The sequence below is a fragment of the Sedimentibacter sp. genome (assembly GCF_032080165.1).
Lineage (GTDB): Bacteria > Bacillota > Clostridia > Tissierellales > Sedimentibacteraceae > Sedimentibacter.
This window is the reverse complement of record NZ_DAMASY010000002.1, coordinates 1-57,671: the sequence shown is the minus strand read 5'-3', so window position 1 is coordinate 57,671 and position 57,671 is coordinate 1. Positions and strand designations below refer to the sequence as shown.

Annotated in this window: 57 protein-coding genes and 1 other annotated feature (1 of these 58 running past the window's edge); of the genes, 12 read left to right on the top strand and 45 right to left on the bottom strand. The window is 33.1% G+C overall.

Annotation, left to right across the window (positions count from 1 at the left end; translation table 11 throughout):
- From glmU to leuS, 8 genes are all read right to left on the bottom strand, one after another.
- On the bottom strand, nucleotides 1–1,010 hold the 5' portion of the coding sequence (gene glmU, locus RT412_RS02850; RefSeq protein ID WP_313346387.1) for a bifunctional UDP-N-acetylglucosamine diphosphorylase/glucosamine-1-phosphate N-acetyltransferase GlmU. The gene continues 361 nt to the left of window position 1, outside the view; the window shows 1,010 of its 1,371 coding nt (coding positions 1–1,010); it begins with the start codon at nucleotides 1,008–1,010; the stop codon falls past the left edge of the window.
- Between the two features lie 259 nt (nucleotides 1,011–1,269).
- Nucleotides 1,270–1,560 carry a septation regulator SpoVG gene (gene spoVG / locus RT412_RS02845; protein ID WP_313346391.1) on the bottom strand — a complete coding sequence of 97 codons (291 nt, stop codon included), beginning with the start codon at nucleotides 1,558–1,560 and terminating at the stop codon, nucleotides 1,270–1,272.
- Nucleotides 1,561–1,665: 105 nt separating this feature from the next.
- Entirely contained in the window at nucleotides 1,666–2,487 is an 822-nt protein-coding gene (gene purR, locus RT412_RS02840; RefSeq protein WP_313346394.1) for a pur operon repressor, read from the bottom strand.
- A gap of 64 nt (nucleotides 2,488–2,551) precedes the next feature.
- Entirely contained in the window at nucleotides 2,552–3,430 is an 879-nt protein-coding gene (locus RT412_RS02835) for a DMT family transporter (RefSeq protein ID WP_313346397.1), read from the bottom strand.
- Between the two features lie 12 nt (nucleotides 3,431–3,442).
- Nucleotides 3,443–4,138: an amino acid racemase gene (locus tag RT412_RS02830; RefSeq protein WP_313370521.1), complete on the bottom strand. Its 696-nt coding sequence runs from the start codon at nucleotides 4,136–4,138 to the stop codon at nucleotides 3,443–3,445.
- 96 nt (nucleotides 4,139–4,234) lie between these two features.
- The gene (locus tag RT412_RS02825; protein ID WP_313346403.1) at nucleotides 4,235–4,921 is read right to left on the bottom strand and encodes a DUF4397 domain-containing protein; all 687 of its coding nucleotides are present in this window, start codon (nucleotides 4,919–4,921) and stop codon (nucleotides 4,235–4,237) included.
- Nucleotides 4,922–4,979: 58 nt separating this feature from the next.
- Nucleotides 4,980–5,486 (bottom strand): GAF domain-containing protein, encoded by a 507-nt coding sequence (locus RT412_RS02820; protein WP_313346406.1) that lies wholly within the window; start codon nucleotides 5,484–5,486, stop codon nucleotides 4,980–4,982.
- A gap of 226 nt (nucleotides 5,487–5,712) precedes the next feature.
- Nucleotides 5,713–8,124, bottom strand: coding sequence for a leucine--tRNA ligase (gene leuS, locus RT412_RS02815; RefSeq protein WP_313346409.1), 2,412 nt, complete (start codon nucleotides 8,122–8,124; stop codon nucleotides 5,713–5,715).
- A 64-nt stretch (nucleotides 8,125–8,188) separates the two neighbouring features.
- Nucleotides 8,189–8,395: a binding site (T-box leader), on the bottom strand.
- A gap of 130 nt (nucleotides 8,396–8,525) precedes the next feature.
- On the opposite strand from leuS, the gene RT412_RS02810 reads away from it, so the two are divergent.
- Nucleotides 8,526–9,683 carry a YibE/F family protein gene (locus RT412_RS02810; RefSeq protein ID WP_313346412.1) on the top strand — a complete coding sequence of 386 codons (1,158 nt, stop codon included), beginning with the start codon at nucleotides 8,526–8,528 and terminating at the stop codon, nucleotides 9,681–9,683.
- Here RT412_RS02810 and RT412_RS02805 read toward each other — a convergent pair whose 3' ends face one another.
- The 13 genes from RT412_RS02805 to RT412_RS02745 form a co-directional block, all read right to left on the bottom strand.
- Nucleotides 9,684–10,043, bottom strand: coding sequence for a NifB/NifX family molybdenum-iron cluster-binding protein (locus tag RT412_RS02805; protein WP_313346415.1), 360 nt, complete (start codon nucleotides 10,041–10,043; stop codon nucleotides 9,684–9,686).
- 16 nt (nucleotides 10,044–10,059) lie between these two features.
- On the bottom strand, nucleotides 10,060–10,266 hold the full coding sequence (locus RT412_RS02800) for a DUF5320 domain-containing protein (RefSeq protein WP_313346418.1): 207 nt from the start codon (nucleotides 10,264–10,266) through the stop codon (nucleotides 10,060–10,062).
- Between the two features lie 188 nt (nucleotides 10,267–10,454).
- A complete protein-coding gene (locus RT412_RS02795; protein WP_313346421.1) occupies nucleotides 10,455–10,826 on the bottom strand; it encodes a DUF134 domain-containing protein in 372 nt (123 codons plus the stop codon).
- 14 nt (nucleotides 10,827–10,840) lie between these two features.
- Nucleotides 10,841–11,197 carry a NifB/NifX family molybdenum-iron cluster-binding protein gene (locus tag RT412_RS02790; protein ID WP_313346424.1) on the bottom strand — a complete coding sequence of 119 codons (357 nt, stop codon included), beginning with the start codon at nucleotides 11,195–11,197 and terminating at the stop codon, nucleotides 10,841–10,843.
- Nucleotides 11,194–12,039 carry an Mrp/NBP35 family ATP-binding protein gene (locus tag RT412_RS02785; protein ID WP_313346428.1) on the bottom strand — a complete coding sequence of 282 codons (846 nt, stop codon included), beginning with the start codon at nucleotides 12,037–12,039 and terminating at the stop codon, nucleotides 11,194–11,196. Before RT412_RS02785 ends, RT412_RS02790 begins: the two co-directional genes overlap by 4 nt.
- Before the next feature lie 4 nt (nucleotides 12,040–12,043).
- A complete protein-coding gene (locus RT412_RS02780; protein ID WP_313346430.1) occupies nucleotides 12,044–12,901 on the bottom strand; it encodes an ATP-binding protein in 858 nt (285 codons plus the stop codon).
- On the bottom strand, nucleotides 12,873–13,736 hold the full coding sequence (locus tag RT412_RS02775; RefSeq protein WP_313346432.1) for an ATP-binding protein: 864 nt from the start codon (nucleotides 13,734–13,736) through the stop codon (nucleotides 12,873–12,875). The genes RT412_RS02780 and RT412_RS02775 overlap by 29 nt, the downstream gene beginning before the upstream one ends.
- Nucleotides 13,737–13,985: 249 nt before the next feature.
- On the bottom strand, nucleotides 13,986–15,536 hold the full coding sequence (locus tag RT412_RS02770) for a glutamate synthase-related protein (protein ID WP_313346433.1): 1,551 nt from the start codon (nucleotides 15,534–15,536) through the stop codon (nucleotides 13,986–13,988).
- Nucleotides 15,537–15,672: 136 nt separating this feature from the next.
- A complete protein-coding gene (locus tag RT412_RS02765; protein WP_313346435.1) occupies nucleotides 15,673–15,864 on the bottom strand; it encodes a twin-arginine translocase TatA/TatE family subunit in 192 nt (63 codons plus the stop codon).
- A 14-nt stretch (nucleotides 15,865–15,878) separates the two neighbouring features.
- A complete protein-coding gene (gene fdhD, locus RT412_RS02760; protein WP_313346438.1) occupies nucleotides 15,879–16,616 on the bottom strand; it encodes a formate dehydrogenase accessory sulfurtransferase FdhD in 738 nt (245 codons plus the stop codon).
- A gap of 12 nt (nucleotides 16,617–16,628) precedes the next feature.
- A complete protein-coding gene (locus RT412_RS02755; RefSeq protein ID WP_313346441.1) occupies nucleotides 16,629–17,195 on the bottom strand; it encodes a hypothetical protein in 567 nt (188 codons plus the stop codon).
- A gap of 24 nt (nucleotides 17,196–17,219) precedes the next feature.
- Entirely contained in the window at nucleotides 17,220–19,325 is a 2,106-nt protein-coding gene (locus RT412_RS02750) for an aldehyde ferredoxin oxidoreductase (protein WP_313346444.1), read from the bottom strand.
- A 49-nt stretch (nucleotides 19,326–19,374) separates the two neighbouring features.
- Nucleotides 19,375–20,040, bottom strand: coding sequence for a ferredoxin-like protein (locus RT412_RS02745; RefSeq protein ID WP_313346447.1), 666 nt, complete (start codon nucleotides 20,038–20,040; stop codon nucleotides 19,375–19,377).
- 196 nt (nucleotides 20,041–20,236) lie between these two features.
- Here RT412_RS02745 and RT412_RS02740 point away from each other — a divergent pair, with 196 nt between their 5' ends.
- A complete protein-coding gene (locus RT412_RS02740) occupies nucleotides 20,237–20,806 on the top strand; it encodes a manganese efflux pump MntP family protein (protein WP_313346450.1) in 570 nt (189 codons plus the stop codon).
- A 65-nt stretch (nucleotides 20,807–20,871) separates the two neighbouring features.
- On the opposite strand, the gene RT412_RS02735 is transcribed toward RT412_RS02740, so the two are convergent.
- Nucleotides 20,872–22,260: a hypothetical protein gene (locus RT412_RS02735; protein ID WP_313346453.1), complete on the bottom strand. Its 1,389-nt coding sequence runs from the start codon at nucleotides 22,258–22,260 to the stop codon at nucleotides 20,872–20,874.
- Between the two features lie 172 nt (nucleotides 22,261–22,432).
- Between RT412_RS02735 and RT412_RS02730 the strand changes: the two genes are divergently transcribed.
- The 4 genes from RT412_RS02730 to RT412_RS02715 all read left to right on the top strand — a co-directional run bounded on the left by RT412_RS02730 (nucleotide 22,433) and on the right by RT412_RS02715 (nucleotide 25,554).
- The gene (locus tag RT412_RS02730) at nucleotides 22,433–23,290 is read left to right on the top strand and encodes a hypothetical protein (RefSeq protein WP_313346456.1); all 858 of its coding nucleotides are present in this window, start codon (nucleotides 22,433–22,435) and stop codon (nucleotides 23,288–23,290) included.
- Nucleotides 23,291–23,422: 132 nt separating this feature from the next.
- Complete coding sequence (locus RT412_RS02725; RefSeq protein ID WP_313413095.1) at nucleotides 23,423–23,947, top strand: DUF4489 domain-containing protein; 525 nt, start codon at nucleotides 23,423–23,425, stop codon at nucleotides 23,945–23,947.
- Between the two features lie 165 nt (nucleotides 23,948–24,112).
- On the top strand, nucleotides 24,113–24,904 hold the full coding sequence (locus RT412_RS02720; protein ID WP_313346465.1) for a hypothetical protein: 792 nt from the start codon (nucleotides 24,113–24,115) through the stop codon (nucleotides 24,902–24,904).
- A gap of 104 nt (nucleotides 24,905–25,008) precedes the next feature.
- Nucleotides 25,009–25,554, top strand: coding sequence for a DUF4489 domain-containing protein (locus RT412_RS02715; RefSeq protein WP_313346469.1), 546 nt, complete (start codon nucleotides 25,009–25,011; stop codon nucleotides 25,552–25,554).
- A gap of 69 nt (nucleotides 25,555–25,623) precedes the next feature.
- On the opposite strand, the gene RT412_RS02710 is transcribed toward RT412_RS02715, so the two are convergent.
- From RT412_RS02710 to hflX, 3 genes are all read right to left on the bottom strand, one after another.
- Nucleotides 25,624–26,370, bottom strand: coding sequence for a YebC/PmpR family DNA-binding transcriptional regulator (locus RT412_RS02710; RefSeq protein ID WP_313346472.1), 747 nt, complete (start codon nucleotides 26,368–26,370; stop codon nucleotides 25,624–25,626).
- A 71-nt stretch (nucleotides 26,371–26,441) separates the two neighbouring features.
- On the bottom strand, nucleotides 26,442–27,086 hold the full coding sequence (locus RT412_RS02705) for a YigZ family protein (protein ID WP_313346475.1): 645 nt from the start codon (nucleotides 27,084–27,086) through the stop codon (nucleotides 26,442–26,444).
- Nucleotides 27,079–28,353 carry a GTPase HflX gene (gene hflX / locus RT412_RS02700; RefSeq protein WP_313346478.1) on the bottom strand — a complete coding sequence of 425 codons (1,275 nt, stop codon included), beginning with the start codon at nucleotides 28,351–28,353 and terminating at the stop codon, nucleotides 27,079–27,081. Before hflX ends, RT412_RS02705 begins: the two co-directional genes overlap by 8 nt.
- Before the next feature lie 264 nt (nucleotides 28,354–28,617).
- Here hflX and RT412_RS02695 point away from each other — a divergent pair, with 264 nt between their 5' ends.
- Nucleotides 28,618–31,929, top strand: coding sequence for a transglycosylase domain-containing protein (locus RT412_RS02695; RefSeq protein ID WP_313346480.1), 3,312 nt, complete (start codon nucleotides 28,618–28,620; stop codon nucleotides 31,927–31,929).
- A gap of 61 nt (nucleotides 31,930–31,990) precedes the next feature.
- Here RT412_RS02695 and RT412_RS02690 read toward each other — a convergent pair whose 3' ends face one another.
- The 8 genes from RT412_RS02690 to RT412_RS02655 all read right to left on the bottom strand — a co-directional run bounded on the left by RT412_RS02690 (nucleotide 31,991) and on the right by RT412_RS02655 (nucleotide 37,686).
- Entirely contained in the window at nucleotides 31,991–32,347 is a 357-nt protein-coding gene (locus RT412_RS02690; protein ID WP_313346482.1) for a SpoVA/SpoVAEb family sporulation membrane protein, read from the bottom strand.
- A gap of 8 nt (nucleotides 32,348–32,355) precedes the next feature.
- Complete coding sequence (gene spoVAD / locus RT412_RS02685; RefSeq protein ID WP_313346484.1) at nucleotides 32,356–33,351, bottom strand: stage V sporulation protein AD; 996 nt, start codon at nucleotides 33,349–33,351, stop codon at nucleotides 32,356–32,358.
- Nucleotides 33,352–33,373: 22 nt separating this feature from the next.
- The gene (spoVAC, locus tag RT412_RS02680) at nucleotides 33,374–33,814 is read right to left on the bottom strand and encodes a stage V sporulation protein AC (protein WP_313346486.1); all 441 of its coding nucleotides are present in this window, start codon (nucleotides 33,812–33,814) and stop codon (nucleotides 33,374–33,376) included.
- A gap of 292 nt (nucleotides 33,815–34,106) precedes the next feature.
- Nucleotides 34,107–34,538 carry an anti-sigma F factor gene (gene spoIIAB / locus RT412_RS02675; RefSeq protein WP_313346488.1) on the bottom strand — a complete coding sequence of 144 codons (432 nt, stop codon included), beginning with the start codon at nucleotides 34,536–34,538 and terminating at the stop codon, nucleotides 34,107–34,109.
- 9 nt (nucleotides 34,539–34,547) lie between these two features.
- Nucleotides 34,548–34,907 (bottom strand): anti-sigma factor antagonist, encoded by a 360-nt coding sequence (locus RT412_RS02670; RefSeq protein ID WP_313370841.1) that lies wholly within the window; start codon nucleotides 34,905–34,907, stop codon nucleotides 34,548–34,550.
- A 45-nt stretch (nucleotides 34,908–34,952) separates the two neighbouring features.
- A complete protein-coding gene (locus tag RT412_RS02665; RefSeq protein ID WP_313346492.1) occupies nucleotides 34,953–36,362 on the bottom strand; it encodes a HAMP domain-containing sensor histidine kinase in 1,410 nt (469 codons plus the stop codon).
- Between the two features lie 8 nt (nucleotides 36,363–36,370).
- A complete protein-coding gene (locus RT412_RS02660) occupies nucleotides 36,371–37,054 on the bottom strand; it encodes a response regulator transcription factor (protein WP_313346494.1) in 684 nt (227 codons plus the stop codon).
- Between the two features lie 137 nt (nucleotides 37,055–37,191).
- The gene (locus tag RT412_RS02655) at nucleotides 37,192–37,686 is read right to left on the bottom strand and encodes a hypothetical protein (RefSeq protein WP_313346496.1); all 495 of its coding nucleotides are present in this window, start codon (nucleotides 37,684–37,686) and stop codon (nucleotides 37,192–37,194) included.
- Nucleotides 37,687–37,874: 188 nt separating this feature from the next.
- Between RT412_RS02655 and RT412_RS02650 the strand changes: the two genes are divergently transcribed.
- Nucleotides 37,875–38,798, top strand: coding sequence for an AEC family transporter (locus RT412_RS02650; RefSeq protein WP_313346498.1), 924 nt, complete (start codon nucleotides 37,875–37,877; stop codon nucleotides 38,796–38,798).
- 20 nt (nucleotides 38,799–38,818) lie between these two features.
- Here the strand turns inward: RT412_RS02650 and udp are convergent, their stop codons facing one another.
- The 5 genes from udp to RT412_RS02625 form a co-directional block, all read right to left on the bottom strand.
- Entirely contained in the window at nucleotides 38,819–39,592 is a 774-nt protein-coding gene (gene udp / locus RT412_RS02645; protein ID WP_313346500.1) for a uridine phosphorylase, read from the bottom strand.
- A 24-nt stretch (nucleotides 39,593–39,616) separates the two neighbouring features.
- Entirely contained in the window at nucleotides 39,617–40,453 is an 837-nt protein-coding gene (locus tag RT412_RS02640) for a deoxyribonuclease IV (protein WP_313346502.1), read from the bottom strand.
- Between the two features lie 270 nt (nucleotides 40,454–40,723).
- Nucleotides 40,724–41,269: a GNAT family N-acetyltransferase gene (locus tag RT412_RS02635; protein WP_313346504.1), complete on the bottom strand. Its 546-nt coding sequence runs from the start codon at nucleotides 41,267–41,269 to the stop codon at nucleotides 40,724–40,726.
- A gap of 87 nt (nucleotides 41,270–41,356) precedes the next feature.
- On the bottom strand, nucleotides 41,357–43,282 hold the full coding sequence (gene thrS, locus RT412_RS02630) for a threonine--tRNA ligase (RefSeq protein WP_313346506.1): 1,926 nt from the start codon (nucleotides 43,280–43,282) through the stop codon (nucleotides 41,357–41,359).
- 293 nt (nucleotides 43,283–43,575) lie between these two features.
- The gene (locus RT412_RS02625; protein ID WP_313346508.1) at nucleotides 43,576–45,264 is read right to left on the bottom strand and encodes a DEAD/DEAH box helicase; all 1,689 of its coding nucleotides are present in this window, start codon (nucleotides 45,262–45,264) and stop codon (nucleotides 43,576–43,578) included.
- Between the two features lie 197 nt (nucleotides 45,265–45,461).
- Between RT412_RS02625 and RT412_RS02620 the strand changes: the two genes are divergently transcribed.
- Both RT412_RS02620 and RT412_RS02615 read left to right on the top strand, forming a co-directional pair.
- Nucleotides 45,462–46,184: an MBL fold metallo-hydrolase gene (locus tag RT412_RS02620; RefSeq protein ID WP_313346510.1), complete on the top strand. Its 723-nt coding sequence runs from the start codon at nucleotides 45,462–45,464 to the stop codon at nucleotides 46,182–46,184.
- 207 nt (nucleotides 46,185–46,391) lie between these two features.
- Nucleotides 46,392–46,889: a hypothetical protein gene (locus RT412_RS02615; protein ID WP_313346512.1), complete on the top strand. Its 498-nt coding sequence runs from the start codon at nucleotides 46,392–46,394 to the stop codon at nucleotides 46,887–46,889.
- Nucleotides 46,890–47,048: 159 nt separating this feature from the next.
- On the opposite strand, the gene RT412_RS02610 is transcribed toward RT412_RS02615, so the two are convergent.
- The 5 genes from RT412_RS02610 to gpr all read right to left on the bottom strand — a co-directional run bounded on the left by RT412_RS02610 (nucleotide 47,049) and on the right by gpr (nucleotide 52,697).
- The gene (locus RT412_RS02610) at nucleotides 47,049–47,846 is read right to left on the bottom strand and encodes a TPM domain-containing protein (protein ID WP_313346514.1); all 798 of its coding nucleotides are present in this window, start codon (nucleotides 47,844–47,846) and stop codon (nucleotides 47,049–47,051) included.
- A gap of 14 nt (nucleotides 47,847–47,860) precedes the next feature.
- The gene (locus RT412_RS02605) at nucleotides 47,861–48,427 is read right to left on the bottom strand and encodes a LemA family protein (protein ID WP_313346516.1); all 567 of its coding nucleotides are present in this window, start codon (nucleotides 48,425–48,427) and stop codon (nucleotides 47,861–47,863) included.
- Nucleotides 48,428–48,439: 12 nt separating this feature from the next.
- Nucleotides 48,440–50,245, bottom strand: coding sequence for a translation elongation factor 4 (gene lepA, locus RT412_RS02600; protein ID WP_313346518.1), 1,806 nt, complete (start codon nucleotides 50,243–50,245; stop codon nucleotides 48,440–48,442).
- 283 nt (nucleotides 50,246–50,528) lie between these two features.
- Nucleotides 50,529–51,656 (bottom strand): stage II sporulation protein P, encoded by a 1,128-nt coding sequence (spoIIP, locus tag RT412_RS02595; protein ID WP_313346520.1) that lies wholly within the window; start codon nucleotides 51,654–51,656, stop codon nucleotides 50,529–50,531.
- 108 nt (nucleotides 51,657–51,764) lie between these two features.
- On the bottom strand, nucleotides 51,765–52,697 hold the full coding sequence (gene gpr / locus RT412_RS02590; protein WP_313346522.1) for a GPR endopeptidase: 933 nt from the start codon (nucleotides 52,695–52,697) through the stop codon (nucleotides 51,765–51,767).
- A 179-nt stretch (nucleotides 52,698–52,876) separates the two neighbouring features.
- Here gpr and rpsT point away from each other — a divergent pair, with 179 nt between their 5' ends.
- Entirely contained in the window at nucleotides 52,877–53,140 is a 264-nt protein-coding gene (gene rpsT / locus RT412_RS02585; protein ID WP_313346524.1) for a 30S ribosomal protein S20, read from the top strand.
- 38 nt (nucleotides 53,141–53,178) lie between these two features.
- Here rpsT and holA read toward each other — a convergent pair whose 3' ends face one another.
- Together holA and RT412_RS02575 are read right to left on the bottom strand one after the other, a co-directional pair.
- A complete protein-coding gene (gene holA / locus RT412_RS02580; protein ID WP_313346526.1) occupies nucleotides 53,179–54,213 on the bottom strand; it encodes a DNA polymerase III subunit delta in 1,035 nt (344 codons plus the stop codon).
- A complete protein-coding gene (locus RT412_RS02575; protein ID WP_313346528.1) occupies nucleotides 54,210–56,537 on the bottom strand; it encodes a DNA internalization-related competence protein ComEC/Rec2 in 2,328 nt (775 codons plus the stop codon). Before RT412_RS02575 ends, holA begins: the two co-directional genes overlap by 4 nt.
- A 74-nt stretch (nucleotides 56,538–56,611) precedes the next feature.
- Between RT412_RS02575 and RT412_RS02570 the strand changes: the two genes are divergently transcribed.
- Nucleotides 56,612–57,583, top strand: coding sequence for a ribonuclease H-like domain-containing protein (locus RT412_RS02570; RefSeq protein ID WP_313346530.1), 972 nt, complete (start codon nucleotides 56,612–56,614; stop codon nucleotides 57,581–57,583).
- The last annotated feature ends 88 nt before the right edge of the window (nucleotides 57,584–57,671 follow it).

The window sequence follows — 57,671 nt, the reverse complement described above, 5'->3', positions numbered from 1 at the left end:
CCGGGTCTTAAGTATGCAAAAGGTCCGACGGTTGTATTGTCTCCTATTGTTGATTCTATAACTTTGGAGTTTTCTATGCTTACATTGTTACAAACTGTGGAGCAGATTATGCGGGCATTCGGTCCAATCGTACAATTGCAGCCTATTACGGTGCCTTCCTGCAAATATGTTCCCGGATAAACAATTGTATCTCTTCCTATTATTACAGAATCCTCTATATATGTATTTTCAGGGTCAATTATTGTAACCCCCGAAAGCATATGCCTATTGTTTATTCTTTGCTGCATTAATTTTGTTACTTCCGCAAGCTGAACTCTGTCATTAACTGCCTTGATGTCAGTTTCATCCTCCAATATCCAACCGCCTATTTTGTAATTCTCATTATTTAATACTTTAATAGTATCTGTCAAATAGTATTCGCCTTGTGAATTGTTTGAATCAATTTTTTCAAGAGCATATTTAAGCATTTTTCCTTTAAAGCAATAAATACCCGCATTTATTTCGGTAATCTTTTTTATTTCTTCTGATGCATCCTTTTCTTCAACTATATCTCTTATTGTCGGATCGTCATTTCTGATAATTCTTCCGTATCCTTTCGGATTTTCAAAATATGAGGTCATAACCGATGCATCATAATTATTGTCTAAATGATTGTTTATAAATGACGACAAGGTTTCTTTCCTTATAAGCGGACCATCCGCACAAAGAATTAACACGGTATCTTCATCATCGATATGCTCTTTGGCTACCATTACCGCAAATCCCGTTCCGTAAGGTGCTCCTTGTCCGATGGGCTGTTCAACGGTTACTGCACCCATATCCTTTATATTATGTCCAACTTTTTCTTTTCCATGTCCCAATACAACAACATTTTTTTCTATACCTGATTCTTCAGCCGCTTCTATTATATACTTTATCATTTCTTTTCCGCAAACTTTATGTAATGTTTTAGGAATATCCGATTTCATTCTTGTACCTTCACCGGCCGCCAAAATAATTGACATATTCATAATATTTCTCCTCTTACAAAAAAATAATGCCCAACCTACAATCTTGATAATTTCGTCATTAATCTGTAATACTTAAAAAGTATATAACATATTATGTATTAAGTCAAAAAAGTTTTTACATTTTTTGAGGAACCACATAAGCAGTGGAATACAGCTAATTTATTTGCTCACTTCACTTGCATAAATGGCGGTAGGGCATAAAAAAGGGTCTTATGAAAAGACCCAGAAACTGTTGATTTACCAATCATCAGTCATGGCGCTACAGAAGAGCAGCTTCTTCAGTTTCTCCTTCTTCTTGGCGCTTTTCTTCGTAAGCCCTAAATACAGCTTCTGCAACAATTTGTCTTGTTTCAGAATTAATCGGGTGAGCAATATCCTTAAACTCACCATCCGGCATTTTTCTGCTCGGCATAGCTATAAACAATCCATCCTGACCTTCAATAATTTTAATGTCATGTACCACAAAACAATCATCAAAGGTAACGGAAACGATTGCCTTCATCTTACCTTCAGAATTAATTTTTCGTACTCGAACGTCCGAAATCTTCATGTTGTCACCACCTTCCCCCAAAGTTTATGTCCATTTAGTACATTATACTATACTTAATCATAAATTGCAAAATACATTTTCATTTTTTGGCAAAAAAGTATGAAATTATTTTAACAATTTATCATTTGGCTTAATTTCAATTATTCCTTCTTTCTCGTTTACTCTATCCATGACCAATAACGACAAATAATTATCCACCAATTTTTTCTCCGGTTCCTTGGTTTCTATTACTACAGCAGTCCCCACTACCTCTGCGTTAAATTCTCTCATCATATCACCCATGCCCTTACAGGTGCCTCCACCCTTCATAAAATCATCTATTATCAAAACTTTTGAGTTTTCTTTCAATGATCTCCTCGACAAGGACATTGTCTGAATATTATTTGACGAACCGGAAACATAATTAATACTTACAGTTGCCCCTTCCGTTACCTTATTGTTTCTTCTTATTACAGCAACAGGAACATTCAGCTTCTGTCCTGTCAAAATCGCCACGGGAATACCCTTTGTTTCAACAGTTATAATACAATCAATTTTCGTATTTGAAAATTCAGATGATATAACTTTAGCAATATTTGTTACAATGCCGGGATTGTTAAATATATCGGTCAAATAGATAAATCCACCGGGTAAAATTCTGTTTTTATTTGAAAACAACTGACAAAGATCAGTGAGAATTTTATTTTTTTCGTCCATGCTCATAACCGGTATAAATACGGCACCGCCTGCAGCACCTGAAATAGTTTCTATTCTTCCGTAATTTAATTCGGATACTACTTCCCTTACAATCGATACATCTTCACTTATAGTAGATTTAGCAGCATTAAATATTTCCGAAAAATAGTTATAAGAAAATACATAGTTTGGTTTTTCGGCAAATATTTTCATGAGTGCACCGATTCTTTGATTCCTTTTATATTTTTTCATAATTACTCCACACGAATATTTTTTTTAATTATATAGCAATTATTCGTTTATTACAATAGGGTTTTTAATTTTTTTTAAGCATCCAATCATATCCTATTTCAGCTATTAAGACAGCTATAAATATTACAATAAAACCTATAATTGTCATAACTGAATATTTTTCGTGCAGAAATAACACTCCAAAGATACTGCCTATAATCGATTCCAAGCTTAATATTATTGCCGCATGAGTCGTTGATGTGTATTTTTGTCCGAATGTCTGCATCAAAAAGCAAAGCATTGTAGCAACTAAGCTCAAATACATAATACCTAACGCTCCTTTTGTATTATAGACAATAGGTTGATTTTCAAATAACATCATTACTAAAAATATCACAGTGCACGTTACCATTTGAATCGTTGTAATAACAGCCGGGTCCTTATCTGGTGCAAAAATACCTGTGGCAACCACCTGCCAGGCAAAACAAATTGCACTGATAAAGGTTAAGAAATCCCATATATTGAATTTACCGAAGTTCTCAAAATCCACAGTTAATAATATTATACCTAAAAACATTAACACTGCCGCAATAAGATTATTTTTCCCCGGCTTTATCTTTGTAACTATATAATAGAAAAACGGAACCATAACAACATTTGTACCCGTCAGGAATGCGGAGTTTCCCGCCGAGGTTCCTGTTAATCCGATAGTCTGAAAAATATAACCAACCGCTAAAAAGAAGCCCATTATAAAACCGGCTTTAATATCTAATTTGGTTACATTTTTCACCTTTTTATAAAATAATATAAACGAAACTAAAATTGCAAATATAAATCTTAAAAATAAAACCTGATATGTAGTATACACTTCCAATGCCATTTTTGTTACGGTAAAGCCTGTACCCCAAAAAAACGCCACAAAAAACAGCATCAAGTCAGCTTGTTTAGATGTCAATTCCTTCATGTTTCCTCCAAATTAATTTAATTCTCCGCCTGCATATATTATTGAGCTTTCAGTTATAACTTCCATAGGATTAATATAAGGTCCCTCTATTTTATACAAATATTGTGCTGATGATAATTCTGTGCATCCTAACAAAAATGCTTCTGCTCCCATATCCTTTAATTCATTTACACATTCAGAAAACAAACCTGTGCCTTCTTCATATTTTCCGCTTTTTATTACGTCATATATAAATTTCATAATTTTTTCCTGAGTTTTTTCGGGAATCACTGTCTTTATTCCCATATCATTATAATAATTTTCGTATATTTTTGATTTAATTGTTCCGTCAGTTGCCATCAATCCGACAACCGTACCTCTGCCGTATTTATTAAAAGTATATTTTACTGTTTCTTCTACCATATTAATGAAAGGAATATTTACTCTTTCTTTTATTTTATCTATAAAAAAATGTGCTGTATTGCACGGCATTATTAGAAAGTCAGCACCTGCTTGTTCCAATCTCTGAGCCGATTTAATCAGTTCTATCGTAGGATCAATGCATCCACCTAATATTGCTTTTGTTCTGTCAGGTATATTAGTATTGCTGTCTATTATAACATGTATATGCTCTTGATCCTTTTGAGCTTTCGTTCTCATGACTACTCTTGAATATAAATCAACCGTAGCAAGAGGACCCATACCGCCTATTATTCCTATTGTTTTCATCATACACCTCGATAAATTCACAAAATTATTAACAATTGTTTCATTATACCATAAAAAAGCGTAAAAAAACAAGCATACAAGATGCTTGCTGAAAGATTAACACAACCCTAAATAATTAACTCCATCCTCAGGTATAATTATTTTTATATCAGGTTTTTTTACGTTGCCTACTAAATATATTGTATAATGCATCTTAGGTGCAAACCCGACATTCATAATCTTTGCAACACTTTTTTTATTTTTTTTATCTCTTAATTCTAAGTTGTATTTTCCGGAGGGTATGGCAACATTATTTGACACACCTCCATAATTTATTCCTGAAAACCATACAGCTCCATCCGAGACAACAAGCTCCGTCTGCGGAGAATCCATAAGCAAATTTGCTAACTTCACAGAGGACATAGCGCCCTTAATGTAATTTTCCTTTGCTTCAGGAATTATCAATAAGCTTATATCTGTTTTATCATTATCATCAGCAGCAATTACTCCTGTGTACGCCAAATTTTTGTCGATATTGATATCGGATTCAAATATAAGTTTTTTTGGTTCGTTTGTTTTGTAAATTTTTATACGATAAGTTCCCGGCTTAAACTGTGCATATCTGGTAAAACCTCCTGATTTTATGTTCTCTCCCATTACTATTTCATTAACATGTACATCCACCGGACAATCAATATAGGTATTTAGCAATCTAAAGAATGATTTATTACAAAAACATCTGCTCATTTGACCGTAAATAATATTTTTATAATAATCATTATAAGTACTGTTTCCAAAATTCATATACTCACCCCTTCTCATCATATTATATGAATCTCAGGAGTAAATGTTCAGTAAACGTTTATGAGAAATTCTCTGGAAATACAACATATTTGACAATAATAGACACAAATTTTTCTAAATATTTCTTGTCAGTTTCATCGAATCTTTGTAGGATCGGGCTGTCTATATCAAGTACCCCTACTAATTTATTATTGTCAGATAAAATCGGTATTACTATTTCTGAATTAGATGCAGAATCACAGGCAATATGACCCGGAAACTCATGAACATTCTTAACCAACTGAGTTCTTAGTTCAGCTGCAGCAGTTCCGCAAACACCTTTTCCTAATGAAATGTGGGTGCAGGCCGGCTTTCCCTGAAATGGTCCTAAAACCAATTCCCCGTTTTTATATAAATAAAATCCTGCCCAGTTTATATCATCTATCAATAACCACAGTAATGCTGATGCATTGCTTAAATCAGCAAGCCAGTCCGGTTCCTCACATATCAAACCTGTCAACTTTAAGTTTAAATAATTATAGAACTTATCCTTTGAATCAAAGTTAATTTTCTCGATATTGTTCATTTTGCCTCCTTTGGTCTTGTCATTGCTCTTCTCACCGTCATAAACGGAATGAAGTATATTTCCCAAAGTATATCAATAACTAACAAAGAATGCAAATTATTCATTCCTTAGACTTAAAAAAACGAGCAATAAAAATACTCGTTTTTATTATTTCACTTACAGTATAAGCGACTGACCCCAAATCAAAGATTTGGGTCAGTCGCTTATTTTCAATTGGTTTTTTATATTACTTAACTACTATGTTGTAAATTTTGCCTGCAACATAGATTTCTTTAATTATGCTTTTACCCTCCAGGTATTTGCTGATGCTTTCATCATTGGCTGCCAATTTTCTTGCCATATCTACATCGGCATCCTTTGGCAGAACAATTTTACCTCTGACCTTACCGCTTATCTGAACAGGCAACTCAATAACATCATCTACTGTTTTTTCTTCATCCCACATTGGCCAGCCTGCTTGATTTAACATACCGCCAAAATTCATTTCCTCCCAAATTTCTTCGGTTATGTGAGGAGCGACAGGATTTAACAATGTTACAAATGCTTTAAATTCATCACGAGTTATAAAGCCGTCTGAAGTAATATCGTTTACGAAGCTCATCATTGCGGCAATAGCCGTATTGTATTTCATTGCTTCATAATCTTCTGTTACTTTTTTGATTGTTTTATGCATCAAAGTAGTATGCTTTTCTGAATATCCTGCTTCATCAGTTACCATATCCTGAAGCTTCCATACTCTGTCAAGGAATCTTCTGCATCCCTTTACGCTTGCATCGTTCCATATTGCATATTTTTCATAATCACCTATAAACATAATATACGTTCTGAGAGTATCTGCACCGAATTCTTCGATAATATCATTAGGGTTAACAACGTTACCTCTTGATTTGGACATTTTTTCACCGTCCGAGCCGAGAATCAGTCCCTGAGCGGTACGCTTAGCATATGGCTCTTTGAATGTAACAGCACCGATATCATACAAGAATCTGTGCCAGAATCTTGAATAAATCAAGTGTCGAGTAACATGCTCCATGCCGCCGTTATACCAGTCAATCGGACCCCAGTAGTTAAGTTTTTCTTCTGAAGCTATTGCCTCTTTATTGCGAGGGTCCATATATCTTAAGAAATACCATGAAGAACCTGCCCACTGAGGCATAGTATCAGTTTCTCTTTTTGCATTACCTCCGCATACCGGGCATTTTACATTAACCCATTCAGGTATGTTTGCCAATGGTGATTCTCCTGTTTCTGTAGGTTGATAGTTTTCTACTTCAGGCAATGTAACCGGCAAATCTTCTTCAGGTACGGGAACCATACCGCATTTTGAGCAATGGATTATTGGAATCGGTTCTCCCCAATATCTTTGTCTGTTAAATGCCCAATCCTTCATTTTATAGTTGGTTTTTGATTCACCTAAATTATTTTCTTTTAAATAGTCAATTATTTTAGCTATTGCATCTTTAACTCTCAAACCGTTTAATATACCCGAATTTACCAATATGCCATCTTCAACGTCTGTAAATGCTTCTTCTTGAACGTTTCCGCCGCCTATTACTTCTACTATAGGAATATTAAATTTCTTGGCAAATTCCCAGTCTCGTGTATCGTGTCCCGGAACAGCCATTATAGCTCCTGTTCCATAACCCATCATTACATAGTCGGCAACCCAGACAGGAACCTCATCACCTGAAACAGGATTAACTGCTGCAAGACCTTTGATTTCTACACCTGTTTTATCCTTTGCTAATTGAACTCTTTCAAATTCTGTTTTCTTTCTTGACTGTTCCTGATATTCCTTTATTTCATCTAAATTAGAAATTCTATCGGCATATTTTTCAAGAAACGGATGCTCGGGAGCAATAACCATAAATGTTACCCCAAACAATGTATCCGGTCTTGTCGTAAAAACTCTCAGCTTATCATCGGTATCTTTTAATTTGAAATCAACCTCGGCACCGTATGAACGTCCTATCCAGTTTTCCTGCTCTAATCTGATTCTCGGCAGAAAATTAACTTCATTTAAGCCGTCTAACAGCTTATCCGCATATTCTCTTATTTTTAAAAACCAAACATCCTTTTCAAGCTGGACTACTTCCTGACCGCAACGGTCGCAAACTCCGTTTTGTGATTCTTCGTTTGCAAGAACAACCTTACAGCTGTTACAGAAATTAACGTATGTTTTATCTTTAAATGCTAACCCATGCTTAAACAGCTGAACAAATATCCATTGTGTCCATTTGAAATATTCGGGATCTGTTGTATCAACCGTTCTGTCCCAGTCAAAAGAATATCCTGCTTCTTTTAATTGCTGTGTAAAAACCTTAATGTTTCTATCTGTTACTATTCTCGGGTGTATGCCTGTTTGAATTGCATAATTTTCTGTAGGAAGTCCGAATGCATCCCACCCGATTGGGAAAAGAACATTGTATCCTTCTAATCTTCTCTTTCTGCTGATTACTTCAAGAGACGTATAGGCACGTATATGTCCTACGTGCAGTCCTACTCCTGATGGATACGGAAATTCCACCAGACCGTAAAATTTCTTTTTGTCAGAATTATCATCTGCTTTAAAAGTTTCATTTTTCTCCCATACTTCCTGCCACTTTTTCTCTATGGCGCTTGGATTATATGTCTTCATTATGTCCTCCAGATTATTGTATATTTTGTTCAATGGGGTTGGGGCATAAAAAAAGCTCCATCCCTGCTGGGACGAAGCTATATCCGCGGTACCACCCAAATTAGGCATTAACTGCCTCACTTAAATTTTAATAACGGTTATATCCGTTTGAAACTACTTTATTCGCTCCAAATACTCATGGACGAGTTCAGCTCTCATATTACTGCCTCTCACCAAACGGCAGCTCTCTTAAAATATTTTCAAACCTACTACTTCCAATCACAGTAATTTATTCACTTTCTACGTATTATATCAGAACAATTTTTTTAATGCAATACCATTTTTTAGGTTTCCAAATAAAAATTGATTATATTATAGGTTTATGATAAAATTTCATATATAAAATAAAAAGTGGAGTTAATATGTCAAATTTAAAATTAACAAAATTAACCGGGAACACAGTTGTTTATATTATAGCATTGATAATTTCTGCTATATTCATAACTACAGGATATAGAATGAATAAGCTTGATTTGTTTCAACATCAGGAAGTAAAGACATACAAAGCAGAGGTATTAGCCATTAATGAAATAACAGAAGAAGAGATTGATTACGGATATGAGTTAATGACATCCAAAACAATCAGATTTATGGCTCGGTTGAATGATAAGAATTTAGACAACAGCAATGTTGAGGTTTTTCAGTATATAGATGAATCAATAGAAATCAATCCTAAGGAAATAGAAATCGGAGATGTAATACTTATTGCCGAGCTTAGTTCAAGAACAAACATAGAAGAAACTGAGTGGATCTTCATTGAATATTACAGAATAAATTCGATTATTAAGCTTACAATTATATTTTTTGCTATGCTTATATTGATTTGTCGAAAAAAAGGAATCAATACGATAATTTCTTTAACAATTACATTCCTCTCAATATTTTTGGTTTTTATACCTTCAATTTTAAGCGGAAGAAACATATATATTTCTTCAATTATTATATGTATTTTTATTATATTATCCAGCTTATTAATAATTCATGGTGTTCACAAAAAAACATTGTGTGCCATTGTTGGTAATTTAGGCGGTCTTGCCACGGCAGGAATTTTGTCCTATGTTATAAGCAATATGCTTAATTTAACTGGTATGATTGATCAGGACTCAATGTTTTTATTGATGATAAATCCTGAAAATCCGTTAAATCTAAAAGCAATTCTATGGAGCAGTATCGTAATCGGTTCATTAGGAGCAGTAATGGATATTTCTATGTCAATTTCTTCTGCAGTTAATGAGCTCGCTGAAAATATTGAAAATAAACATTTTAATATATTTTTAAAATCCGGTATAAACATTGGACAGGATTCAATCGGTACAATGACAAATACTTTAGTTTTGGCATATATCGGAAGTTCTCTGTCAATTGTACTTTTAATGGTTGTTTATAACAATGATTTGTTACAGCTTTTAAATCTCGAAATGATAATATATGAATTTTTGCAGGCAATAATAGGAAGCATGGGATTGTTGTTTGCAATTCCCATAACTTCCCTGTTTTCTGCTTATATATTCAGCAAATAATCAATGCCCGTGAAATCCGGGATGAAAATCATTTAATAAATTAAGATTATCCGAGAAATACTCATCAATATTGTGCTTCAGCGTGCCGGGTACTGATTTATAAATCAGTACTTCGGCATTATTTAATACTTTCTGAGCATTTTCACCGCATCTTGGTGCTATTAAAACCTTAACACCGTTGTCAGCTATAACTTGTGAAACTCTTATTCCGGCTGCTCCTTGATTTAAAACAGCACTGTTATCTAAAAATTCACTTTCCTTCGTTATCGAATTATACATAAGAATATAAGGCGCCCTTCCATATGATTCATAAATACCGGAATTCATATTCTTTTCTCCAGCAGGCAATGCTATTTTCATTTAACCCTCCCAATTTTTAATTTATATTTTCTAATTCAGCATCAATTTCCTCAAGTCGTTCTTTAAGAAAATCCTTGTAATCTTGAAGAAATTCTTTTCTTAATTTATAACGGTAACCCATTCCGTAGCCAAAGCAGCCGCTTCTTCTCAAATCACCGCTGCAGAATCTCTTTCCATAACCAAATCCTCTGTTCATCGGTCCTGTACCATCTCTTCCCGGCATATTATCCCTCCTTTTTATTTTTGACATATGTCATTTATAATATTATTATACACCATTAATGGCATATGTCAATAACTTTTTTTGCACTTACAGTATAAGCGACTGACACCAAATCAGAGATTTGGTGTCAGTCGCTTAAAAATATTAAAAGGGCGCATAAGCGCCCAAGATTAATAACAAAATCATCATCAATTATTCTGATTTTCCATATCGATCCCACATCTGTTTCTGCGGCATCTGCCTCTGCTGCAAAATTCTCCTTCTCCATCACAAAGCTTATAATCTCCGCCCTCTATTCTCAAAACTTTACCGTTTACTAACGATTCTGCGATTTTCTTCCTTGCTTCGCTATAAATTCCTTGAACGGTTGTGCGTGCTACATTCATTTGTATCGCACACTCTTCTTGTGACAGTCCTTCTAAATCAATTAATCTGATTGTTTCATACTCATCAACTGTCATATTTACAAACATTATTTCTTGATTGGGGGAATTTAAAGGGCCAAACCTGTTACTGTCCGGAAGACAGCACACGTTTCTCCATTTTCTAGGTCTTGGCATAATAATTCTCCATATTATTCTCCACAATCCTCATGATGCATATGTTCATTACAAACTGAAGCTGATGATTTAAGATTCCCCCTCAAATATTGCTCAACTGCTTCTCTTGCTTCACCTTTAGCACCTGTTATCACTTCAATTCCCTTATCGTTGAATATTTCGATAGCTCCGGCTCCCATTCCTCCTGAAATAATAACATTTACTCCCAAATCATTTAAAAAGTTAGGTAAAAATCCCGGTTTATGTCCCGGATTGTCAATTGATTGACTGCTTATAATGCTTTTGTTTTCAGCATCGTAAATATTAAAATTAATGCAATGTCCAAAGTGTTCTGTCACCGTATTGTTTTCACTGGCAACTGCTATTTTCATTTATTTCTCCTCCATTCATCATTTTCTAAAATTTCAGCTATGCCGTTAAATTGATTATCATCGATTAATTCAACCAAACCTTTATCAATGGATGTTGCAATCTTTGGATCTATAGGGAGCTTTGCTAAAACTTCAATATTATGTTTCTTTGTAATTTCATCAATATTGCTTTCACCGAAAATTTTATGCTCTTTCCCACACTCATCACATTTAAAATATGACATATTTTCTACAACACCAATAATCGGTATATTCATGCTTTCTGCCATTTTAACTGCTTTTTCAACGATCATTGAAACTAACTCCTGAGGCGAAGTCACCACTATTATGCCATCTACAGGAAGAGATTGAAAAACAGTCAAAGGAACATCCCCGGTTCCTGGAGGCATATCAACGAACATATAATCAACATTCTCCCAAATCACTTCAGTCCAAAATTGCTTTACTACTCCTGCTATAATAGGACCTCTCCAAATAACAGGGTCCGTATCATTCTCCAACAATAAGTTTACTGACATTATTTCTACGCCTGTCTTTGTTCTTGATGGTATTATACCTGTGTTATTACTTTTTGCCTTTTCTTTTACACCAAATGCTTTTGGAATTGAAGGACCGGTTATGTCAGCATCTAAAATGGCAACATTATGATTTCTTCTGTTCATAATAACAGCAAGCATTGATGTTACTAAAGATTTACCTACACCGCCTTTACCGCTTACAACACCTATTACCTTTTTGATGTTACTTAATTCATGGGGTTTTTCTAAAAATTCACTTGGTTCTGTTCTGCTGCTGCAGTTTTGATTGCATGAACTGCAGCTTGAATTACAATTTTCGCTCATTTATTTACTCCTGATCATTTAAAATTTTGATAGTATTATTATAAACTTCTTGTACTGCCCGTTTAGCCGCACAATCTATATCAACAATGGTTACACCATCGTTAATTGCTTCAACTGCCTTTATATCATATGGGATTTTTCCTATTAATTCAATGTTGTAGTTTTTGCAATATCGCTTAATTTTATCAGTGATTTCTTCATTTATATCATATTTATTAATACAAACTGCTGTTTTGGTTTTAAATGTTCTTGCTGTTTCTATAATCCGTTTCATATCACTAAGTCCGGAAACAGATGGTTCCGCAACAATTAAAATCATATTAACACCGCTTATGGATGCAATGACAGGGCAACCGATACCCGGAGACCCATCAATAACGGCAAAATCTGCTTTAGAATTGTCTCGTAATTGCTTTTTAACTTCAGAAACTAATTTACCCGAATTACCGCTGCCCATGTTAAGCTCAGCAGTTGAGAAAACGACATCGTCTTTATACAACATCAAATCTCCCGCTTTAAAATCCTTCATGGTAATTGCAGAAGATGGGCAGATATATTCACATACTCCGCAGCCTTCGCATTCATAGGAGTTTATTATAAAGTTTTTACTAATAGCATCAAAGCTGCAATTTTCAATACACAAACCACATCCAATACATTTGATGGTATCTATTTCTGCTTTTTTCATACCATAATAATCATTAATTTCAGGGCTACTTTTACATTTCGTTACTAAATGCAGATTAGGGGCATCCACGTCACAATCTGCATAGGCTTTAGCTTCAGACAGTTTCACAAAGGCACTTGCTACGGTTGTTTTACCTGTACCGCCCTTACCGCTGAGAATTAACAGCTGTTTCATGGTTGACCTCCTGCATTACTTTTTTTAGTAAATTACTAAAATAATCTCTATATTTACTATTTTCTCTGACTGCTATTAAACCCTTGGAATTAATTTTACCTAATTCAATATCAAATGGTATTTTTTCAATAATCTTAATATTGTTTTTAGTGCAAAATTCTTCAGACGGATTTTCTCCCTTTAAGCTTTTGTTTAGTAATACTCCAAATGGCTTTTTATATAACTTAACAAGCTTATATATCATATTCAAATTATGTGCACCAAACACCGTTGGCTCTGCAATTAATATACAGTAATCAACATCCTTTATACTTTCCATTACACTGCAGCCGCTACCGGGAGGACAATCTATAAATGTAAGCTTTTCATCGTTTGTTTTTTTATTTAGCATATTTTTTATTATAGTTACTCCCGATTCTTCTCCGGTGTTTAAAATTCCTGTTATTACATGAACCTCTTCAAATAATCCGGAACGAATTTCTCCAATAGCTCTGTCTTTTTCAGTAATAGCCTCATTCGGACATACAATGGAACAGCCTCCACATGAATGGCATATTTTGTCAAATAAAATAATTTTATTCTTTATATATGCTAATGCATTAAACTTGCAGAAATCTACGCATTTTCTGCATCCATCGCATAAGCTTTGATTTATCTCGGGAACCTTAACGGTAACAGTTTCTGCTTCTGTAACCTTTGGTTTAAAAAATAAATGGCCGTTCGGTTCTTCAACATCGCAATCTATATAGTACGAATTCCCGGAAGCTGCAGCTAAATTAACTGAAACCAATGTTTTTCCCGTTCCGCCTTTACCGCTTAATACAGCAATTTTCATAATCTACCTCTGTTTTACCGTTTATGACATATGTCTGTAACTAAATTATATTCCAATAATCGTCATATGTCAATAATCATTTGGTGATGTTGCTTATCCTGAACGAAGTTGCAAGGAAATAGAGCCATCAATTCAATGAATTGATGGCTCAGATTTGATAATTTTTATTTATTCACCAAAGGCATCTTTAACTGTCCATTCCTTCCATACGTTACTTACTAAATTAGGTCCGGGTTTTAATTTATACAATTAAAGATTATTTAATTCGCTTACCAACATATCATCATATGTATCTAAGCCGGTTATTTGGGATGCAAGATCTGTCATAGAAATAATATCACTTCTGTCTATATACCCTAATTTGAATTTTCGGTTTAATGCCATCAGTTGTTTTAATCCGGCTGAAATTCTGTTAATATATGAATAAACTCCTATGGCTCCCCCTGATATATCTGAAGCATTTACGTAATAGAGTTTTAACTCTCTAATATCAGAGAAAATTTCTTCTTTCGATGTTCCAAAGCGTTGAAAATCTTTAGGAACAGCTCCTTCTTTAATTAATTCATCTATTTGTCTGCCGGCCATAGCGGCTGCCATTGATGCCCTGCCCACTGCGACAAAATTAATATATGGAGCACCAAGAGCTAATCCTTTAAAAATTTGATCTTCCGTAGCAAATCCTCCTGCTATTGCTACCTGTGGCAATTTATATTCTTTTATATACATTCTTTTTAATATGTCATGAAGCATGCTTTCTAAATAAACAGTGGGTATACCCCATTCATTCATCATCTTAGCGGGGCTGTTGCCGGTACCGCCTCCCGCTCCGTCAAAGGTTACTAAATCCACTCCTGCTTCTGTTGCTATCTTTAATATTCTCACCAAATCCTTTAAATCAAACGGTCCTGTTTTAAAGCAAATATGCTCAGCACCTAATTCTCTTAACTTGTTTACACGGTCTATAAGTATTTCTTCATCCCACATCGGAAGTTTTCCGATTTTTTCAAATACTTGACCTTTTCCTTTATTGTAATTTCCAGAAACTATCGGATCTTCAGGATCCGGATATAGTAAATATCCCATCCTTTTAAATTTCAAAGCATCATTTATATCTTTTACCCTGCCCATTCCTTGTATTCCCTTAGCTGCCTGACCAAATTTAAGTTCCACTGATTTAATTCCTAATTTTGTAATAGCATAGTCAAGTACGCCTAAGTTTTCATCATCATAATTTGCCTGAAGAATAATATCTCCTAATCCTCTGTAGTACTGTCTGAATGAATTTACCATTTCGTCAATAAGTGGAGATGAAACAACTTTACCATTTTCCAACACTAAATTTTTATCCTTGGCAACTACATCTTCTCCTATGACAGCCAATACTCCTGCCATAGCTGCACCCGCAAAATAATCTTTCCAATTTAACTTAGCCATTGCAGGTAATATAAAAGGAGCCGAAATTTCAATCTTGTTGTTTTTTCCAAAGTATGTCTTAATATCAGCTTTTGGAAAAGTAGCTTCCTCTGCGCTTTTTTCACATCCTAATGCTCCGAATACTCTGCCGTTAATATTAAAATGAGCAAAATCAAGGGGATAATTCTTTTCTGAAGCAAATTGGTTTATATCCGTTTCAAAAGGATAAATTGCTTCAGAACCTCGCAAAGCAGACAAACCAATTTCACAAGTACCGATACAATTTGAAGTACATACTGCACACATTCCCGAGAACGCAGAAACGTTTTCAGGGGTTCTAAGTCTTGTATGACTTATTGTGCTACCAAGCGACGGGCTATAACTCATATTTTACCTCCATATATTTTTGACATATGTCATTATAATTAAATTATATTCCCATAAAAGATATATGTCAATAACGAATATAAGTAAAAAAAAGACCGGCACCCATTAAATCGGCACCGGCAATATGAAAGAATTATTAGCTAACTTTTTTATCAGAATCGTTTAAGTCTACTTCCAACTCTTTTTGTGCTTTGCTTGCATATCCTTTAAAATTATTTATAGCTTCACCCAATGATTTACCTATTTCAGGCAACTTAGACGGTCCAAAAATAACTAAAGCAATTGCAAATATTAATATTAATTCCCATGGTCCTATTTTACCAAACATACATATCTCCTTTCCTAAATTGCTATTCTTTCTTCATACATATATACTATCGGATTACTTGAGTTTATCCTGCCAATTACGGTAATACCTAAGTTATTTGCCAATTCTAATGCAGATGTAGTCGGTATACTTCTTGATACAACGAACGGGCATTTTACATTAGCTGCCTTTAATATCATATCTGTTGAAATTCTACCTGTTGTCATAAGCATTGTGTTACTGAAATTGACTTCCTTAAGCATTCCCTTTCCTATAACTTTATCAACTGCATTGTGTCTGCCTACATCTTCACATAATGCAAATATTTCACTTTCGTCAGATAATGCTGCACAATGCATTCCACCGTATTTTTTATACATATTCGCTTTAGAGAACATTTCAATAGCTATTTTTTTTACTCCTTCTATTGAAATATGAAAGTCTGATTCGACTTTAGGAAGCTTAGCTATTGATTCATTAAATTTAACTCCACTGCCACAACCGCTGCTTAGCACTGTACTTAATTCAATACCACTAAAGTCAACTTCAACGGAGGAAATTGCAAAGATCATTTTCATATCTTTACATGCTCCCAAAGAACTTAGATCTTTTGCACTATTAATTAAACCTCGGCTAAAAAGATGACCTATGGCTAATTCCTTAAGTTCACTTGGAGTGCACATAAAAGTTACTAAATTTTTGCCATTCAGTAATAATTGTACCGGTTCTTCTTCGCAAATATTTATTTTTTGCAAAACCATTGTCTCTTTCATAATTGCCCCCTTTTAAGGATTTTCTTCACGTGTTACTTCTGCCCATTCTGTTAAAGCAGCTGCATAATCCCTTGTCAGATATTCTTCAGAATATAAACACACGACCCCGTTAGAAGCTTTTGTTTCTTTAATATCTTTATATTCCTGAATATTTTTATACTGATTGACAATGTTTGATAATTCTTCCTTTTTCAAACAATATGGTTCCTTTAAGAATACATTTAAACTTGTAGTCTTTGGATATCTCTTAGAATTATATCTGACAGTTTGAGCAATTATTTTTAATAAATCTTTTTCTTCTATTCTGAAAAGTAATTGAACATAACTGTCAGTCATTTCTTTTTTAGAATAGAAGTATCTGTTTTCTTTTCCTTTCAACTCTTTTATATCACTAAATTCTTCACTGTTAAATAACTTGCCGAAGAATATTTCTTTGTTTTCTTCGTTTAGATTTATAGGTTCAAAGAAAAAGTCATTATATTTTATAAATTTACCGTTTGATGAGTTTTCCCTGATATATTTTGCCGTAAACTCTAAATCTTCAAGAAGAACTTCATCATTTAAATTTTCATTAGACACTATTATTCCTCCTCATGACTAATATTAAGCCGGTAATAATCCTAATTTTCCAAGTTCAGACGCAACATCATGCATTCCCAATCTTTCTAATGTTGCTTTTGTTGGTGCTCCTGTTTTTTCATCCCAACCCATTTCTTTATAAAACATTGTAAGTGCAATCTGCATATCATCTCTATCAAGTTTGGTTGTTCCGGGAGTGAAGACTTTCTTATCAGGATCCTTGTCAAAAATCCAGTCAGTCATCAAATCATGTTCTTTTCTCATGTCAACAGTACCCATTTCCTTTACTGTTAATGCCCTGTGTAATGTAAGAATTCTCTCTGCCGCCATATCCAACTCTTCTTCTGTAGTATCTATACCGGTTACTACTGAGAAATATTGAGCCTCTAATGTAGTATCTCCGCGATAATTTCTTTCCTTAACAGGTGAAGTCGCCATAGGCCACATCCAGTTACATAGTGTCAACGAGTCATGTAAACAGTTTCTTACAATACTCCATTTAGCAAATTTTGCTTTATATTCATTCATAGGTGTATAGTTTGCCGGTGCGTCAACTGCGTCAGCAGAACCCCAAATTTCTGCACCTATTTCCTTAAGTATATCTATCGGTAATCCGGCACCAAGGAAATTGCTATGTGTGTGACACATAGGGTCTCTATTGAATAAGCAGTTAATTACAGCTCCTACTTGAGCACCTGCTTCACTTGAATGGTGTAATGGATAACCTAACGGAGACCACATTTTAGAACTTGGAGCATTCCAGAAATCTTCACCAAAGTTCCATCTCTTAGCTATAAAATATGTGCCATCTCCTAAATGACTGAATTCTCCTTCTTTTAATGCAATTCTTCTATAAAAATCAATTAAGAATCCAGGGTCACCTGCTTCTAATAAATCCCAAGGAATGCTGTTATACTCTTCTTCTGATAATACTTCCTTTAATATTCCATTTTCATATGCATATTTTAAATCTCTTCCTATTTCACCGTAATTGCACCATACTCCGTAATCATCAGCTACCTGAGCACCTACAACTTTACCAATCATACTCTTGTCGCCTTCTTCAAATTGGTCCTGTACGCCTTTAATCATAACAGTATTTGGGGAACTCCAACCCATACAAGTGTTCGCAACATATGGTGAAAGACCATATTTTTCTTTTATTTTAGGAACATGCACTTGAGCATGGCATCTAACCGGACACGAATGACATCCACCCATTCTAACAGTATATTTTTCCGCTACTGCTCCAAGGTCTTTTGTAGCTTTCTGTGTACGATATCCAACTTTGTTTATATCGCCGGGAGGGCAAAGTCCTGTTTCAACATTGCTTGATGATGCTCCCCAATGAAGTCCTTCTTTTGCAGTCCAACGGCTTGCTTCATCACTGAATTCGGCCCACGGCTGAGGTGTGCTTGGAACAACATGTTGATTGTTAGCACCAATTATATCTTTTAGCATGAAGGTATCTAATTTCATAAGGTCCGATTTGTCTTTTCCTATTTTAACAGAACCTGTTCCTATAACACCTATAGCTTTTAATTTCTTTGAGCCCATAACTCCGCCATGACCACCTGCAGAGTGTGAAGTTCCGTTCATAATAACAGACATAGGAACCATATTTTCTCCTGCCTGTCCAATAGCTGCTACACAAGTTTCTTTTCCCATAACTGATGCAATTTGAGCTGTTGTATTAAAGATTCCGGTTCCCCATACAAAAGAGGCATCTTCTATTGTTACGTCATCATTTTCTATTCTTAACCAAACCGGCTTTTTAGAAGCTCCTTCAATTATTATCATATCCCATCCGGCATATTTCAAAAATGCAGCAAAATTTCCGCCCATATGGCTGTCTGTAACTAAATTTTTGTCATTTCCCGGATATAATGATGTAATATTTGTTCTTGAACTACATGGAACACCACTTCCACATAATGGTCCGGAACCAAATATTATTTTATTTTCCGGATCATATGGTTTTGTGCCTTGTGGTACTTCATCAAACATAATTTTATAAGCAATACCCATTCCGCCTATATAATCCTGATATTTATTAGTATCTACGGAACTTATTTTTCCATTTGTTAAGTTAACTCTTAAAATTTTACCGGTCCATCCGCCTGTAGACATATTTATTCCTCCAAATCATTATATTTTAATAAGTATTTAAATAAGATAATTAAACAGCTTTATAACCTAATTTTCGCATAGCATATTTAACTTCATCCCATGCAACTATTTTCAATGCACCTGTAGGGCAGTTAGTTGCACACATCCCACAGTTAACACATTTTGTGGATTTATTGGTCTCAGGATCTACTGTAGGCAAATGCCACGGACATGCTTCTGTACAGTTTCCGCACCCTACACATTTTTCAGCATTAACAACTCTCGCCCCGATTTCGTTTGCTTCAATTGCTCCAGCCGGGCAAGCTTTTTTACAATATGGTTCAGCGCATTGCCTGCATGTTTCAGGAGACATCAGCAAGTTACCAAATTGTCCATCTTCTTTCCAATAAGCAATTTTAGGTCCTTCTGTTCCGAAATAATAGTTTCTGCTTACTTTAACTCTTGATATATAAGGCATAAGCTTTCCATCGTTTGCTAAAGAACAGTTTGTTTCACATCTTTGACAGCCGGTACACTTTGAACGGTCAGCAATTAAAACACCTTGAGCTAACGGAAATGCAGCAACTTCTTCTACATTAGGGTTTGTACAACCTAAAAGATTTAAAAGCGATAATGATATAAATGTACCACCGATTCCCTTACCGGACAGTTTCAAAAATTCACGTCTTGTAGTCTCCTTTTCAAGAAAACTCTTTTTTGTTTCATTAATAGACAATAAAATCTCTCCCTTCATTATGTATATATGTTTCGTATTCCATGTTTGTTAATTATCAAACTTGGGCTTGCCTAACATTATACATTAATAATATTAGCCAAGCAACACTTTTATGTTAAAAATTTATTAAATAAATTTTTATTGTTATATTACTTGTGTTTTGCTATAATAATACAATATCAAATGGAGAAATATCATGAACGCAATTACACTTTTTTTAACATCCATTGGATTATCAATGGATGCATGTGCTGTTTCAATTTCCAACGGCATGTGTTATTCAAAATACAATAGAAAAGATATTTTATCAACTGCTTTCGCATTTGGTTTTTTCCAGGCAATTATGCCTTTATTAGGTTTTCTTGCGGGATCACTTTTCAGTGAAGCTATTTTATTCTTAGACCACTGGATCGCCCTTATTTTGCTTTCCTTAATCGGCGGTAAAATGATAGCCGAAGCAATAAAAGAGCTTAAATATCCCGAAGCCTGCCTTACCGGTGATAAAAGCCTTACCTTGAAGACATTACTACTGCAGGCAATAGCAACCAGCATAGATGCCTTAGCCATAGGAATCGGGTTTGCTGTTATGAAAGTTAATATATTAAGTGCAGTTTTATCTATTGGAGTTATAACATTTATTAATTCATTAATCGGGGCTCATTTAGGAAAAAGATTCGGTGAAATGTTTAAACAAAAAGCTGAAATATTAGGTGGGGTAATCCTGATTTTTATTGGTGTTAAAATATTTATTGAACATACTATATAGTATCACTATTGAATTAAGGGCTATAATTATTTATAGCCCTTATTGAATATTTTCGTCACATTTAGTTATAAGAGAAAATTCTTTCCAAATTCTAATGCTCTGTTTAGCTTAACGTTGTCTTCAGTTAACTTATCCACTTTATTATTTAAGAACTCTATTTCTTCTTTAAATCTTTTTAATCTTCCTATAATTTCTTCTATATAAGCTTTTTCATCCTCTAAACGCTTATATATTAAATCAAATTCACTTTGAATATTTTCTTGATTTTGTGATTGTGAATTTAAAGACGCAATTGTTTGCATCAATATAGTATTATCTGATTGAATACGAGATAATTTTGCCATTAAATATTTATTGTTGTGATCATTATTTATCAGATCCTCTTCAAGTATAAATTCATGATTATATTCTTTTTTTTCTTGTTTTACGTCATTTTCATCTGATTTCAATTTTTCTTCTTCACCTATTACCAATTTACCGGGAAAAATTAAATTAAAATTAGATTTCTCTACATAAACTTCTCTATCAATATATTCTTTTTCACTTGCTGTACAAAAATTACACTTAATGATTTCATCTTTACTGTTTTCTTTTAAGCAGAACGGTGTACTCCACACAAATTCATTTAAAACCGATGCATAAATTTTATTTCCATCCAACCAAAAGCTATATATTTTATCTTTTATTTTTACTAATATAGTTTCAGTTAATTCATTATTGCTATCACAAATTGTTGAATTCAAAAATTCGCCATTATTTTTCATTAATACATGCTCTAAATAGTAAGACGATTCATCTCTAAATTTGTTTAGTATATGTATTCCGAATTGATCTTTTACTATATTAAATTCAAATTCGTCTCCTAATATACCATATAACCTTTTTGCAGAGCTCCATTTATTATTTTTGTAACTGCTGAGATTTATAGAAATCTCATTGCCTTCATCTGAAATAAATAACAAATCTATATTGCTGTTTTCATCTAAGTAAACTAAATAATATTCATTTAAACCTAAAAATAAAATAATATCTTGTTGTTTTATAATATTAGTTTCTGTTCCATTCCATATACAGTGCAATATAATACCGTGATCATTACTGCTATTATCAATCAGCAAACAAAAAATATGTATTTCTTGTCCAGATTTAATAACTTTTATATCCTTTATTTCAACATATTTATTATCAAGCTTATAAATAACCTTTCCCATCCATTGCTCGTCTAAAAAGGTGCAGTATTTTAGCTCCGCATTCAAAGTGCTATATATAATATGTATTGATTTATCAAAAGTATATATGTACAATCCTATAACATCTTTATCTATACGTTTTTCCTTAAGCCACTTACCTTCTTTATTCATAACAGTATATTGTAATTCATTATCATCATTTAGTGTAAACTTCCATTTAGTATTAGTGCTATCTACACATATCCATGGTTTTATAGCTTCCATTATCAATCACTCCTTTATATATTTATATTTTTTAATATTTTTATTATTCACAATCTTTAATGAAAAAAATGTTACATAACTTGTCACTTCCTGTAAAGCAAATGCATATGATAATTTAAACATAATAATACAATTTTCTAAATTTATTTTATCTCTAAAAGGAGGAGAACTTATGTCGATTAACTTTAATAAATTTGTACCACGCCCGGGTTTAGTTAATAAACAAGGACGTTTACCGGATCCATATGAATTAGTATGTATTGAAGTACCTAAGATATTTGATCAACGATTAATAAAAAGATGTTTAGTTTACTGCAAAGGTCCTGATACTGCTAAAACAGATCGCGAATTAAGAAGCAATCCATTAACTGAGCCAAGAAATTTTATCGGTTGTAGGGACTTTAATATAAAATTAAATTCAGTGGAAAAATTTCCATTAAGATCAAATGCTAACTTTAAAAAAATAGTTTTCAGATATACCATATCTTTCTATGCTGATTATATTGATTGCAATGGTGTAAACAAATGCGAATTCTATGAAATTAACAGAACCGATGTAATAAATAGATTCTACTGTCCGGATTCGATAGCACAAGCTTCTGCTTATACAGATAATCATCCGACAAAATATATGGATGAAAATATTATTAAGCTTGATATGGTAGCAGAGTGCTTAGATGGTGAATTTATTCAATGTGATGATGACCAATGGTATTTGGATATTACATTAGGATATTTCTTAGTAATAAAAGCTGAGCTTAATGTTCAACTTCTTGTTCCGGCTTATGGATACTGCCCAATACCTGAAGAATCATCTGAAGATGATGATATTGATCCTGAAGAGAATCCATGCATAAGATTTATGAATTCACCAATTCCTAAATTCTATCCTGATCAAAACCTGCAACCACTGTTTGAAGAAAACGATGATTATATATGCTGTCAAGATAACGATGACGATTATATATGTTGTCAAGATAAATTCTATACCAGCTATAATAATGAAAGTGATGAAGAGCACTACCATTAATTAGCTAACAATATACTATAATATCACCTGATTTGTATAAGGTGTATAAAATATAGTAGACAAATTAAGTAATAATATTAATATCTAATTTGTCCTATGATAATTTAAAATTAAACATGGAGGCTATTATTTATGAATTCAAATTCTTATTTTTATGATGATAATGATAATTGCAGAAGAAATAGAAATGATAGAAAACCACAATCAACAACTACTTTAAAATGCAGTACACCAAGCACGGTTACTATTCCTATTCTTGCAGATCCTGGATCTACATTCCCGACAAATTCTTTAAGTGTAAGAACTCCGGATAATAGTACCTGCTGTACAAGACTTGATTTTACAAGCAACATTGTTGTTCCGGTAGGTTTTATCGGAACCCTAAGTTTTCAAATATTTAAGCAATGTAGGAATCAGCTGACACCTGTACCGGTAGGTCCTGCGTTTACATTTGCACGAACAGTAGCACTTGTAGTTGGATCAGCTGATACATTCTCATTCTTTATTTGTGATTGTGATCCCGGTTGCGATGATGATGATTGCTGCACATATTCAGTGGTTATCACTAATTTAAGTGCTATAACCTTAGGCGCAACTGTAAGTAATGCAACTCTGAGTGCAATTACTACTTGTAATGAAAGATGTTGCAAATGCTGAAATATTCAAAAAAATTATACCACTCTTAGATGAGTGGTATTTTTATTGTTTGAAATAAAAAAATTATATATAACTTGTTCACTTCTTCTTAAGAATATGCATATTATAAATTATACAAATTACTACAATTTTTTATTTTTTTTATCTCTTAAAGGAGGAGCAGTTATGTCAATTAACTTTAATAAATTTATACCACACCCGGGTTTAGTTAATAAGCAAGGACGTTTACCGGATCCATATGAGTTAGTATGTATTGAGGTTCCAAAGATATTTGATCAACGATTAATAAAAAGATGCTTAGTTTACCACAAAGGTCCTGACACAATTAAAACTGATCGGGAATTAAGAAGCAATCCGTTAATCGAGCCAAGAAATTTTATTGGCTGCAGGGACTTTAATATAAAATTAAATTCAGTGGAGAAGTTTCCGTTAAGATCAAATGCTAATTTCAAAAAAGTAATTATACGATATACTATATCTTTCTGTGCCGATTATATTGATTGCAACAGTGTAAATAAAAGTGAGTTTTATGAAATTAACAGGACGGATGTAATTAATAAATTCTACTGTCCGGATTCAATAGCACAAGCTTCTGCTTATACAAATAATCAACCGGCGAAATTCATAGATGAAAATATTATTAAACTTGATATGGTAGCAGAGTGCTTAGATGGTGAATTTGTGCAATGTGATGACCAATGGTATTTAGATATTACCTTAGGTTATTTCTTAGTAGTAAAGGCTGAACTTAATGTACAACTTCTTGTTCCGGCTTATGGTTACTGTCCAATTCCGGAAGAAGTATGTGATGATGATGTTGAGCCGGAAGAAAATCTATGCATTAGATTTATGAAATCACCGGCACCTGAATTCTATCCTGATCAAAACTTGCAACCATTGTTTGAAGAAAATGATGATAATAATATATGTTGTCATGACAAAAATAATATACAATGATATCACCTTATGTGTACAAGGTGCATAAAATGTATTATCACAATCAATTATAATACCTAAATTATCTTAAGATAATTTAAAATTTAATATGGAGGTCATTATTTATGAATTCAAAATCTTATTGTTGTAATGATATAAGCGATTTCTGTAGAAGAGACAGAAATGAAGATGATAGCTGTAAAAGAAATAGAAGACCACAATCAACAACTACTTTAAAATGCAGTACACCAAGTACAGTTACTATTCCTATTCTTGCGGACCCGGGATCTACATTCCCAACAACTTCTTTAAGTTTAAAAACTCCGGAAAATAGCAACTGCTGTACAAGACTTGATTTTACAAGCAATATTGTTGTTCCGGTAGGCTTTCTTGGAACCTTAAGTTTTCAAATATTTAAGCAATGTAGAAATCAGCTGACACCTGTACCGGTAGGTCCTGCGTTTACATTTGCACGAACAGTAGCGCTTGTAGTTGGTGAAACAAGTACATTCTCATTCTTTATTTGTGATTGTGATTTTGCTTGCGATGATGAATGCTGCACATATTCAGTTCTTATCACAAATCTAAGCGCTATAACCTTAGGCGCAACTATAAGCAGTGCAACACTTAGCGCTATTAGCACTTGCGATGAAAAAACTTGCAAATGCTAAAACTATTACAGCTGTTAATACCTTAAGTAACAAAACACCACTCATATTTAAGTGGTGTTTACATAATTTCTATTCTTCGTCCTCTTCTTCTGGTTCATCCCAGTTATGGTACACTTCCTGCACGTCGTCGTTATCTTCCAACGCTTCTATCAAACGGTTAAGGAATTTAACATTCTCTTCATCCTCTACCTTTACATAGGTTTGCGGAATATACATGATGTCTCCTTTTAAATTCTTATATCCTGCTTCTTTTAAACCGTTTAATACTTTGATGAAATCTTCAGGTGCAGTTGTAATTTCATAGCTGTCGTCCTGAGTTTCGAAATCTTCCGCTCCAACATCTAAAGCAGCCATCATTAATGTTTCTTCATCTATACCATCATTTTGTTCTATAGATATTACGCCCTTTCTGTCAAACAGATAACCTACACATCCGGTTGTTCCTAAATTTCCGTTGTTTTTTGAAAAATAGTGTCTAATATCTGCTGCCGTACGGTTTTTATTGTCTGTCAAGCACTGAACCATAAAGGCAGTACCGCTTGGTCCGTATCCTTCATAAGTTATAGTTTCATAGTTTTCACCTGCTGCCGCCGCCAAACCTGCCTTAATTGCTCTGTCTATATTATCATTTGGCATATTTTGTGCCTTTGCTTTTTCTATTGCAGTTGCTAATGATGAATTATAGTCTTGGTCAGAGCCTCCTTCTCTTACCGCAACGGTAATAGCTCTTGCCAATTTAGTAAATATTTTACCTTTTAAGGCATCTTGTTTTCCTTTACGATTCTTTATATTAGACCATTTTGAATGTCCTGACATATTAACCTCCTCCTTACTTTATCAATTTTAACGAGATATTTTATCACATAATAATATTTATTTCAAATATTTTATACTATAATTTTTCCATCCGCAACAGAATAATATGCCGTATGTACAATATTTATATCAATTTTGCCGTTAGTAATTTCGTTTACTAAATTTCTGATATTTTCAATTCCGTCATCCTCAATCAATAAGCTGTATTTAACTGTTTCCTGATATACCTTGTCCTTTACTATGATATTATTTTTTTGCAAATCATTGTCCATTTTGCCAAGAAGCGTATAATCTAAATTAAAGGATACATCATAGTATAAGTTTTTCTCTACAATAATTCCGCTTTCAAGACCGATTTTAGCTCCCTTTGTATATGCACGGACTAATCCGCCTGCGCCGAGCATAACACCACCGAAATACCTTGTTACAACTACTGCCACATTAACTAAATTTTCTTGATTTATTACGTTAAGTATCGGCATGCCTGCAGTCCCTGACGGTTCCTTATCATCAGAATATCTTTGAATATTTTTGTTTTCTCCGATAACATATGCGTAGCAGTTATGGGTCGCATCCTTAAATTCTTTTCTGACAGAATCTATAAAATTAATTGCTTCCTCTTCATTTCCCACGGGAGCTGAGGTTCCTATAAATTTAGATTTATTAATAATTATTTCATCTCTGCCCACTTTATGGACAGATTTATAATTACTCATTTATCTCACCTTTTATATATTTTTTATACTGTTGTTTTTCATTTTCATATAATATTGCGTCAAAATTTACTCCTTCTCCGTCAAATTCAACATTTTCTGTGAATCTGTTTTCATAGAGCCAATAATAATTTTTTATTTCACTGTTTGATATTTTTAAAGAATACTTATTCTTTTCTCCGTTGATTTTATAATCAACCGCATTTAATAAAACATCAATATTGATTTTGCTTTTGGCTGATATATAAATTATATCTTTGTTTGATACGGTTGTAATCTTGTCATTAACAATGTTGTCAATTTTATTGTAAACAGTCAATACGGGAATATCCTTGTCTATTATCTTTTCTACCAATTTTGTGGTCGTTTCTTTATGCAAAGCTAAATTTTCATCATCAATATCAATTAAATGGATTATTAAATCCGCATATTTTATTTCTTCAAGAGTTCCCTTAAATGCTTCTACTATTTGTGTAGGAAGCTTTTTAATGAAGCCGACCGTATCAGAAAATATAACTCTTCTTCCTCCGGGCAATCTGACTCTTCTAAGCTCTGTATCAAGCGTTGCAAACAGCATATCATGTGAAAATACTTTTTTGTTTTCTGCATCTTCTTCACTGTATTCACTCTCCACTAATGCATTTAACAACGTTGATTTTCCCGCATTCGTATAACCCACTATCGAAATAATAGGTATTTGATCCTTCATTCTCTTTTTTCTTTTTGTTTCTCTTACTTTACCTAATTCATCAAGATTATTTTGAATATCAGATATCTTTTCCTTTATTCTTCTTCTGTCAAGCTCTAATTTTTGTTCACCTGGTCCCCTTGTTCCAATACCTCCGCCTAACCTTGATAAATTTTTGTTTAAGCCGATTAACCTCGGCAAGCTGTATTTAAGCTGAGCTAATTCAACTTGCAGCTGTCCTTCCTTGGTAAATGCTCTTTTTGCAAAAATATCAAGTATCAGATTAGTCCTGTCAATAACCTTTGTATCAACTATTTCTTCAATATTTCTTATTTGTGAACCGCTCAATTCATCATTAAAAACTACAGTATCTATTTCAAGCTCTTTGACGTAATTTGCAATTTCTTCAATTTTTCCCTGACCTACATAGTATCTGTTATCTATTGACTGTCTATTTTGGACGATACTTGAAATCACAACACCTTCTGCAGCTTCAACAAGCAGTTTCAGCTCTTCCATGTCATTTGACTCTTCTTCGTTTGATAATTCTACTGCTATTAACAGACATCTTTCTTTATCCATATGCCCTCCATAGTATTTTTTACATTTTACCACATATTATAGAAAGTACACAATAATTATTGTTATCATTGTTAATAATATAATTTGTAAATTTTTTTTAATATTTGTTTACAATTACTTAATCTGTACATAACTAAAATGGGGGCGATTATTAAAACTATTGATTTCGCACTATTTCTATTATATAATGTTTAAGAACTTAAAATCTTTGACAATATTAGATTGTATTGATTCAACTAAAGTTCATTTTTAGCGGAGGTTAATATGTCAAAAGAAAATAAGAAAGACAATGCAATTAGGACGGATAATGAATCAGTTGAAAATAAAAACGGTAATAAAAATAAAAGTAAGAAGAAAAGAAAGAAAAGAATTCGTGTTCTGAAAATAACATTACTTATTATTTTTGTTGCGTTAATAATAGTTGGTGGTTCAATTGCCGGTATGGTTTTGGGTATAATAAAAAGTGCACCTGAAATCGACCCGACAAATGTACTGGGTACTTTATCGGAAAGCTCTGTGATAGTTGATGAAGCAGGAAATACAATAGAACAAATTCACGACCCCAATGAAAACAGAGAAATTATAAAGCTTAGCAATATACCCGATAATTTGCAGAAAGCTTTCATAGCTATTGAAGATCAGCGTTTTAAAGATCATTTCGGTATAGATATAATACGTATAGTAGGAACAATTATACACAATGTCAGATCCGGAGACCTTACAAGTCAAGGTGCAAGCACAATAACACAACAGCTCATTAAAAATCTGTACTTAACCAGTGATAAATTATGGGACCGTAAAATACAGGAAATGTATCTTGCAACACAAGTAGAAAGAATACTTTCAAAAGATCAAATACTTGAAGGCTATTTAAACACCATTCCTTTAGGTCAAAGTGCTTATGGGGTGCAAACTGCTGCTTACACATATTTTTCAAAGGATGTAAGCGAATTAACACTTGCAGAAAGTGCAATGCTTGCAGGAGCGGCAAAAGGTCCGATGTATGCTCTGTATAACAGATACAATCTGAACAATATAGATGAAATCCCGCAAGAAGATATTATAGGTTATGTATATATCGGCTCTGTTCAATATGCGTGTGTATACAACGAAAACGCTAAAAACCGCCAGTTGGCGGTATTAAATAAAATGCTGGAGCTTGAATTTATATCACAGGAAGAGTACGATGAAGCAATGTCGGTGGATATGCGTGTTGCCTTAAATCCGGGTCAGACTAAAATAGAAGGTATATCTTCAACACCTATGGATTACGTAAAAGAAAAAGTTATAGAAGATATAATGGAAGCACAAGGCAAATCATATGAAGAAGCGGAAAATCTTCTTTACAAGGGCGGCTTAACCATTACAACAACTCTTGATGTTAATATGCAAAAATCCCTTGAAGATTCATATGATAACTTTTCAACATTATTGTTAGGTAAAGAGCCGACCGGTGATAATCCGGTGGCACAGGACTGGAGATATTTCAGATGGTCACAGGGTCAGGGAACAGGTATGCTTGACACTGATTTAAATATATTAAACGAAAACGGTCAACTCATTTATTATGCTAAAGACAACATAATGGATGAAAACAACAGCATTTATTTGAATCCTGATGAATATCATTACGATAGTGACGGTAATTTAATCATTAATTCCAAGAAATTCGACATTTATGCTTCTACAATTGATATAGTAGATGCCTATACGGTAGATGAAAAATTAAATTTTGTTTCACACAGTATTGGTGCTCTTAACATAGGTAACAATTTTGAAGTCCTTGAAAAGAATGGAACAAAGGGAAGCTTTAAAATAGCTAAAAGCTATTTGGAAAAAAACGCCGAAAGCTCTGAAATGTTTAAGGTTGAAAGCGACAATATTTTAAGAATCAGCGAAGGGTATTTCTTTTTTCAGGAAAAAGGCGTCGTTCAACCACAATCAGCTACCGTTATTTTAGATTACAAAACAGGAAAAATAAAAGCGCTTATTGGTGGACGGGATATTGAAGGAAGCAAGACATTTAATCGTGCAGTAGATGCAGCGAGACAACCGGGTTCAACAATAAAACCATTGTCTGTATACCTTGCGGCACTTGATATGGGATATTCTGCAGCTTATATTTTGGATGACCTTCCAAAATATAATGAAAAAGGCGACAGATGGCCGAAAAACTGGTATGAACACAGAGAAATCAAGTATAATGGTATAACTACACTTCGTAAATCAATTGAACAGTCAATTAATACAAATGCTGTTACGATGCTTGAAACAATCGGCACAGAAGCTGCTATGAATTCATTAGCTAAGCTTGGCTTAATTAATATGAATAATCCCGAAAAAGATACATTCGTTTCACCGGCAGAAAATCCTGCTTATAACGATGTGAACTTAGCTTCTCTTGCCTTAGGCGGTTTAACAAAGGGCTTTACTCCTTTAGGAATGACTGCCGCTTACGGTGCTATTGCTAACGATGGTGTGTATATTGAACCATATGCATATACAAAGGTTGTTAATAGCAAGGGTGAAACTATTTTAGAAAAAATACCAGAAACTCATGTTGTGGTTACTCCTGAAGTTGCTTCACTGATGAAGGATATTTTGAGAAGTACTGTTAATCCGGGATTATCTTACAGAGCTAAGCTTCCTGCAGAAATGGGTATTGAAGTAGCGGGTAAGACAGGTACAACTCAGGCAAACGGAGATTTCTGGTTCGTTGGTTTCTCTCCTTATTATGTAGGCGGAGTTTGGGTTGGTAATGACAATGTTCAAATGAAGCTGTCGGGAGACAGTGGCATCACTGCAAGTTTATGGGCAGGAATCATGACTCCTATCCATCAGGGATTGCCTGCTGCAAAGATCGGTTTAAATCCGAATTTAATACCTGTTCAGGTTTGCAGTCAGTCGGGTAAGTTGCCCGGAGAACTATGCGCTCACGATCAACGCGGCAGTCAAATAATAACCGAATATTTCGTTCCGGGTACACAACCGACCGAAGTATGCGATGTACATGTAAAAGCTGAAATATGCACAAGCTCTAATTTGCTTAAATCACCTTACTGTCCGGGTAACTTAGTTGAGGAAAGAGTATTTATTACAAGAAATCCTCTTTACAACCCGGAAGCTAAATCTGATAATTTCGAAGCTAAAAAGCTTTATCAGCAAGTATTAGAGGACAAAATAATATTTTCTTTAGAGGAATTAAGACAAATTTACGCCGGCCAGGTTGAATTTGATGATAACGGTCAAGTGGTGCATGTTTTGGGAGTAACCGTTGATAAATTAGGATTTTCAGGTTATTTAACAGAAGATTATAAATATCAGATTCCTACAAAAATATGTACCTACCACACTAAATGGCATTATGATCAATGGATGAATGAACAGAATCCGGGAAATAACAACGGTGAAAATGGCGATGACGATAATGATGGCGAAGATTCTTTAGAAGATATTATAAACGATCTGATTGAATCCGGAAATAACGGAAGAAATAACGGAAACAATGGTAATAGTAATAATGGAAACAGCAACGGTTCACCATTAGATGACATTTTAGAATCAATAGAAAATTGACCTGCTAAAGCAGGTCATCCTGAACAAAAAGAGTTTAGCCCTAAAAGCTAAACTCTTTTTACTACTTATTTCCTTTTGGATTAAATATAATCGAAACTATGTAACCGAAAATCAGTGCTGCCGCAACTCCCGGTGCGGTTTTTATGACTCCTCCGCTTAAAGCTCCCATAAAGCCTTTCGATGCTGCTTCTTCTATCGCGCCTTCTGCAAGAGCATGACCAAACCCTAATAGCGGTATCGTAGCACCTGAATAACCTATTTCTATTATTTTATCATATATTCCGAAATATCCTAAAAATGTTCCGGCAACTACCAATAAAACTAACAGATACGCATTATTCTTTTTAAAGGTATCTATTACTATCTGTCCTAAGACACAAATAATCCCCCCAACCACAAAACTCATAACATAATTCATAGTCTACCTCACATTTCTATTCCGACACAGTGAGCAATTCCAGGTATACTTTCTCCCTGCAATGTAGCCGTTGGCGAATGAAGTGCTCCTGTTGATGTAAATAAAAGCTTATTAATTTCCTTGTTCAATAATTTCTTATATAAGAAACCTCCAAAAACAGTTGCCGAACATCCGCAGCCGCTGCCGCCTGCATGAACATCCTGTTTTTCCAAATCAAAAATAATTGTTCCGCAGTCATCATATATATTTTCGATACTGTTATTTTCTTCGTTAAACATTTTATTAACAATGGATTTTCCGACAGTACCTAAATCTCCGGTAACTATTAAATCATAATTTACTTTTGTATCTGTAAGATGCTGATTTAATAAATCGTAGGCGGCCGGTGCCATGGCTGCACCCATATTATTGGCATCCTTAACTCCTAAGTCGGTAATTTTTCCGAATGTAACATTTTTAATTTTGGGACCGAAACCACCATTAGAAAGCCATACTGCTGAAGCTCCCGTAACTGTCCACTGAGCAGACATATGTCTTTGTCCACCCATTTCAAGAGGCAGACGATATTGTCTTTCAGCACTGCAAAAATGACTTGAAGTAACGCATAGTACATTGCTTGCAAAGCCACCGTCAATCATTAACGCACCTAATCCCATAGAAAGGGCCATTGTTGAACATGCTCCGTAAACTCCTATATATGGAAGCTGCAAATCCCTTGCGGCAAATGAAGAAGAAGTTATCTGGTTTAATAAGTCACCTGCTATTAAAATATCAATGTCATTTTCCATAAGATTATTTTTTTGCATTAAGCTTTTAACTGCTTCTTTTTGAAATTTTAATTCGCATTTTTCCCATGAGTCTTCTCCCCATAAATCATCATCGACGATTAAATCAAAACAATTCCCTATTGGACCTTCGCCTTCTTTTTTTCCTGCTATGGTAAATGTATCTCTTACAAATACATTATCTTTTATCTGAAATGTTTGTTTACCAATCTTTTTCAACTTCTCACTCCTTTGAAACAAATTATTTAAACATTAAGCTCAGTATTCCTACTATGAATGCGGCAAAATAACCAAATAGCAATACCGGCCCTGCCAATTTAAATATATTTGATGCAGTACCTAATATAAATCCTTCCCTTTTAAATTCAAGTGCAGGTGAAACAACCGCATTTGCAAATCCGGTTATAGGCACAGCTGTACCTGCCCCCGCAATTTTACTTAGCTTATCAAACCAGCCTAATCCCGTTAATAAGGCTGTCATTGCTACTAATACTACCGAACTGATTGTACCTGCTTCTTGTTCTGGAGTACCAAAATTATTAACAAAAATATTTTTAATAACTTCACCTAATAAGCAGATAGCTCCTCCAAAAATAAAAGCATATATACAATTTTTCAGCATTTTGTTTTTTGGTGTATATTCATCGACTACCTGCTTATAGCTATTTTTATCGTATTTCATCCGATTCCTCCTAAAGCAGTACAGCACTTTCAGGTATTTTTTTCAAAGATCGATCTATACTGTTACCGTAAATGATAGCAGTAAAGCTAATCAGTAAAACTATTACTAATAAAAAAATCTTTTTTTTCATATAAATCACCTCATAAGTATTATTTACAAAAAATTATTTTGAATACTAAAAAAAAGCACTAAGAGTGCCTTTTTTAATATTAATTGTAAAATTTTATCACCATTCAACTTATGATTAGCAAGAAAAGTATATGAAAATGCTGTATTTTATAATTAATTTTTTCTATTTTTTTCTTTCACTAATTGTTTTTCGCATTATAACTTTTGTTCCAACATCCTTTTCTGATAAAACAACAACTTCATCCATATACGTTTCCATAACAGCAAAACCCATTCCAGAGCGTTCTAATTCCGGCTTAGTTGTATATAAAGGTTCTCTTGCCATTTCTACATTTACTATACCTAAACCATAATCTTCAACAATTATTTCAATTAGCTGCCCCTTGATTCTGCATTCAATTTGAATTTCACCAACTGTATTTTCGTAACCATGAATTATTGCATTTGTTACGGCCTCAGAAACCGCGGTTTTTATTTCAATTATCTCATCAATAGTTGGATTCAAACTTGCACAAAAAGCTGCAACTGCTGCTCTTGCAAATGATTCATTTGTTGATAAACTTGGTATTTTAAAAATCACATAATTATTTTGCATTTCGTCCCCCTATTTAATACTAATTATTTTTCCTATGCCGCTCATGTCAAGGATTTTTCTTACTTTGCTGCTTGCATTGGTTATTTCAATAACACCGTTTTGTTTTCTTATTAATTTATAACGACCTATTACAAAACCAATGCCGGAGCTGTCAATAAAATCAAGTTTTTTTAAATCTATAACTATTTTATTGTATTTTCCTTCATTAATTTTTTTATCAATCAACACTCTGCTTTCATCGGCACTGTGGTGATCTAAATCCCCTTTGAGTTTAATCGTCAAGGTTTGTCCAGATTCTAAAAATTCTAAATTCACTTTTCTCAAATCCTTTCTCAATAGTAATGTACAAGCTATTATACTATTAAACAAAACTATTTTCCTTGACTTCTTTTGTTGCAATTTGTCGATTTGTATCTAAATTATATATGGCAGCATAATTGAAAATTCAGAGCCCTTACCTATTGTACTTTTAACCTTGATTTTTCCCTTATGACCTAAAACTATAATTTTGGCTATTGATAAGCCAAGCCCATGACCGCTGATTTCCTTGCTTCGGGACTGTTCCGCCCTGTAGAGACGGTCAAAAATTTTGTTCAAATCCTTTTTCTCAATTCCGATACCCGTATCTTCTACTTTAATTACATAGTAATCATCCTGCAAAAATCCGGAAACCATTATATAGCCGCCTGCAGGTGTATATTTTATAGAATTATCGATTATAATTCTTATTGCCTGTTTTATTCTCTTTATATCTCCGTATATATTAGCATCATCGTAAAATTTAAAATACAATTTATGATTAGCATCAATCATTTTAGTTTCTTTTTCTATTTCGTAAAGTATTGTGCTTATTTTAAAATCTTCCTTCGAATAAGCAAGATTACCTTTATCGCTACGTGCGATGAACAACAGTTTCTCTATCAAATCCTGCATATTATCTGTTTCATTTTTTATTGCTCCGATTGATTCTTCAAGTACCGCTTTATCATTTTTACCCCACCTGTCAAGCATGTTAACGTAGCCCTTTATTACCGCTATAGGTGTTCTGAGCTCATGTGATGCATCAGAAACAAATTGCTGCTGAAATTTATATCCTTGCTCAATTCTGTCCATCATCTCATTAAATGTTTGGGATAGCTCTTTTAACTCATCCTGAGTACCCTTTACATCCAATCTTGTATTAATGTTGTTAACCGTAATGGTCTTGGTTATTTCAGTCATGTTTTTTATGGGACCTATTAATCTGTAGCTTGTGCTTGATATTATAGGAACGAAAATCAAAAGTCCCACAGCTCCTGAAACCAATACCAAAACAATTATTTTTAAAGCATCATTTATCATTAGCTCTGCATCATAGCTTATATTTAAATAGTAATCCCGATTATTAAAGTAAAAACTGGTAGAATATACATATTCCCTATTATACAGCAGGTTTTCCAAAACTACAATTATATTGTCGGAATATCTTTTATGGTTGTTATAAGGATAGACAGAATTTAAGCTGTCATCATATATTTCAAAGGATTTAGCGCTGCTGATTATTGATGTATTCCCTTCAATATCAGGAAATTCTTTTTTTATATTGGAAACATCCTGATTTATAGTATTGCGTTCAAACTTTTGAAATTCAAACACCATGCATCCGGCAGATGTTGCTACTGCAACGATTAAAATAATTATAATATAAATAAGCAAATATGAGGCAGAAATCTTAAATGCAATGGAGAATTTCAGCCTCTTTAAAAGCCCGATTACAAATCTCAGTATTAATTTAAAAGGATAAAGCAGTATACTTAATAATGAGTTTAGTATTCTTTTAATCATGTTCTCTCTCAATCCCTTATGATATAACCTACACCTCTTACCGTTTCAATAAGATTTATGTTGTACTTCTGATCAATTTTGCTTCTTAAATATCTGATATAAACATCTATAATATTTGTATCTCCAAAATAATCATATCCCCAAACCTTGTCAAGTATCTTTTCTCTTGTCAATACGATGTTTTTATTTATCATTAAAAATTCCAACAGCTCAAACTCTTTCTTGGTTAAATCTATATTTTCATTTTCATATTCAACCTTGTAGTTATTTTTAGATAGCTTAAGCTTGCCTATTTCCATTATTGATGAATCTGTCTTGGTTTTATTTACCGTTCTTTTTAACAGCACTCTTATGCGTGCTAACAGCTCTTCAACCGCAAACGGCTTAGTCATATAATCGTCTGCTCCTATGTCAAGACCTGTTACCTTGTCGGAAATATCATCCTTTGCCGTGAGCATGATTATGGGAACATCCGACGTCTGCCTTAACCTTCTGCACACTTCTATCCCGCTTAAACCGGGCAGCATCAAATCCAGTATTATAACATCTACGTCCGGCGACTTTCCTTTTTCCAAACCGTCCCTGCCGTTATTAGCTATTTCTATTTCATATCCTTCATATTTTAATTCAAGCTCTAAAAACCGAGCTATTTTTGCTTCATCTTCTACAATGAGAATTTTCTTCTTTTCCATAACATACCTCAGGTTTTTTCTTACATTATACTATAGAAGATGACCCAAATCAATAGATTTGGTGTCAGTCACTTATACTATAAGTGCAAAATAGAATATCAGGTCAAAGCCCTGATATTCTATTTTTTCTATTCAATCTATTCAATAATTATTTCATTTTCAGATTCGTCATCTTCTTCTACGACTATGTTAAATTCTTCATCTTTTATGATATTTTCTGACTTAACCTTAATTTTTTCGACTGTTTCCTTCACGTTTTTCTTAATTCCGTTAACATTCAGCGAGCTTTTAGCTCTGTAAACTTTAATTTTACATGATGTTAGAATTGCCAGCACAAATAATACTATTACTGCCCAAAATGCCATCAGGAATGTAAACAATACAATCACTAAAGGTACGTCCAGTAAATTGTTTCCATGTTCGTTTTTAACTGACATCCTCAAGGACAACAATTTGTCGGTAAAGCTTGTAAAGCTTCCTTTATATTCTGTCTTTTTTCCCTTTTTCTTTTCAAGCTCTATAATTGATTTTATTAAATCTCCGTCATTTTTCTCCAATGTTGCCTTTGCCTCTTCATAGCTTACATTAACTCTATTTCTAAGCTCATCAATTTGTTCCAATGTTACTTTCATTTATTTCACCCTCCATTTATTATTTCTTTTGATATTAATATACCTTTAAATAATTAATATGTATTTACAGCAATATTAGAAAATGATTAAAAATAAATTAAACATAAATTTTTATTATTATTAATATAAAGAAACAATTAAAACCTCTTACATAATATGAAAGATAGCTACATAGTGGGAGGTTTATTTTGGATACTTCAGCAATTACAGAAAGTGTTTTTTCTCTGTTCATAATAATGTTAGTAGGAGTTTATGCCAGCAAGAAAAATATTATCACGCAAGAAATAAACAAAGGTCTGACTGACATCCTGATAAAAATTGCATTACCTTTTATGATTGTATCATCCTTTATATTTACATATGATGAATCTATTAAAGCCAATGTATTGGCAACATTTTATTTAAGCTTAGGTGCTTATGCTATTATGGCCGCTGTTTCCATTATTCTTTTATTGCCTGTTAAAAATGACAAGAAAACAGTGCTTCATTTCGCTAATGTGTTTGTAAACACAGGTTATATAGGTTTCCCCGTATTAAATTCAATATATGGCTATGAAGGTGTTATTTATGGTTCAATTTTTAATTTATTTTTTGTTATTTTTCTATGGACCTACGGTATTCTGCTTTATAAAGGAAAATTAGATAAAGGTTATTTAAAAAAAGAAATTGTTAATCTTCTCTTTAATCCTTCAATTATTGCCGTAATAATCGGTATTATTATAATGCTGTACAACATAGAAATAAAAGGAGCGATATTATCAAGTATAAAAAGCATCGGTAATATTACGGGACCATTGTCTATGTTTATAATAGGTGTAATTTTATCTAAGATTAAAATTACACAGCATATTAAGGACTGGACCGTTTATTACGGGATAATAATTAAATTAATAATTATTCCCGTAATAATATATTCGATTTCACTTTTACTGAAAGAAATGACCATAGCTGTTTATGCCGTAATTATTATGACAGCCATGCCTGCATCGGCCATGACATCCATATTAGCTGAAAGCTATAACAAGGAAAAGGAATTTGCAGCCATAATTGTTTCAGCTACTACGCTGATATCCTTAATAACCGTTCCTATTCTGATAAAATTTATAACGTAAAGCAGGGTTGTTGTCCCTTGTCACTTATTATCTTTCTTTATTAATATTCTGATTGCTTCTATCGCTGTCTTTATTGCAGCTTCGGTATCATGCTCCTGAGGATCATCAAGGCCCAATTTTCTTCTTTCCTGGTTTGCTACTACATTTAATATAGCTCCCACACGTACCTTTCTGAAGGCTCCCACTATAAACAATGCTGCTGATTCCATTTCTGATGCAAGAGCCCCTAATCTCAGCCATGCTTCCCATTTATTCATCAAATCATAGCTTACAGGCTTAATTTCCGGTGAGTGCTGACCGTAAAATGAATCCTTGCACTGAACTACACCCACATGATATTTTTTACCTAAATTTTCTGATGCTTCAACTAATGCATTCAATACTTTGTAGTCAGATACTGCGGGAAACTCCATGGGTGCGTACTCTCTGCTTGTTCCTTCCATACGGATAGCTCCGGAAGCTATAACCAAATCGCCTCCCATTACATTTACGTCCATACCTCCGCTGGTACCTACACGTATAAATGTATCTGCTCCTATATTTGCTAATTCTTCTAATGCTATTGCTGCAGATGGTCCGCCTATACCTGTTGATGTAACGCTTACTTTAACGCCATCCAGATATCCCGTATATGTAACGTATTCTCTGTGATCTGCCACTAAGACAGGATTGTCAAAATGCTTTGCAATTTTTTCACATCTTTTAGGATCTCCCGGCAATATAACATATCTGCCTACATCGCCCTCCTTCATATTAATGTGATATTGAACATCTTTTGAATATACAGTACTCATGTGTCCTCCTCTTTTAATTAGATATTATAATTTCTCATATGCTTCTCTGAGCATTTTTATTTCTTTTGCATGACCGTCTAATTCGTTAGGTGTTTCCAAAACAAATGGCAGGTTTCTTAATTTAGGATGATTTATAATCCTGATTATTGCTTCTAAGCCGATTTGTCCGTTACCTATTGTTTCATGTCTGTCTTTTTGACTGTTAAAAGGGTTTTTGCTGTCGTTTAAATGTATTGCGTATAACTTATCAAGTCCGATAACCTTATCAAACTCATTTATAACACCGTCCAAATCGTTTACTATATCATATCCTGAATCGTAAACATGGCATGTATCGAGACACACACCTAACTTTTCAGAAATATTGACTCCATCTACTATTTGCTTTAATTCTTCAAAGGTACGACCTATTTCCGTTCCTTTGCCGGACATTGTTTCCAGCAAAACAATAGTGGTTTGATTTTCTTTTATTACTTTATTTAATGCATCGATAATATATTTTATGCCAGCTTCAACACCTTGCTTTACGTGGCTTCCGGGATGAAAATTATAATAATTATTTGGCAAAAATTCCATCCTCAACAAATCATCCTCTAAAACCTCCGATGCAAATTCTCTCGTTCTTTCATCAGCTGAGCATATGTTTAATGTATATGGCGCATGTCCGATTACCTTTGCAAATTTGTGTTTTTCCATTATATCTCTTAGCTTTTCAACATCTTCGGCATCTATATTTTTAGCCTTGCTTCCTCTTGGGTTCCGGGTAAAATATTGAAAAGTATTAGCTCCTATTTTCAGTGCATCTTTTCCCATTTTCTCATATCCGTTGGAAACGGATAAATGACATCCTATTTTTAACATAATACCTCCATATTTATTATTATACCCTTTATGTAAGTCATAAACAATAATTTAATAATATGGTGTTTCTCTTCTATCCTGCTTGTGTTCCGTTTGGAACAAGTTTTTCAGGCACCGCTAAAACAGGAATAATAATAGTACCAACTCTGATATCAATCTTATCTAAATTATTCATTGTAATTTAATTTTTTATCGTTTCCATAATATCTCCTTTTTATAATTTATAAAAGGACGGGGGTAATCCTTGATGTAGGCACCCTCGTCCTTTTATTACACCGTTTCCGCATCGGTGCCTAATTCAATAACATATTGTTTGAAAACTTTACCATTAGGATCAGTTATAATATCGTATAATTTTCCACCACAACTCCTTATAACAGATTCTGATGGTATATTATCAACTCTGCATGTTAAATAAATTGAATTTAATCCTATTTTTTTTGCATAAGGCAATGACAGTTCAAGTAACTTTTTTCCATATCCATTATGTCTGTACCTTGGCGGTACATCATAGCCAATATGACCATGAATATTTGCATTTTTATGTCTTAATCTAATACATCCAAATACTTTTCTGCTTTCTTCTTCATTCGTTAACCATAAAGTTGTAACGGCTATCGTCCATCCTTTTGGTAGATTTTCTCCTTTTGCATTAGCTAAAAGCTTATCAACATATTTTCCAAAGTCCGTTAAGGCTTCCTTATATGTGTCATAATATTCTATTTCATTATTCTCTTCATAGTCATAAATATTTTTGATAAATTCTTTTTCATAAATCGTAGAAGGATTGACTAATCTCAGTTTTTCACTACTCATTAACTCCCTCCTAGCATTTAATACTATATAAAATAAATTTACTGACAAGGAAGTGATTGTGTCATCAACCACTTCCCTGTCACTTTTTTATACTGACTGTGGTGAGTCGTTTTCTCTGTTTTTAATTTTGTTTAAAATTGTATTGCTTATTTCTTCGACGCTCATGCTTCCTATATCGCCTTTTTGTCTTTCTCTGACTGAAACAGTGTTGCTTTCTGCTTCTTTTTCTCCGACTATAAACATGTAAGGCACTTTTTCCATTTGAGCTTCTCTTATTTTATAACCTATCTTTTCAGCTCTTGAGTCTAATTCTACTTTAATGTTTAAATCAAACAGCTGCTCCTTTACTTTTTTTGCATATTCCATGAATTTATCGGAAATAGGCAATATCTTAACCTGTACAGGTGCTAACCATGTCGGGAATGCTCCTGCATATTGTTCAATAAGAATGCCGAAGAATCTTTCGATGCTTCCGAATGCAGTTCTGTGAATCATTATCGGTCTGTGTTTCTGTCCGTCTGCTCCCACATATTCCATTTCAAAACGCTGAGGCAGCTGGTAATCTAATTGAATTGTACCGCACTGCCATGTTCTTCCTATGCAGTCAGTGAGGTGGAAATCTATTTTAGGTCCGTAGAATGCTCCGTCTCCTTCGTTAATGATGAAATCAAGTCCTAATTCTTCTAAAGCTGCTTTCAATGAAGCTTCCGCCAGATCCCAGTCTTTTATTTCTCCCAAGAATTTTTCCGGTCTTGTTGAAAGTTCTAATTTATATGAAAATCCAAATTGTTTGTAAATTTCATCTATTAGTTTTATAACGCCTTTAATTTCATCCTTTATTTGTTCAGGAAGTATAAATAAATGGGCATCATCCTGCGTAAATGCTCTTACACGCATCAAGCCGTGAAGCGCACCTGACAATTCATGTCTGTGAACTCTTCCTGCTTCCGCCACTCTTAAAGGAAAGTCTTTATAAGAATGCATAGAATTTTTATATACTAAAATGCCTCCGGGGCAGTTCATAGGTTTAATTGCAAAATCCTGTTCATCGATTACAGTTGTATACATGTTTTCTCTGTAGTTATACCAGTGTCCTGACACTTCCCACAAATGTCTGTTTAACATTAACGGAGATTCTATTTCTACATATTCGGCTTTTCTGTGCATTTCTCTCCAGAATTTCATAAGTTCATTTTTAACTTCAACACCCTTTGGAAGGAAGAACGGGAATCCCGGCCCCTCTTCAGACATAAAGTACAATTCCAATTCTCTGCCGAGCTTTCTGTGATCACGCTTTTTAGCTTCTTCAAGCATTTTTAAATATTCTTCTAAATCCTTTGCTTTTTCAAAGCTTATGCCGTAAATTCTTTGAAGCATTTTGTTGTTTTCATTGCCTCTCCAATAAGCTCCGGCAATGCTTAACAGTTTCATTGCTTTTGGTTTTTTAGTAGATTCAAGATGTGGTCCGGCACAAAGGTCAACGAAATCCCCTTGCTTATAGAATGATATTATTGCATCCTCAGGCAAATCCTGAATCAATTCTACCTTGTATGACTCTTGTTTTTCTTCCATAAATTTAATTGCTTCAGCTCTTGGAAGTTCAAATCTTTCAAGCGCCAGACCTTCTGTTACTATTTTTTTCATTTCGGCTTCGATTTTCTCAAAATCCTCAACAACAAATCTATGCTCTACATCAATATCATAGTAAAATCCATTATCTATGGCAGGTCCTATTGCCAATTTTGCATCCGGCCACAATCTTTTTACCGCATGAGCTAAAATATGGGATGATGTATGCCAGAAAACATCCTTTCCTTCTTTATCTTCGAATTTAAGAAATTTTATAGCTCCATCTTCTTTTATTTCCTCCATGAGACCGATTGTTTTACCGTTGTATACAGCTCCCACAACATTTCTTGCTAAACCCTCGCTGATACTTTTTGCTACGTCAACAGCCAATACTCCGTCTTCATATTCTCTTACACTATTATCAGGTAATGTTAATTTAATCATAATATCCTCCTATTTTTTAAATAATCAAAAACAAAAAATCCTTGAACATAAATGTTCAAGGACGAATATATCGTGGTTCCACCTTTATTGCTTCTCAATGGATTTAAGGCATCCATACCAAGTCATTACACATAAGCTTTCTGACTTAACTCCGGATTAGTTTTCAAACAGTCATACAAAGGAAACTCCCAGCCATGTTTTCCCTCTCTTGATTGCTGTTTCTGCTCTACTCGATCCATCACAGTTTATTTTGAGTATTATATTACTAACAATAAAGTTTTGTCAACACTTTTTTATTTTTTTCTTGGTTTCTTTCTTTGATTACCTTGATGACTCTGATATTTGAATTTATCTTCAGATGATTTGCCCCTGCTTTGTCTGGACTTTTTCTCCTTTGATATTTCAATTATGACATCTTTACCTTTTATCTGAGCTCCAACCATATGTTTAAGTATTCTGTTTTTGTGCTCCGATGCTGCATTAAAGAAAGAATAATTTTCTAATACCTCTATTTCACCGATATCCGAGCCGGGTATATCACATTCTCCGGCAACAGCTCCTAAAATGTCTCCGGGTCTTATTCCCTGCTTTTTACCAAGGTTTACATGGAATCTGACTGTATCCTCCATCCTTCTTTCTTTGCTTCTCAATGATTTCTTTCTTTCAGGCAATACGTCATTTAAGTCTCTTTCTTCCGAGTAATCAAATTTAACTAATTTTTTCATCATTGCGGCAATCAGAGTTTCGGGATCATAACCTTGAGACAATAATCTTTGTGCTAACTCTCTGTTTTCACTGAAGTCATTTTTTTCTATAACTTCTACTACACCTCTTATAAATTTATCCTGCTTAACCTCGTTAACCTTATCAACAGTAGGAATAGTTCTTTTGCGAAGAGGCTTTTTTGTATACTTCTCGATTGCTTCGATTTTTTTCATTTCCTTTGCAGATACAAGAGTAAAAGAGCTTCCTTCTTTTCCTGCTCTACCTGTCCTGCCTATACGATGAACGTAATAGTCTTCCTTAGAAGGAACTTCATAGTTTATAACAACCTCAACCTCTTTAATATCCAGACCTCTTGCAGCTACATCGGTAGCTATGAGAATTTCAATTAAACCATTGTTGAATTTGTTTAAAGTATCCAATCTTTGTGACTGTTTTATATCTCCGTGTATTTTATCGCAGTTATATCCCTTTTCTATTAATTGGTCATACAATTCATCAACAGATTTTTTTGTATTGCAAAATACCAATGTGAGCTTAGGTGTATAGGTATCTATTAATCTTGAGAGGGCTTCTACCTTATCACTGTGCTTTACCATAAAATAGCTTTGTTTAACTTCCTTAGCTGTTATACCTTCTCTGAGAACCTTTATAGGTACGGGATTATTTAAAAATTTCTTTATCATTTTCTTCATTTCATCAGGTATAGTAGCTGAAAACAACAAATTCTGTACCGGATGGTCAACATTGCTGAGTATCAGTTCAATGTCCTCTCTGAATCCCATTTTAAGCATTTCATCTGCTTCATCCAGCACTGCTATTTTTAACTCATTCAATTTAATGACACGTCTGTCAATTAAATCAATAACCCTGCCGGGAGTTCCGACAATTATTTGGGCTCCGCCTTTTAATTTATTGATTTGTTCGCGTATATCAGCACCGCCATAAACGGTTACCGTTTTAATACCATCTAAATACTTTGCGATTTTTCTGAATTCATTTGCCACCTGTACAGCCAACTCTCTTGTCGGAAGTAATATAAGTGCCTGTGGCATGCGTAAATCTTTATCTATTTTTTCAAGAATAGGAATTGCAAAAGCTGCCGTCTTACCTGTTCCTGTATTTGATTGCCCTATTATATCTTTTCCTTCCAGTATAACAGGAATTGCTTCTTGCTGAATTTGTGTGCCTTCTACAAAGCCCATTTCATCCAAGCCTCTTTGAATGTTGTCATTCAAATTTACATTTTCAATTTTCATTAAGTTTATCATCCTTTATTTTTAATAACTTCTCATTATACTATGTTAATTCAACTAACACAATAAGTATTTTACTAAATTTATTTATTATCGGAAACACATATGTATTTTTTCTTTATTAAAAGTTATTATTCCGCTTTTTCACATGAATAATATATGATATGATAGTATCAAAATAAATAAACAGGAGTTCGGATATGAAAATATATTATGTATATCACAGTTGCTTTATAGTTGAAACTGGTAATTCATTTTTAATGTTTGATTATTTTAAAAATAAAAAGGATACTCAAGCGAATTTTAATTTTGGCGAGCTGTTAAAAAATATTATCGACAGTTCTAAGCCGCTTTATGTTTTTGCATCACACAGCCACCAGGATCATTTTAATCAAAGCATTTTTTCTCTTACTGAAGAAAAATCAAATAAATATTACATATTAAGCAGTGACATAAAGCTTTATAACAACATTGATAATATATATGTTGCAAAACAAAACACGGAAAATAAAATTAACAATTTAATAATCAATTCCTTCGGTTCAACTGATGAGGGTGTCAGCTTTTTAATTAATGATGATGAAACTCATATATTCCATGCCGGTGATTTAAATTGGTGGAAATGGTCTGATGATACCGAAGAGGAAGAAAAGGAAATGGAAGATGCATTTAAAACAATTATTGGTGATATTATAAAATTAAATACAAAAATAGATATTGCCTTTTTCCCGGTTGACGGAAGATTGGAACAAAATTATAAATGCGGAGGAGAATACTTTATAGAAAAGCTTCAGCCTGAAGTATTTATTCCAATGCATTTCTGGGATAATTTTCAAACTACTTCAGATTTTAAAAAGCACATGACAAATACATTAACAAATATAATCGAAATAAGTCATAATAGTGAAATAATTAGATTATAACTGACAGATAATAACCATATTTAATTAGTCTTAGTGCTAAAGTCCATTGCCAAATATTTTTTCAATAAGCGCTTTGCCCCATCATTAAGTTAGAGCTTAATATGCTGCAGACAAATATTTGCCTCATTTTTTAAAATTAAAACAGTATAATTTATAAAAAATCATAATATATATTACAAATAATATTTATTATTAGGGGGATTGGCAATGAAAATAACTATAACAAATGAAAGCGGTGATTGGAAAGAAATGCTTTATACAAAGGATAAAGTTACATACGAGGTAAAAAGTCAGGAAATAATGGATTTTTTTAATCAATTGGCTGAAATCTACAGCAACAATGAATGCATGGATGAAACGTATGAATGCCTTTATAATCTAATTAATTATGGTTACCTATATACAGATTCGGAAGCAAATATCAGCTATTACAATGACGACGATTATTATGATGATTACGACGATTATGATGACTACGATGATTACGATTATGATGAACATGATTTTATATCTCAGGAAGGTTTTAAATTAATCGAATCTACAATTGAATACTATGTGGATGGAGAAAAGGCTTCAAAAGAAGAGTACGATGATGCCTGGGATGACAGATTGGGCTATCTTGGTTCTTCAAATTGGGAAGAAAACGGACTTTCTATAATAAATGCCGAAACAGATGAAATTATATTTTTAGGCAAAATTTCTTAACAATTGATAAGCAATAGATGGGCAATTGTAATGCAATTGAAAAATCAAATAAAAGAACCCGATTTTTAGAGTGTTCTCATAATTCATATCGGGTTCTTTTTATATTTATCTATTGATTACCCATTGCAAATCCATAGCTATTCTATCGTATATCCATCGTTAAAAGCCTCTTCCTGCCCCGCCGCCGCCGGAACGACCTCCGCCTCCAAAGCCTCCACCCCCGGAACGACCACCAAAGCCGCCGATGTGAGTTCCGCTTCCGAAATTAGTAAATCTTGGCATAAAATAAGGCATAAAAACACTTCTGCGGCCTCTTCTCCTGCCGCCTCCAAAACCGTTAATTATTATGATTAAAACAATTAACATTATTAGCCTGAATAATGAACCAAAGTCAGAGGATCTGCCTTCATACGGATTATCTATTTTTATATCACCAAATATGTCTTCATTGCTATAACCATATTCGTCATTAACTTCTATAGCTAAATTGTAAAATATATTTTCTAAACCCGTGGAATAATCTCCTTCCGAAAGGTAATCCAAGGATTCATCTAATATACGCCCTGATTCAGAATCTGTTATGGCTCCTTCTAAACCGTATCCAACCTCAATTTTAATTCTTCTTTCCTCTAATGCCAATAACAAAAGTACACCGTTATCATAACCTTTATTTCCTATTTTCCATTTTTCAAAGAGCTTTACCGCATAAGTATTTTCATCTAAGCCCTGCATGTTTTTTACAGTAACAACAACTATTTGAGGTTTCTCTTCGGTATTTTCATAGTTCAAATTAATCTTCAATATATTGTTTTTAGACTCTTCACTCATTAAATCAGCAAAGTCATTTATATAAAATTCTCTTGTGGGCTCAGGTAAATCAATGTTAAGTCCGTATGCAACAGTTGATGTTATTATCAGTAAGGCTGCAAGCATAACGACTAACCGATTTTTATTCACAGTATCACTCCTTATTAATCAAAATTTACTTTTGGCGCTGCATCAGCTCCGGGAGCTGCTTCAAAATACTGTCTCGTTTCAAATCCGAACATTCCTGCCAATATATTTTTAGGAAAGCTTCTGATAGTTGTATTATATCTGCTTACTACTTCGTTGTATCTATTTCTCTCAACATTAATTCTGTTTTCAGTACCGGCAAGTTCATCCATTAAACCTGTAACATTTTGATTGGACTTAAGTTCAGGGTAATTTTCTACCACAACCAATAATCTTGCTAATGCACCTTCTAATTCATTAGATGCCTGCACACTTTCGTCTACAGAACCTGCACCGGCTAACCTTGCTCTTGCATCTGCAATCGCTGTAAAAACTTCCTGTTCATGAGCCATGGCTCCCTTAACGGATTCAACTAAATTAGGTATCAAATCAAATCTTCTTTGAAGACTGCTCTCAACAATTGCCCATTGGCTGTTTACTTCTTCATCTAAAGCAACCAATGAATTGTAGCTTCCAAAGATACTCATAACGAATATCCCTGCAATTATTAAAATAGCTATTAATACTATTAATCCTTTCTTCATATTTATCACCTCTTAATCTTCATCAAATTTTAATACTGCCAGGAACGCTTCCTGCGGAACTTCTACGCTGCCTATTTGCCTCATACGCTTCTTGCCTTCCTTCTGCTTCTCAAGCAGCTTTTTCTTCCTTGTTATATCTCCGCCGTAACACTTTGCCAAGACATCTTTTCTAAGCGCCTTAACGGTTTCTCTGGCAATAATCTTGCCTCCCACTGCTGCTTGCAAAGGTACTGCAAATAAATGTCTCGGAATTACGTCCTTCAATCTTTCTACAATTGATCTTCCTCTTTCATAAGCTTTATCTTCATGAACTATTATAGAAAATGCATCCACTAATTCGGAATTTATCAGAATATCCATTTTTACAAGCTCTGAACGCACGTAACCATGCAATTCATAGTCTAACGAAGCATATCCTCTCGTTCTTGATTTTAATGCATCGAAAAAATCATATATTACTTCATTCAACGGAAGCTTATAATGTAATATTACCCTTGTTGCTTCCATATACTCCATATTTTCAAATATTCCTCTTCTGTTTTGACAAAGCTCCATTATTGCTCCCACATATTCCGTAGGAGTCATTATTGATGCATTGACAATAGGTTCTTCCATATAATCTATTTCCTGTACAGAAGGCATATTTGTAGGATTTTGCAACACTATCATCTCACCGTTTGTTTTATAAACTTTGTAAATAACACTTGGTGTCGTAGCAATAATATTTAAATCAAATTCTCTTTCTAATCTCTCCTGTATAATTTCCATGTGCAATAAACCTAAGAAACCGCATCTGAATCCAAATCCTAAAGCAATAGATGTTTCCGGTTCAAAGGTTAAGGAAGCATCATTAACCTGAAGCTTTTCCAGTGCATCACGAACCGAGTTATATTCCTCTCCTTCAGCCGGATAAATACCGCAATACACCATTGATGTAACCTTTTTATAGCCCGGAAGAGGTTCCTTAGCAGGGTTAGAATCATTTGTTATAGTATCTCCTACGCGGCAGCTTTTAACTTCCTTCATACTTGCACACAAATAACCCACATCGCCTGAATACAATGCGGCTACCGGCTTCTGAGTAGGAGAAATAATTCCTACTTCAGTAACATCAAAGCTTCTGCCAGTTGACATCATTTTTATTCTGTCACCTTTTTTTACTTGCCCCTCCTTTATTCTTATAAAAGCCACAACACCTCTGTAGCTGTCGTAATAAGAGTCGAATACCAATGCTTTTAAAGGAGCATCTTCTTCTCCGGAAGGAGCAGGTATTTGTTTGACTATGGCTTCAAGAACCTGGTCAATATTTATATTGTCTTTGGCAGAAATAAGAGGCGCATTTTCACAATCAAGACCAATTACATCTTCTATTTCCTTTTTAATTTCATCAGGTCTTGCACTCGGCAGGTCTATTTTATTTATAACCGGTACTATTTCTAAATCCTGATCCAATGCGAGATAAACATTCGCCAGTGTCTGTGCTTCTATTCCCTGTGAAGCATCTACTACCAATACGGCTCCTTCACACGCAGCCAAGCTTCTTGACACCTCGTAGTTAAAATCCACATGACCTGGAGTATCTATCAGGTTAAGCGTATATTCATGACCGTCCTGAGCTTTGTATAATAAGCTAATGGTTTGAAGCTTAATAGTTATTCCTCTTTCTCTTTCCAAATCCATGTTGTCCAAAACCTGTTCCTGCATTTCACGATGAGAAAGAAGCCCTGTATTTTCTATTAATCTGTCTGCTAATGTTGATTTTCCATGATCTATATGAGCAATAATCGAAAAGTTTCTTATATATTTTCTTCTGTCCAAAAAAACGTAACCTCCCTAAATTTACGGATATAGGGTATTATATCAAAATTTATGTAAATATAAAAGCATTATTTATACTGCTCTTATATTAAAATGCGGACAAATATTTGTCCGCGGCATATTAAGCCCTAACCCCATTTTTCAAGTGTTTTTTCTGAAAAATGGCGGTAGGTCTAATGCACAGAATGCCAAATTTATGCGAATACAATGAGCAAATAAATTTGATGCATTCTCCTGCTGTAAGCAGTATATACTAATTCGCTTCTATGGAACTGATTTAATGCTAATTAGTATTACTGATTTCGTCAATATATTCAACCATTATATCTGTTAATAATTCAATAGTATAATTGACTTCATCTATGTGATTCAGCGTGCTGCCTACCTCAAGTAATAATGCATAATCCGAATAATATTGATTGAAGTATGCGCCGGGTCTTACTATTACATCTCTAAACAATCCGGGGTACATTTGTTCCGATATATTAAAAAGCAGCTGAGCATTTTTTTTAAGCTCTTCCGAATTTCCGTTTTTATCACCTACTACCAATGTGCATGTTGCTGCAGTTTTATCGTTTATTATTGTTGTTTTCACTCTCGATAAAAACTGTTCATAGCTTGAATTTTCTTCTGCACCATCTCTGTGTATATCTATAAGTATATTTTTTTTGCTATTAGACAATACCTGACTTACCGCATAGCTTGAATTAGCATAAGATGAATTATAATCAGGATAATCATTATAATCCTTTAAATGAGTAACATCAATTCCTATGCTTTTCAAATTACTCGTTATTTTGCTGCCTACTCCCATTACATTGTATTTTTCATCATGAGATCTGTAATTACCTTCAACATGAGGAAAATATGCCTCTGTTCCATGAGTATGGAATATCACAACATTAAGCTTTTCATTAACAGAAGCAGCGTCGATTATTATATTTCTTGGAGCGCTGCTTCTTGAAGCTGGTGATTCTATAATCTTAAAAAAGTCTTCATGTATATTATTTGCTGTAAATATCGGTGTATTTGTTATAGGCTTTTTTTCTTCTCTTTCGTTATATATTTCTAAATCTTTTTCTTCTGTCTCATTACTTTCTATTGTTTTAAAAACTTCTGTGTTAGATTTATCTGCACTTTCTATTAGCTTGTTTGAGCTCTCATTTTCCTTGAATGTTCTTTCTAAGAATATATTAAAGTAGGACATAATTTTGTCTATGGCACTTGTCTTACCTTCATTGCTGTCTCCATTATAGAGAATAGATATAGTAGTAATATCCTGCCCTGACTTTCTTTTCTCCGACAAATTATATACATAACTGTATCCAACAAAAAGTACAGTCAAGCACACAATTGACATCATCATGTAAAACCTTGTTCCACTCTTATTTCTTCTTCTTTTTCTTTTCATGATCCAACTCCACATATTTTCTTAATAGTAATATATTATTTTAAAAGTAATATATTAATTTATATGTGTATTGTTTCCTGAATAATACTGTTATTTTTTACAATTATATTACGATTCAAATCCGGGATGAACAGCTTTATTGATGGATAATGCAAGCATATCAGATAAATTATCCATAAGCTCGTCGACAGAGCTTGGTGTTACAATAGACTCACCATACATAGGATTTAATATCTCTTTTATAAACATATGCTTTTCTTCATATTCTAAGTCACCTAATATTCCCATTATGCTTCCTGCATCATCCGTCTTGTCTTTTAATGCTTCCTCCATTGCCTCAATAGTATCATTTACTATAGTTGCTGTATCGACTACTGTAGGGATCCCTATTGCCACAACCTTTACACCCAGGGTTTCTTCATTCAACGAGCCCTGCATATTTCCTATTCCTGAGCCCGGTTCAATTCCAGCATCAGTAATTTGTACAACAGAACAAAGACGTCTCATTTTTCTTGATGCAAGTGCATCAATTATTATTAATAATGTAGGTTTAATTTTTTCAACTATGCCAACGATAGTATTAATAGTTTCTATCCCTGTGGTTCCTAAAACTCCCGGCTCCAATATGGATACTTCGTTAAAGTCCTCATCAAAATCCTTGTTATATGCCTTGAAAAATTGACGCGTAACTTTAATTTTATCTAACGTCTTAGGTCCCAAGGCATCTGCTGTTATGTTTCTGTTACCTAAACCAACCACTAAAATTCTATCTCTTTGCAGGTTAGAAACTTCCTTTATTGCATTACACAGTATGTCAATAACTTCTTCTCTTGACTCCTTACTTAAATTTTTTAAACTTCCTGTTTCATATGTTATATATTTGCCTCTTTTTTTACCCACTGCTTTTTCTGCCGTCTCATCAGTTATTTCAAGCTTTACTACTTCACCGTGTTTAAAATTCTCGGTTTTTAAAATAACGCCTTCTGCTTTTTGAGCTAAAGATTCATTAGCTTCATAAGCCAAGTCTGTCCTATAAAACATTGCAACCTCCGTATTTCAATATTAAATTTATTATTGATTTTTTAAATTTTTTTATTCTTTTTACTTGATTTTTATATAATTTGACTGTATAATTGATTTGCTGTCAAAAATGTTGAAATAATGATAATTATGTGCTAAAATAATTAATGGCTTATAAGAACACTAAGGAGGTGAATACTTTGGCAAATATTAAATCTGCAAAGAAAAGAATTTTAGTTATAAATAAGAAAACTGAAGTAAATAAGAGCAGAAAATCTGAAATCAAAACATATATAAAGAAATTCGAAAAAGCAATAGCTGAAGGAAATTATGATCTTGCTAAAGAATTATTGGTAATGTGCGAGAAAAAATTATACCAGGCAGCTGCAAAGAATACTATTCATAAGAATGCAGCAGCAAGAAAGGTTAGCAGATTAACTCTTAAGTTAAATAAAGTGGCATAAAAATAACCGGCTTCACCGGTTTTTTTTATGCCCTAACCCTATTTTATAATCCCGTTAGTAATAAGCTCAAGCCCTATACGGCTTTCAATTTCTCCTGTTTTTATCTTTTTATCAATTTCAAGCATTTTTTCTAAATAATATTCTATTTTCTCGCTATTTAAGCTTCTTGCCTGCTTTGAAAGCTTATTGGCTACAAAATTTTTCAATTTCATTTTACTCATTATCTCATTGAAATTATAGCCTTTATTGCTTAAAATAACGTACTGATAAAGCATTCTGTACTGTCTTACCAGCATATGAATTATAACCTGCTCAGGAGTATTGTTTAACAGCATATCATCCAATATACCGAATGCCTGCTCTTTATTGCCGTCACATATATTATCAATAAGCTTAAATATATTGCTTTCCGACGACTTAATCAATAAGCTGTCAACATCCTCCATTAATACATCCTTATATCCTGTTTTAAAGGATGATATTTTATCTATTTCATTATTGATATGATAAAGATTAACAGTGCTTTCATATTCTAAATATCCCGAATTATTTGCTATATAATTAGCAAGATGTAAATTAATGTTTAAATTGTTGCTCTTAAATCTATCTGCAATATATTTGGACAACTCTGACTCATTGAGTTTATTTATTTCAAAAATTGCATTGTTATCTTTAAATTTCTTAACAATTTTTTTCCTTGAATCAGGTTTCTTATCCTTTAATAAAAATACCTTTATACAAGAGTCAGAACCCTCGTCCAAAATTTTATTAAACTTTTCTTCATCGTTTTTATTTAAGCTTCCTGTAGATGTTAAAAAAATTGCTTCCTTTATTACACAAAGCTTTTTTTCGGATATAAAAGGATATGTGGTTACGAATTCATAGAAGTCCACAAAGTTGTTCTCTATTTTTTCAAATTCTATGTAATTCATACTTTCATAATTTTCATCAATATACTTTTTCTTTATATTTTTCACTGCATCATCTATTAAATAATCTTCAGTTCCAAAAATGAGAACAAAGCTTGGTACTCTTGACTTTTTGAGTATATCAGAAATAATTTTGTAGCTCATATTCTTCTCCCTTGTATTTTAATATATATTAAAAGTATACAAAATGCCATTAATTTTGTCACAAAACCTAAAAAATATAACTCGTAATAGTTTTCAGATTTTATATCTGTATAAGTATTATAATATATTTTATCGTCTTTTAAAACAAAATTAATTTCACCATGCTCATAGGTTGATAAAATTAAGCTTTTTTCATTTTTATATCGTTCTATTACTTCTCTATGTGGTATACCGTATTTATTCTTACCGTAACTAAAAACTGCAATTTCAGGGTTGCTGTTATATACAAATTTATCAGATGAAGAAGTTGAGCTGCCGTGATGAGGTACTAACAGAATGTCAATCTCAGGAATGTCGTCAATAATAATATTTTCTACGTCTTTTTCTATATCACCGGTAAATAAAATCTTTTTATTATTAAAATTAATCAGCATAACCAATGATGTATTATTTGTTTTATCTGATATAATATCTTTTTCAGGCCATAAAATATCAATATTTAATTTATCTGTCCTGTAGCTCATACCTTTATTTAATATGCTTATATCTTTTATTATTTCATTATTGGTAGCTGGGGCAAATATATTATCAACCTTTATTTTGCTGCTTAAAAGGTCGTTTAAGCCGGAATAATGGTCACTGTCCCAATGGCTTATAAATACTCCGTCAATTTGATTGATTCCTCTTTTAATAAGATACGGCAACACGGTATATTTACCAAAATCTCTATTATTAGAGCTTCCACAGTCTATTATAAGGTCGGTATTTCTATATTTAACGTGTGTGAATAACCCCTGCCCCGCATCTGCTACATTTATATAAATCAAATTATTTGCAGGAGTCATGAATGTAACTATATACATGACAATCAAAGTATAGATACCACTTTTCTTTATAGGAGAATTATTATTGTTATAAACGTATATCACAAAAATAATCAATATATAAAAGTAAGCTATTAATGGAATTGTCATCGTTTGTATAGTAAATCCGTTAAATCCGAATTTCTCCGTAAAATTTACCGTATACCTTAAGCTGTATAAAAGATAATCAAAAATCCTGAATGGAATCACCAATAAGAAAGGAACAAAGCCATTAAATATTAATAGTATAAATCCATAAATCATTAAAATCGTGAAAATCGGCAATAAAAGTATATTATATACAATACCCATAACAGGCACATAATTAAAAAAGTAAGCTATAACCGGCAATGTAAACAACATAAGAAATAAATATAAATATATTAACCTGATAATAGTGTTTTTTGATTGAATATTTTTTAAAATATATTTGTTGTATATTATTATGCTTAATGCTGCAGAAAAGGATAATAAAAAGCCCGCATCAAATAACCAAAATGGATTGTACACCGTTAGTATAAGGGCAGCTAAACCGATGGCATTTAACGAACTGTATTTTCTGTAAAAGATTTCTGCTCCGAACAGCAGGGTAAACATAACGAGTGACCTCATTACTGAGATCGGAAAACCGATTAAAAATCCATAACACCACATTATTATCCATGTAATAATCAATCGGGCTCTTCTGTTTAAGCCACAATATTTAAGCACTGTTAACAAAAAGCCATATATAAGAACAATATGAGTTCCTGAAACAGCAAAAATATGCGCTAAACCCATTACCTTTACATTATCATAAAAATTCTCGTCTAAATAATCTACATTACCCAATAAAATAGATAAAATTATATCTGCATTGCTGTCGTTTAGCGAATTATAAAACATCTTTTCAGTATAATTTTTAAAATTAGCTGATATAGTGTTAAAATATGAATAGTTTTCTTTAATTGTCGTTATATTGTCTTCTGCAAATACTACAGCACTGATCTTCTTAGCCCTTAAATAATTTTTATAATTGAATAATAACTTGTTTTTGCTGATATTACTGTCAGCCACATTAACATTTGCTTTAATAATGCTATTTTCTTTAATATCGTATTTGCTGTCAATATAAATAACTGTATTTTCCTTACCAGGCAAAATTACATTATTTATGCTTATTACAGAAGCATTGTAACTTGAATAGCTCGATTCTGATATATTTCTATCCTTAATCTTAGCTGCTATTTCAATATTTTCATCAATATGTTGTGATAATTTTGAAATAGAATTGTAATAACAATTAATAAATGATAATATTAAAAATGTAATAATAACAGAATTATAAATATATTTTTTGGTGTAATAGGAATTAAAAAAAAGTAAAACAAAAACTGCTATAAACATATAGCTGAAAAAGCCGAATTCATAAGAAATAACTCCCATTGAATAAGCAAAAAACAAAGAAATTATTATATACACAATACACCTCATATTATTTTACCAAAAATTAGGTAATAAATAAAGAATTTTGTACAAGCATATCAGGAGAAAAAATGATAATAAAGACAAATGAAGTAAACTACGAAGACATCAAATCAGATTTAACTTACTTATTTAAAGAAGCTTTCTTTATTGATATAGAGTCAACCGGCTTATCACGTGTTTATTCGGACATAATTTCTATAACAATATTATTGCATGAAGAAGGAAGCTATAAAATACATCAAATATTCTGTGAATATAAAATAGATGAGCAAGAAGCCCTTAAATATCTTAAGGATTTAATTAAAACTAAAAAATATATAATAACTTACAACGGTAATAGCTTTGATTTGCCGTTTTTAGAATACAAGTTACAAAATTATAACCTTAATTTTGATTTTAATAATTTTATTAAAATAGATTTGTATTCCTTAATAAGACAATTTAAGAACAAAATCGGTACAATAGATTTAAAGCTTAAAACAATTGAAAATTATTTTAATATAAATAGAAATGATACCTTATGCGGTAAAGATATAATTACATTATATGAAGCATTTCGTATAGAACCGAGAAAAGAATTTTCATATCTTATACTTCAGCATAACTATGAGGATGTATATAATCTCCCTATATTATATAGTCGTATAATTACTCTTTTCGATACTTTATTATTTTTTAATAATCTTATAATCTATGTAATAAACGATGATATTTCTATCAAAAAAAATACTTTAATTTGTAAATATAACATAACTGCAAGCTATAAAACAGATTATATTCATAACAACATAAATTTTAATATAAATATTAATAATAAGGCTTCAAAAATTGAAATTCAGGTACCTTTGAGCTTTTATTCAGATAATAAAATTAATGAATTTTATTTTATCGATAATATTGATTATAATATTAAATCTTATAGCGCAATTGAAGGAATTAAAAAAAATCTTATACCTATTAAATTTAATGATAAGATATTTAATAATAATGTAGTAAATGTCATAAGCCATATTTTAAATAATGTATTTAACAAAAAATAAAAATGACTTATGTTTCCATAAGTCATTTTTTTGATGCCCAAACGCGGAATCGAACCACGGACACGGAGATTTTCAGTCTCCTGCTCTA

What these genes read in the sequence shown, in the direction of transcription:
- spoVG (WP_313346391.1), bottom strand. Translation starts at nt 1,560, where the DNA reads ATGAAGATTTCGGACGTTCGAGTACGAAAAATTAATTCTGAAGGTAAG.
- purR (WP_313346394.1), bottom strand. Translation starts at nt 2,487, where the DNA reads ATGAAAAAATATAAAAGGAATCAAAGAATCGGTGCACTCATGAAAATA.
- RT412_RS02835 (WP_313346397.1), bottom strand. Translation starts at nt 3,430, where the DNA reads ATGAAGGAATTGACATCTAAACAAGCTGACTTGATGCTGTTTTTTGTG.
- RT412_RS02830 (WP_313370521.1), bottom strand. Translation starts at nt 4,138, where the DNA reads ATGAAAACAATAGGAATAATAGGCGGTATGGGTCCTCTTGCTACGGTT.
- RT412_RS02825 (WP_313346403.1), bottom strand. Translation starts at nt 4,921, where the DNA reads ATGAATTTTGGAAACAGTACTTATAATGATTATTATAAAAATATTATT.
- RT412_RS02820 (WP_313346406.1), bottom strand. Translation starts at nt 5,486, where the DNA reads ATGAACAATATCGAGAAAATTAACTTTGATTCAAAGGATAAGTTCTAT.
- leuS (WP_313346409.1), bottom strand. Translation starts at nt 8,124, where the DNA reads ATGAAGACATATAATCCAAGCGCCATAGAGAAAAAGTGGCAGGAAGTA.
- RT412_RS02810 (WP_313346412.1), top strand. Translation starts at nt 8,526, where the DNA reads ATGTCAAATTTAAAATTAACAAAATTAACCGGGAACACAGTTGTTTAT.
- RT412_RS02805 (WP_313346415.1), bottom strand. Translation starts at nt 10,043, where the DNA reads ATGAAAATAGCATTGCCTGCTGGAGAAAAGAATATGAATTCCGGTATT.
- RT412_RS02800 (WP_313346418.1), bottom strand. Translation starts at nt 10,266, where the DNA reads ATGCCGGGAAGAGATGGTACAGGACCGATGAACAGAGGATTTGGTTAT.
- RT412_RS02795 (WP_313346421.1), bottom strand. Translation starts at nt 10,826, where the DNA reads ATGCCAAGACCTAGAAAATGGAGAAACGTGTGCTGTCTTCCGGACAGT.
- RT412_RS02790 (WP_313346424.1), bottom strand. Translation starts at nt 11,197, where the DNA reads ATGAAAATAGCAGTTGCCAGTGAAAACAATACGGTGACAGAACACTTT.
- RT412_RS02785 (WP_313346428.1), bottom strand. Translation starts at nt 12,039, where the DNA reads ATGAGCGAAAATTGTAATTCAAGCTGCAGTTCATGCAATCAAAACTGC.
- RT412_RS02780 (WP_313346430.1), bottom strand. Translation starts at nt 12,901, where the DNA reads ATGAAACAGCTGTTAATTCTCAGCGGTAAGGGCGGTACAGGTAAAACA.
- RT412_RS02775 (WP_313346432.1), bottom strand. Translation starts at nt 13,736, where the DNA reads ATGAAAATTGCTGTATTAAGCGGTAAAGGCGGAACGGGAAAAACATTG.
- RT412_RS02770 (WP_313346433.1), bottom strand. Translation starts at nt 15,536, where the DNA reads ATGAGTTATAGCCCGTCGCTTGGTAGCACAATAAGTCATACAAGACTT.
- RT412_RS02765 (WP_313346435.1), bottom strand. Translation starts at nt 15,864, where the DNA reads ATGTTTGGTAAAATAGGACCATGGGAATTAATATTAATATTTGCAATT.
- fdhD (WP_313346438.1), bottom strand. Translation starts at nt 16,616, where the DNA reads ATGAAAGAGACAATGGTTTTGCAAAAAATAAATATTTGCGAAGAAGAA.
- RT412_RS02750 (WP_313346444.1), bottom strand. Translation starts at nt 19,325, where the DNA reads ATGTCTACAGGCGGATGGACCGGTAAAATTTTAAGAGTTAACTTAACA.
- RT412_RS02740 (WP_313346450.1), top strand. Translation starts at nt 20,237, where the DNA reads ATGAACGCAATTACACTTTTTTTAACATCCATTGGATTATCAATGGAT.
- RT412_RS02735 (WP_313346453.1), bottom strand. Translation starts at nt 22,260, where the DNA reads ATGGAAGCTATAAAACCATGGATATGTGTAGATAGCACTAATACTAAA.
- RT412_RS02730 (WP_313346456.1), top strand. Translation starts at nt 22,433, where the DNA reads ATGTCGATTAACTTTAATAAATTTGTACCACGCCCGGGTTTAGTTAAT.
- RT412_RS02725 (WP_313413095.1), top strand. Translation starts at nt 23,423, where the DNA reads ATGAATTCAAATTCTTATTTTTATGATGATAATGATAATTGCAGAAGA.
- RT412_RS02720 (WP_313346465.1), top strand. Translation starts at nt 24,113, where the DNA reads ATGTCAATTAACTTTAATAAATTTATACCACACCCGGGTTTAGTTAAT.
- RT412_RS02715 (WP_313346469.1), top strand. Translation starts at nt 25,009, where the DNA reads ATGAATTCAAAATCTTATTGTTGTAATGATATAAGCGATTTCTGTAGA.
- RT412_RS02710 (WP_313346472.1), bottom strand. Translation starts at nt 26,370, where the DNA reads ATGTCAGGACATTCAAAATGGTCTAATATAAAGAATCGTAAAGGAAAA.
- RT412_RS02705 (WP_313346475.1), bottom strand. Translation starts at nt 27,086, where the DNA reads ATGAGTAATTATAAATCTGTCCATAAAGTGGGCAGAGATGAAATAATT.
- hflX (WP_313346478.1), bottom strand. Translation starts at nt 28,353, where the DNA reads ATGGATAAAGAAAGATGTCTGTTAATAGCAGTAGAATTATCAAACGAA.
- RT412_RS02695 (WP_313346480.1), top strand. Translation starts at nt 28,618, where the DNA reads ATGTCAAAAGAAAATAAGAAAGACAATGCAATTAGGACGGATAATGAA.
- RT412_RS02690 (WP_313346482.1), bottom strand. Translation starts at nt 32,347, where the DNA reads ATGAATTATGTTATGAGTTTTGTGGTTGGGGGGATTATTTGTGTCTTA.
- spoVAC (WP_313346486.1), bottom strand. Translation starts at nt 33,814, where the DNA reads ATGAAATACGATAAAAATAGCTATAAGCAGGTAGTCGATGAATATACA.
- spoIIAB (WP_313346488.1), bottom strand. Translation starts at nt 34,538, where the DNA reads ATGCAAAATAATTATGTGATTTTTAAAATACCAAGTTTATCAACAAAT.
- RT412_RS02665 (WP_313346492.1), bottom strand. Translation starts at nt 36,362, where the DNA reads ATGATTAAAAGAATACTAAACTCATTATTAAGTATACTGCTTTATCCT.
- RT412_RS02660 (WP_313346494.1), bottom strand. Translation starts at nt 37,054, where the DNA reads ATGGAAAAGAAGAAAATTCTCATTGTAGAAGATGAAGCAAAAATAGCT.
- RT412_RS02655 (WP_313346496.1), bottom strand. Translation starts at nt 37,686, where the DNA reads ATGAAAGTAACATTGGAACAAATTGATGAGCTTAGAAATAGAGTTAAT.
- udp (WP_313346500.1), bottom strand. Translation starts at nt 39,592, where the DNA reads ATGAGTACTGTATATTCAAAAGATGTTCAATATCACATTAATATGAAG.
- RT412_RS02640 (WP_313346502.1), bottom strand. Translation starts at nt 40,453, where the DNA reads ATGTTAAAAATAGGATGTCATTTATCCGTTTCCAACGGATATGAGAAA.
- RT412_RS02635 (WP_313346504.1), bottom strand. Translation starts at nt 41,269, where the DNA reads ATGAGTAGTGAAAAACTGAGATTAGTCAATCCTTCTACGATTTATGAA.
- thrS (WP_313346506.1), bottom strand. Translation starts at nt 43,282, where the DNA reads ATGATTAAATTAACATTACCTGATAATAGTGTAAGAGAATATGAAGAC.
- RT412_RS02625 (WP_313346508.1), bottom strand. Translation starts at nt 45,264, where the DNA reads ATGAAAATTGAAAATGTAAATTTGAATGACAACATTCAAAGAGGCTTG.
- RT412_RS02620 (WP_313346510.1), top strand. Translation starts at nt 45,462, where the DNA reads ATGAAAATATATTATGTATATCACAGTTGCTTTATAGTTGAAACTGGT.
- RT412_RS02615 (WP_313346512.1), top strand. Translation starts at nt 46,392, where the DNA reads ATGAAAATAACTATAACAAATGAAAGCGGTGATTGGAAAGAAATGCTT.
- RT412_RS02605 (WP_313346516.1), bottom strand. Translation starts at nt 48,427, where the DNA reads ATGAAGAAAGGATTAATAGTATTAATAGCTATTTTAATAATTGCAGGG.
- spoIIP (WP_313346520.1), bottom strand. Translation starts at nt 51,656, where the DNA reads ATGAAAAGAAAAAGAAGAAGAAATAAGAGTGGAACAAGGTTTTACATG.
- gpr (WP_313346522.1), bottom strand. Translation starts at nt 52,697, where the DNA reads ATGTTTTATAGGACAGACTTGGCTTATGAAGCTAATGAATCTTTAGCT.
- holA (WP_313346526.1), bottom strand. Translation starts at nt 54,213, where the DNA reads ATGAGCTACAAAATTATTTCTGATATACTCAAAAAGTCAAGAGTACCA.
- RT412_RS02570 (WP_313346530.1), top strand. Translation starts at nt 56,612, where the DNA reads ATGATAATAAAGACAAATGAAGTAAACTACGAAGACATCAAATCAGAT.